Raw genomic sequence first — 57671 nt, forward strand, 5'->3', positions numbered from 1 at the left:
GATATTTATGAATAATTCTTAAGTAATAAAAGACAAATAAGTAATCTAATTGTTGAGTCAAAATTAGGCTGAGAGCATACCGTATTTTTTTTTATTCTCTTAAATGACGTATTCGTAGTCCTAATATTGATTAGATATTTCCGTATTAAGCAATACCTAATTTAGGTAATTTTCTATAAGGCTTTTTTGAAATAAAGAAGTGGTTTTAAATGAAATTTTAATTAATAATGTTAGATAGAATTAGGTTAAATAGGAGTTTCCAAGTGCATACCCTAATCTGGTTATGTTATACAATTTATTATGGGTTATTAATTTTGTACTTTAATAATATTTTATTTACAAGCGATTTTATTATAGGGTTCTTACTTCTTCGAATAGGGGATATATTATTTTTCTATTGTGTTGCCTTATGGGTTTTACCCAAGTTTTTTTCTGTAAAGTATTTATATATATTATTAATTGTAATTTTAGGAGTGGTTGCTTCTTATATTGGCTATCGGTATTTTATAGAAGTTTACGTATTGGTTTACTTAAAAATTCAAAGTACTAAAGATATTAATTTAGGGAAGTTGATTTCATTAGGTGTATTTAATGCAAGTAACTTTTTAATCTTCGCTCTCGGCTATTACTTCGCACAAAGAACAATTCAGCAACAAAAAGATATTGCGGAAAGAGACGTAGAAATCGCCAATCAGAAAACAGACATTGCAAAAAAAGAATTGGAGCTTGCTGAAGAAAGAGAGAAAAATGCTATCTTAGCAAAGGAAAAAGCTCAAGCGGAAATGGCATTTTTGAGGTCGCAGATTAATCCTCACTTTATGTTTAATACCTTAAACATGATTTATAGTAAAGTGAGAGCCGCCTCAAAAGAAGCAGGTGATATTGTAATTGAGTTTGCAGATATGATGCGGTATGCAACAAGTACTAAACTGCAAGAAAATGAGGTTGATTTGAGAGGTGAGTTGGATTTTGTACAGCAATATCTGAGTCTTCATAAACAACGAAACCAACAAAATGCTCATATTGATTATGATGAAGAAGGCTATTTTAGTTCGCATAGAGTAGTACCGATGGTTTTGATTACTTTGGTGGAAAATGGGATTAAACATGGACTCATCGATGATCCCAATTTTCCTTTGAAAATAAGAGCAAGTTTAATTGATGACGTATTTGTTTTTATCGTTCATAATCTTAAAAATGGACATTCTGACCAAATTATGGATAAAGGAAATACGGGTATCGGTATTAAAAATATTATTAAAAGATTAGATGCCGTTTATAAAAGTGATTGTTATTCTCTCGATTCTGAAGACGGAGAGGAAGACTATATAGTAACTTTTACGGTGGATTTTAACCTCATGAAAAAATGATTAATTGCGTTGCAGTAGATGATGAACAGGCTGCTCTGGACATCATGATAGATTATATCAAAGATACCCCATTCTTAAACTTGGTGGCAGCGACTACCAATCCAATGGAAGTGGTGGGTATTTTACAGTCTCAAGAAGTTGATTTGGTATTTGCTGATATTCAAATGCCCCGAATGAATGGCTTAAATTTGGTCAGCCTTTTTGAAGGAAAAGTGAAATTTATTATGACTACGGGTTATCAAGAATATGCTTTACAGAGTTTTGAATTTGGTGTTTTAGATTACTTAGTAAAACCTTTTGGCTATCAGCGTTTCTTGAAAGCTGTTAGTAAAATGCCTTTTGAAATGACTTTAGTTGATTCTCCAGTTGAAGAGCCAGAACCAGAGCCAATGCCTAAAAAGGAAGAATATATTTTTGTAAAGGTTGATGCAAAGGGGAAATTTCACAAAGTATTATATCGAGATGTAATCTTTATGGAGGCACAAAAAACGTATGCTTCGATAACAACTCATGGCGATAGAATTACAACGAATCTAACACTTTCGGATTTAGAGAAACGATTGCCTTCAGACAGATTTATGCGTATTCACCGTTCATTTATTATTTCTAAAGATAGAATTACTGGAATTGAAGGTGATGAGGTTGTTTTAGATAAAGTTTTGAGAATTCCAATTGGAGATACTTATAGAGAAACTTTCGCTAATTATATTGAAGGAAGTGTTTATTTCAAAGAAAAAGATACTGCTGTGGTGTTGGGCAAAAGAATTTCAAGAAGTAAAAGACCAGAGGAATGATAAAAAAGGTTTAGGAAATTCCTAAACCTTTTTCTTTTTATAACGACAAGATGCTTTGTCGGACTTAATAAAATAAGATTTGTAATTTAATGCTTTAGGGTCTGTACATCCTACCAAATTTAATACTTCTATATGCTTAAAATCAATTGGATGACTTTCTGCTTGCATGGCAATATAACCCGATTTTAGAGCTGTTAAGTCTTTATTTTTCCAAAAATCAATAGCCGTATTATCCATTTTAGAAAACTCCCAATCTTCTTGTTTTCCACCAGTGAACCCACCGCCAATTTGTGTTTTATTGTAAGTCAGGACGGTATCACCATTAATTACGTGATGAACTATTGAATCTCCCAAAACGATAGCTTCCGCTTTTACCCATTGGTCGCCATCGTAAGTTTTTGAATCTGAATCAATACAATGGTCGGGGCGAAGTTTCCCTTGCATATATACCTGCGTTCCAGGCGAACATAAATTGCCTGTATGACGTTCTCCTGTGCCTAAACCACCTAATAGTTGCATTTCTAAGGACATCGGGAATGTTTGCTCAAATGTTAAACTTTGGGCAGATTGCGAATGTACCATGATACCGCTATTTCTGTTATTCCAAACTGCCCCTCCTGGCGTTTGTTTCCCCGTGAAGCGATATTCAAATTTTACGATATAATATGAAAAAGGCTTCTGATAATAAATATGACCGTATTTGTCATCAAAATTTTTATATTGGTCATACATTACTCGCATCATTCCATCTTCTACTCTAAATGTATTTTTATAGTTATCATTTAAAGGTTGACCTGCAATTTTAATGTCCCAACCAGATAAATCTTTTCCATTAAAAATAGAAATCCAGTCTTTGGTTTCTGAGTTTTTCTGTGAGAATACGACAGTTGTGTTGGAGAGTAACAACAAACCTAAAAGTGCTTTTTTCATAGTATTGTAAGATTTATTTGAGATAATTTTTTCGGAACTACCTACAATTTGTCGCAGGATAAAATTAGCCCACAGATTGTACTGATTCAACGGATTTACACGGATAAATTTAAAGAAAAATCAGTGTAAATCTGTTTTATCTGTTCTATCCGTGGTCTAATTTTGTCTTGCGACAAATAGTAGATAATTCCGTAATTTTTTAATGAATGTAACCTGAATTTAACCAAAAAGTCACCAAGACTCAAGGTGATATTTTTGTGTCTTGGTGACTAATACTAATTAATACTCACTTACTGTCCGCCTTCTGAATTGCTTTTTGATTTTTTCTCTGTAATCGCAATTGGTTTTAGCCAATAAGTATATTCATAGTTTTTGTAATTCAATCTGTATTTTTCGAGCGGTAAATGCCCCCACGAATCTATACCTGCAACGCCTGTTTGTTGTAAATCAACGTTAAGATATATGTCTTCTCTACTGACTAAATCTCCTGAGTGATATTGAGCTTTATCTTCGGCAGGGTCAAGGTCTTCTTGCGAATGATTAATAGCATTTACGTTCAAGAAGTCCGTATCTTGCAAAATCATTAATCCTCTACCTTTATTATTCGTTAAACTTGCCCATCTTACATCGGCTTTATTTCCTGATTCTTGCGGGCGGATATATGGGTGATATTGATCTTCTACTTTGCCTTCATATTGCCCAACTGTAGCACTGGTTTTTCTGTCCCAATAACTCTCATGAGGTCCACGACCATACCATTTTAGAGTGGTAAATTCTTTGGGAATAACCATCTGATTTCCAAAACGCATCATCATCGGATAGTTCCCTCTTAAGGCATCAAACTTATTTTTTACTTTGATATTCCCATCGCCATCTACATCATAAGTCGTTGTATAAAGGGCATCGCCATTGAGGATTTTTTTGGTGAAAATGATACGAGGATTTCCACTTACGACTGAGACTTTGGCATCAGAAACTGGCTCAATTTTACCAGTTTTCAACCAAATTCTTGACTTCTTTTGTGTACTTGCTCCAAAGTCATTATCATTGGCAGCACGCCAAAAATCAGGCATTGGTCCTTTTTTGATTAGTGCAATTCCTTGTTTAACGAATGAACTTATTGTACCAATTTCCTTATCAAAAACAATGATAAAGTCGCTTCCCACAACGGTGATTTTTGAACCTGCTTCATTGACAGTTGATGTTTTTCCGATGCTTAAATTAGGAGCTTGTCGTTTAATGGTATTCAAAGGAAACTGCTCGTAAGCCATTTCTGAATTAACCGCTAATAAAGGTTCTGGAGACTTTGTTTTTATGGAAACATTTAGGAAATATTCTCTCCCTGCTCTCAAACCTGACTTTGGTGAAATGGTGAAAATTTTCATTTTCCCTGCTCCAATACCAGTAAGATTATCAATTTTTCCCCTATCTATTTCAACGCCTTCTTCCAGAATAGACCAATTCAATGAAAAGTTATCTAAATTTCGAAAAGAAAACGCATTCTTTACCTCAATTTGATTTAGTCCAACATTTTCTAATTTAATATTTTGATAAACTTTTTTTACTTCAAGTGCGTGTGGATGCAATTGGCGTTCGGGGTCAACTAAGCCATTACACAAGAAGTTTTTATCTGAATTTATATCTTTTGCTCCCCAGTCGCCACCGTAGCCGTAAACTTTCTTGCCTGCTTTTTCAATGATAACGCCTTGGTCAACCCAGTCCCAAATAAAACCGCCTTGCAGATTAGGGTATTTCTCAATCATATCCCAATATTCTTTGAAATTTCCAACAGAATTTCCCATTGCATGAGCGTACTCACACATGATGTATGGACGGTCTTTGTAGCGTTGAGCGTATTTTTCCATTGCTTCAATATCTGGATACATCGGACAAACGATGTCGGTATTCCATTCTAATTCTGCCCGTTCATATTGTACTGGTCGAGTGGTGTCGTGTTCTTTGAGCCAAGTGTAGGTATTATAGAAATTCCAACCATTACCTGCTTCATTACCTAAAGACCAAATGATGATTGAAGCATGGTTTTTGTCTCTTTCAAACATTCTTTGGGTACGTCTGATATGCGAATTTAAGAACACTGGATTATTTCCTAAGGTTTGGTTGAGTCCATAGCCCATTTCGTGCGACTCGATGTTGGGTTCATCCACCAAATACATACCGTATTCGTCGCAGAGTTCGTACCAACGTGGATGATTGGGATAGTGAGAGGTTCTAACAGCATTGATATTCAAGGATTTCATTATCTGAATATCCTGAATCATTCTCTCTTCAGATATTACATGAATACTCACAGGGTCGTGTTCATGACGATTGACCCCCTTAATATAAATTGGTTTCCCGTTTACCAATAATTGCCCGTTTTTAATTTCAGAGGTTCTGAAGCCAATTTTACGCTTAATCACTTCCAAAACCTTGCCGTCTTTGTCGGTTAAAGTCAAAACCAAAGCATATAAATTTGGTATTTCTGCCGACCATTGAGCTACATTTGGAATTTCTCCTTTTAATGTAATTCGTTGTTTTTCAGTGCTTTTTACCATTTCTGGTTTAGGGTTTTCTAATTTCAGAACAGAAACGCCATTTGCATCTAATATTTCAGCGGAAACCGTTGCAGGTAAATCGTAATATGAAAAATTTTGAATATCTGCATCAAGCGTAAAAAGTCCATTACGGTAATTATTATCTAAAATAGAAGTAACTCTAAAATCCCGTAAATCTAATTTTGGCGTTGCGTAAAGGTAAACATCACGTTCAATGCCAGAAATACGCCACATATCTTGACATTCGAGATAAGAACCGTCCGACCAACGATAAACTTCCAAAGCAATCACATTTTCACCTGTATGAACGTATTCAGTTATATCAAACTCCGATTCTAATTTTGAGTCTTCTCCATAACCCACTTTTCGTCCATTTACATAAATATAAAAGGCAGATTTTACTGCTCCCAAATTAATGAAAACCTCCTTGCCTGACCAGTCGGTAGGTAGTGTGAATTTTTTACGATAAGAACCAACGGGATTATCTTCTGGAATAGGAGGGGGCGTATTGTTAAGAATTTTGGAGCCGTAAGTTGCTCCCCAATCATCACTTGATTTAAAACGAGTGTCAAATTCGTAAGGAATATTTACGTAAATGGGCGTTCCGTAACCCGCAAATTCCCAATTGGAAGGTACTTTGAAATTATCCCAACGAGTATCGTCATAATTTTCTTCATAAAAATTGGCTGGTTTCAAAGAAGGTTTTGGAACCCATTTGAATTTCCAGTTTCCGTTTAACGAAAAGAAGTTTTTAGAAGAAGATTTATTTCCTGCCATCGCCAATTCACGATTTTCATAAGCAAAAGCACTTGCACGGGCAGGTAAGCGGTTAACTTCTGTAACGTATGGGTCAAGCCATTCGGGTTTTTGAGCAACGTTTTGAGCAAATGAAAGGAAGCTACATAGAATAATAGCTAATGAAAGAAATACTTTAATCATATAGGAGTTCAGTGATGTTAGCTTATAAATATATAAAGGTACATTGTTGTTAATCAAAGATATGCAAGATAAAGATTATTTGTCAAAAATGTATTTTTGATGGTTAGGTTTTGATAATCAATAAAAAAAGCCCTGCAAAATATAAGTTTTGACAGGGCTTCTATATAAAAAAGTTTGCTAATTAGCTTTTCTTAGCTTTCTTTTTGGGAGCTAATGAATTAATCCAAGTGGCAATTTTCATAGCATCATCTTTTGGAACTTTCAATGCCATCATTGGAGGATAACCTGGCCAGTTAGAAGGCTTTGGAGTTGCAATCAACTCAAGAATTCTTTCTGGAGTGTATTTTCTTTTTGCTACTTCTGTATAAGCTGGACCTACTAATTTGGTATCTACTTTATGGCAAGCTGTACAAGTATATTTTGACATTAGAGGTTTGATGTCCTCTGGAAAATCTTGTGCTTGAGCGTTGATTGCAAGTCCTGCAAGCAACAATGTACTGAATAATGCTTTTTTCATGATAAAATTAAAAAAGGGATTTCTGGAATAATTTGGATTTACCTCTCAAAAGACAAAGTAACACACTTAATGGTTAAATTTTATCCTTTCTTGTTATTTTTATGTTTAAACGATAGATAAATCGTCTTGTTACATCAATTTGTGTTAATGTTTTGTTAATGTTTGGCACGGTAAGCATCAACTGATGCTCTTACGCTTCCGTGTACCTGTAATAAGGCTTCCGCTTCTTCTCTTTCTATGCCCAATTCTTTCATAACCATGTTTTCAGCACGCACAACTAATTTGTTGTTGCTCAATTGCATATCTACCATTCTGTTGCCTCGCACACGTCCTAACTGAATCATTACCGAAGTTGAAATCATGTTCAAAATTAATTTTTGAGCAGTTCCTGATTTCATTCGTGTGCTACCTGTTACAAATTCTGGACCTGGAATGGCTTCAATTGGGTACTCGGCAGCTTGAGAAATTTCACTGTCTGAGTTACAAGAAATTGAACCTGTCAATAAACCATTTTCACGTGCTTTGTTCAAACCGCCAATTACGTAAGGCGTTCTTCCTGATGCGGCAATACCCACTAATGTATCTAATTCATTGACATCGTATTCCATAAGGTCTTTCCAAGCTTGTTCGATATCGTCTTCGGCATTTTCAACGGCTTTTCTGATTGCTCCGTCACCACCTGCAATTAAACCCACCACCAAGTCAAACGGAACGCCAAATGTTGGAGGGCATTCAGAAGCATCAACTACGCCCAAACGTCCACTTGTTCCTGCACCGATATAAAATAAACGTCCGCCTTCTTTCATTCTCGGAACTATCTGGCTGACAAGTGCTTCAATTTGTGGAATTGCCTTTTCAACAGCATACGGAACGGTTTTGTCTTCGTTATTAATTCCTTCCAAAATTTCCTTTACTGACATCTTATCCAGATTGTCGTAGTGGGAAGTTTCTTCGGTAGTAAGTTGCTCTAAGTTGATTTCAGCCATGAGGGTAATGAGTGAATTGATTGTATTTTATATCTAATGAGTTGACTACAAAGATAAGGACATTTTGATAATAGGAGTCATAATTAGTTAAAAGCATCTGGCGAATATTAGGATAGAGACGTAGAATGCTATTTTTTAATATCAAAAAGCCAAATAGATTGTTGAGTTCTATTTGGCTTTTTGCGTGAGATTATTTTTCAAATATTCTCCAAGATGGATTTGTGTTTCTCGTCCATATTACATACTATAATATTTGAAAAATAGAGGTATCGTTTCAATTCCTTTATAGAAATTAAATAATCCATAATGCTCATTTGGCGAGTGAATAGCGTCAGAATCAAGCCCGAAACCCATTAAGATTGTTTTCAAACCTAACTCTTTTTCAAATAATGCCACAATCGGAATACTGCCACCGCCACGAGTAGGCACTGGTTTTTTACCGAAGGCTTCTTCCATTGCTTGTTCTGCGGCACGATATTCTTTTGAGTCTGTTGGTGTTACGTAAGGCTCACCTCCGTGATGCGGTTGAACTTTTACGGTTATACCTGCGGGAGCTATTGACTCAAAATGCTTGGTGAACATTGCCGTAATTTTATCCGATTGCTGATTTGGCACTAATCTCATCGAGATTTTGGCTGATGCTTTTGAAGGTAAAACCGTCTTGGCTCCTTCGCCAATATAACCACCCCAAATACCATTGGCATCAAGTGTTGGACGGATAGACGCACGTTCCAAAGTGGTGTAACCGTCTTCTCCTCTTACGTCGGCAATGCCTAAATCCTTTTTGTATTCGTCTAAGTTGAAAGGCGTTTCTGCCATTGCTTCACGTTGAGTAGGTGTTAATTCTACCACATCATCATAAAAATTTGGAATGGTAATATGTCCGTTTTCATCGTGCAATGAAGCAATCATTTTGCTCAAAACATTAATCGGATTGGCAACTGCACCACCGTAAACGCCCGAGTGTAAATCACGATTTGCTCCTGTAACTTCCACTTCCAAATAACTCAAACCACGTAAACCAACATCAATTGAAGGAATGTCGTTGGCAATAATTGCGGTATCGGAAATCAAGATAACATTTGCTGCCAATTTTTCTTTATTGGCTTTTACGAAGATTCCCAAATTGTCAGAACCAACTTCTTCTTCGCCTTCAATCATAAACTTGACATTGCAAGGAAGAGAATTTGTTGCCATCATCGTTTCAAATGCTTTGATGTGCATATAAACTTGCCCTTTGTCGTCGCAAGCTCCACGTGCGTAGATTTTTTCATCTTTCACAACAGGTTCAAAAGGCGGTGAATCCCACAGATTTAATGGGTCAGCAGGTTGAACATCATAATGTCCGTAAACTAAAACAGTTGGTAAAGATGCGTCGATAATCTTTTCGCCATAGACGATTGGATGCCCAGCCGTTTCACAAATTTCTGCAATATCTGCTCCAGCCGCTTGAATTTTCTCACAGATAAATTCTGCCGCCTTGCGAACATCACCTTTATATTTACTATCAGCACTTACTGACGGAATTCTTAGTAAATCAAGCAATTCTGAAAGGAAACGCTCTTTATTTTCTTGAATATATTGTTGCATGGTATTGATTGAAATATAGTTTTTACGTAGCCGTTGATTGAATTTCCACAAAATTAAAAAATGAAGAACTAAAACTTAGAAAATCTAAACTTTAATTCTTCATTTTAATATTTTTTACAAATAAATATACTGTTTAATAAGTTATTTCAACTTCCCGAAAGTTTAAAACTTTCGGGAAGTTTCCCAATCAAAGATTTTAGGATAAAAATTATTCAAAAAACTTATTAAACAGTGTAATAAGTAACCGACAAACTGAAATTATTTTTTGGAATAATGAATTGATAATCAGCTTGTTGCTAAATCCTAATGCCTAAACCCTAACCCCAATTAGCAACTTACGCCTTTTTCGACCGCAACGAAATTTTACTTTCCTGTCCTTTAAATAGTCTGACAATATTTTTGCGGTGGGTTATGACAATCATTCCAAAAAGTAAAAAACCGAATACAATTACTAAGGTATTTTCAGGTCCAAACGCTTTCAATAATAATAAAATTGGGAATGAAAGAGAAGCGATAATTGCTCCTAAAGAAACGTAATTGAATGATATAAAAACCAAGAAGAAAATCACCATACAAACCAACGCTGCTTCTGGATGAACAGACATTACCATGCCCAATAAAGTAGCCACGCCTTTACCGCCTTTGAAGTTTGAAAATACAGGGAAGATATGACCCAAAACTGCCGCAAAACCGAAAAGCAATTTCAAGTTTTGGCATTCCGACCAATCAATGATGTGTCCATAATACATCATCAAAGCGATTGATGTAGCAACCCAACCTTTGATGGCATCAATCAATAACACAATTGTTCCAGCTCTTTTTCCTAAAACTCTGAAAGTATTGGTAGCTCCCGCATTGCCACTTCCGTGCTTACGAACATCAACACCGAAATATGCCTCTCCATACCAAATAGCAGTAGGAATTGAACCAAGTAAGTAAGCCGCAATGGTGCAGGCGATAATTAAAACAATTAATGACATTGATTGGAGATAAATTTTTAGGGCTGTTTAACAGAAAAACAGTAATATTTGATATTCCTTAAAAACAAATATATATCAAACTTTTGCTAAAACAAGAGAGTGCATAAAAGTTCTTTAAATTGTGCAAAAAGGCTCTTTTAAATGTTTTATTTTGCTTTTATTAAATCGACTTTTATCTGAATTACATTATTTTTCTATTGAGTCGAGAATGTAAAACGCTTGCTTAAAGAAGAAAAAAATAGAGGAATAAATATTTTGGCAAGGATTTCGTTATTTAAACTCACAGAGGTGTGTTACACATTCTCTTTAAATTAACAATTAGTCAAATGACTTTTAAAATGAAAATAATCTTAGCTTTTCTTCTGACAATTTCTTTCATGTTTAGTGCCTCTGCTTCATCGCCACTTAATGGTGCATGGCAAAGCAAAGATGCCTCTGGAAATACAATTACCATGATATGTTCAGAAAACTATTTGATGTACGGAGTTTATAATACGGCACAACAGAAATACGTGCGTTCAGGAGGTGGAACTTACCAATTGGAAAATTTAGGAGGTAAAAAAGTGCTTTCATTCAAACGTGATTTTAATACAGATGATTCAACCGTTGTAGGCTTAACGGTTGCCAATCTTTATACGTTGAATAACAATGAATTAGCATTGACAGAAGGTCCATTATCAGGAAATTGGAAAAAAATAGATGATTCAAAAGCATCTAAAACAATGGCGAATGTTTGGCGAATTAGAGCCAGAGAAGGTGCCGATTTTAAAATGCAAACCATTTTGAAAGGCTCAAGAAAAACCTTGAAGATTTTGTCAGGCAATCGTTTTCAATGGGCGGCTTTCAACACTGATACACACCAGTTTTTTGGAACGGGGGGCGGAACTTACACCGTAAAAGATGGAAAATATACGGAAACCATTGAGTTTTTCTCTCGTGATAATAAACGTACAGGTTCTTCTTTAACATTCGACTGTGTTTTGAATGGGAAAGATTGGACGCACGCAGGACAAAGCACAACTGGAACACGTGTACATGAAATTTGGGAGAAACAAGAGTAGTAATGTAACACAGACTTGAGTCTGTAAAACATAAAACACAGACTCAAGTCTGTGTCACAAAAATAAATTCAGTCCAAAAGGCTGAATTTATTTTTTTTGTGCAATATTGTGGAAAACAAATCTTCAAAACAACACTATGAAAAACACGCTAAGTAAGTCGCTGATATTGGCGATTTTGCTGTTTACCACGCTCTCTATTTTCGTCCCAAATTCTTACGGACAAAACAATCAAGATTCTTTTCTTTTTGGCGATGCCCTGCCTGATGCACCAGAGTTAGCCACAAGAGGCGAGCATAAAGTGGGTGTTCGCACGATGGAGGTAATCAATCAAAACCAAATTGATGTATTAAAATCGAAACCCGATGCCGAAGCTACTTATGACCGAAAGCTAAAATTAGAAATTTGGTATCCTGCCGACGTTGCCGAAGGAGTTAAAGAATTAGTTACTTACGACCATGTTTTGGGTACAATCAATGACCCCAAAAGACCAATAACCCCTTTTCAGTTTTCGGGAAGAGCCGTGAGAGATGCCAATCCAAAAACGGCAAATGGAGCATATCCGTTGATTGTGGTTTCGCATGGATATTTGGGTTCAAGATTATTGATGACTTATTTGACAGAAAATTTAGCTTCAAAAGGTTATGTCGTTGTTGCCATCGACCATGCCGAATCAACTTATCAAGATGCCGCAGGTTTTCCGAGTACCTTATTGAATAGAGCCAAAGATATTTTGTTTGTTCTCAATCAAATGGCGGAACTTTCAAAACCGAATAGTAATAGTTTTTTGTCGGGTTTAGCAGATGCTAATAACACGGGATTAATCGGATATTCGATGGGTGGTTACGGCGTTTTGAATGCCGCAGGAGCAGGTTATAGTCCAAAAGCCGTTGCCATGTTTGGTACTTTGACCAAAGGGAATAAATCAATTGAAGTACGAACTGCTAATAATTCTGACTATTTAGCTTCGCAAGATGCTCGTATTAAGGCAGTTGTGGCATTTGCTCCGTGGGGAATGCAACGTGGCGTTTGGGATGCTGAAGGTTTGAAAGGCTTAAAAATACCAACCTTTTTTGTGGCAGGAAGTCAAGATGATATTTCTGGTTATGAAGACGGAATCAAGGCGATTTATAAAGGTGCTGTCAATACCGAACGTTATTTGCTTACCTACATGAACGCACGTCATAACGTTGCCCCCAATCCGCCACCGTTTGAAGCCTACAAAAACCCTAAAAACTACGAACATTTTTCAGAACCCGCTTGGAACGAAAGGCGTATCAATAACATCAATCAGCATTTTGTAACGGCATTTTTGGGAATTCAGTTGAAGCATCAAGATTTTGGTAAATTTTTATCCGTACAACCTAACTCAAATGACAAAAATTGGGTCGGCTTTCCTGCTCGTGCCTCCGTTGGTTTAGAATTATTACACGATGTCCCTACGAAATAAATGTAACCCGATGCTTCGGCATCGGGATTACCTACCGCTTAAAAGAATTACGCCCAAATAGTTGAAAATGCGTTAAAGATTTCTGAACTTTTCAGTTATAATCAACTAACGCTTTCTCGATTTCTGAAATCGAGCTTAACCCGATGAAGTCCACTTCCCGTTTTCCTCAATTTCCCCTTTATTTTCTAAGTTTTATTTTCTTGTTTTTTGTCTCATGTTCAAAATTTGGCGATGTAGCTATCTCTAATATGAATTTTGAAGATGAAGTGCAATTAGCTCAAAATCTGGTGTTTACCTTTGATAAAGACCTTGTGCGTGATGGCGACCTCAATACTTGGGAAGCAGAACCATACATTGAAATTTCTCCGAAAGTGGAAGGCAAATTCAAATGGACGGCTACTAACGAACTCATTTTTTCGCCTGCGGTTGGTTTTGAACCTGCTACTGAATATACGGCTACCATTAGTAAATCAGTTGTGAATAAATCTGAGAAAAAATATGGGGTCAGTTCTGAAAAAATCACGTTTCATACGCCTTATTTGAAATTGGAAAACGTAGAAACTTATTGGACAAAATCTCGTGAAGATGGACAAGGTGCTGCCGTGTTGAAAATGAATTTTAATTATCCTGTGAACCCGCAGGAAGTAGCGAAAGTCTTGAAAGTTACGGATTCAGATGATAAAAAATACGATTTTCAAATGAATCAATCGGGTACGTCTGCGAGTGTGAGCGTGAAGATAAAAGGCTTGTCGGATGGTGAAGGAAAAGCTTTGAAAATCAATTTAGATAAAGGGCTTTCGATGCCAAATTCTAAATTTGAAACGCCCGAAGAATTGACTTTGGAAGCATCATTGCCCGATATTAAAACCTTAGAAATCACCAACGTAGAACACGGTTTTGAAAATAATCAAGGTTTTGTGAAAGTCGTTACCAATCAGACGATTAGCGTTCAAGATTTAGAGAAAATCTATAAAGTTGAAATCAACGGGGCATCTTCGGAAGAAGTCGTTGAAGAACCCATCATAGAATATGATTCTTTGGGGAATCCAATCGAAAAAGCACCCGTTGCTCCAAAAGCCAAACCGCAAATTCCAACGCTTGAAACCAAAGCAGAAATTACCGAAAATGGATTTATCATTAAAGGTGATTTTAACGAATCTGATAACTATATTTTAACGATAAATAAAGAAGCAAAAGGTGTTTTAGGCGCTTCATTGTCAGATGATTATACGAAAGATTTGTATTTCGGACAAATGCCTGCTTCGATTGGATTTGTCAATAAAAAAGCTGTTTATTTATCGTCGAAAGGGAATAAAAACGTTGCCATTAATATTGTCAATACACCCAAAGTAAACGTTAGAATTGCCAAAATTTACGAAAACAACATTTTGCATTTTTTGACGAATGGACGTTATTTGAATTACGATAACGCCAACTACGATGAAGAAGGAAACAGTTCTTCAAACATATACGATTACGACACCGACGAAGCAGGTCAATATTCGGATGTGATTGTTAATAAAACCGTTGAAACAGCCAATCTTGCCAAAACCAAAGGCGTTCGAGCGTTGAATTTGTCCTTGCCCGAACAAAATTCTATCAAAGGAATTTATTTGGTAAGCGTTAATTCTAACGATGAATATTATAACCGAGCAACCAAATTAGTTAGTATTTCGGATATTGGATTGATTATGAAATCGTCTGAAAATGAAGTAGTTGTGTTTGCTAATTCCATCAAAACCGCCGAGCCAATGGGTGGCGTGGAAGTAAGTTTGATTTCGTCGAATAATCAAACGATTCAAACCGTAAAAACCGATGGAAAAGGCATGGCGATTTTCAAGGAATTTAAGGCTTCAAAATTCCGACCCGCCATGATTACGGCTCATACCGATGACGATTTTAATTACCTTTTCTTAGAAGGTTCGCAGGTGGAAACTTCTCGTTTTGATGTAGAAGGAAAACGAGATAATGCGTCTGGTTTTGAGGCGTTTATCTACGGCGACAGAGATATTTATCGTCCTGGAGAAACCTTGCATTTTAATACCATTATTCGTAAAAATAATTGGGAATCGGTGGGTGAAATTCCCGTAAAAATTCGCTTGCTTTTGCCAAATGGCAAGGAGTTTCAAACCTTCAAAAAAACGACCAATGCACAAGGTGCAGTTGAAATGTCCGTTCCGACCGACCGTGCGTCCATCACGGGTGTGTACGTGGTGGAAGTGCTGAATGCGAACGATGTTTTATTGGCTTCTCGCAATATTTCCATCGAAGAATTTATGCCCGATAGAATCAAAGTTGAGGTAAAAGCGGGCAAGGAATTTTATCGAAATGGCGAGACGATTCAGATTAATGCAACGGCTACAAATTTGTTTGGACCTCCTGCCTCCAATCGGAATTATCAGATGGAATTGAATTTGAACCGTAAACTTTTTGAGCCGAAAGAATACAAAGGTTTCATCTTTGATATTCAAGATAATACCAATTTTGAAATGGTTGCTCGTGAGGGCGTAACCAACGAAAATGGTATCGCTTCGGAAGGTTTTCAAATTCCTGCAACTTACGCAAATATGGGTGTTTTGGAAGCAAAAACGTATGTAACAGTTTTTGACGAAACGGGTCGCCCAGTGAATCGTTTGAGTAAATTAGACATTTTTACGCAGTCCGTTTTCTACGGAATTGGAATGCCAGATACGTATATTGGAACGAATGTACCGACTCAAATTCCGTTGGTGGCTCTGAATAAAGACGGAAAACCAGTTTCGGTAAAAGGTCGAGTGGAAATTGTACGCTTTGATTATCAGACCGTTATCGAGAAAAATGCCGATAATACCTTGAAATATTCTTCTAAAAAACAAACCAAAGTTGTCTATTCTCGCACCATGAATTTTGACGGAGGAAAGGCAATGGTTTCTTACGCTCCCCCTGTTTCGGGCGAGTACGAAATTCGGGTTCATAGTGAAGGGGCAAAATCTTGGACGGCTCAAAATTTCTATGCTTACGGCTACGGTTCAACTGAAAATAGTTCGTTTGAAGTAAATAACGAAGGAAAAGTGGAGATGTCGTTTGATAAAGAAAAATACAACGTTGGCGATAATGCAACGGTACTTTTCAAAACGCCATTTCAAGGAAAATTGATTGTAACGATTGAAAGAAATCACGTTTTGGAAAATTTCGTGATTGAAACTGATAAAAAATCGGCGGAATTGAGTTTCAAAATTGGGAAAGAACATTTGCCAAATGTCTATGTTTCGGCTACGTTGATTCGTCCGATGGATGGCTCAAATATGCCTTTGACAGTTGCTCACGGATACGCCCCTATCATGGTGGAAGACCTTGATAATCAATTGCCAATCGAAATTGTGGCGGTTGAAAAATCTCGTTCAAAAACCAAACAACGAGTAACGATTAAAACCAAAGGCAATACAGAATTAACGATTGCGGTGGTTGATGAAGGAATTTTGCAACTCAAAAACTTCAAAACACCCGACCCTTACGCTCATTTTTACCAAAAACAGGCTTTGGAAGTAGATAGCTACGATTTGTATCCGTTTTTATTTCCAGAATTATCAATTTCGGGAAGTTCGTCAGTTGGTGGAGATGGTTACGATATGCAAAAGCGAGTGAACCCCTTGAATAATGGACGGGTAAATTTAGTAGCCATTTGGTCGGGAATTGTGAAAACTGGCGTAGGAGGAGAGGCAACTTTTGAGTTTGATATTCCGCAGTTTTCGGGCGATTTACGCATCATGGCGGTGGCTTACAAAGATGAAGCCTTTGGTTCGGCAACGAAAAATATGAAAGTCGCTGACCCACTCGTGATTTCTACGGCTTTGCCAAGATTTGCTTCGCCAAATGATGAAATTCAAGTGCCTGTTAATATTACTAATACCACCAAGCAAAACGCCAATGTTACGGCAACGGTTTCATTATCAGGCGGTTTGTCGGTGGTTGGTAACAAAACGCAGACCTTAGTAATTCCTGCCGAAAAAGAAGGAAGAGCTTATTTTGCGGTGAAAGCTGCTCCAAGTATTGGCAATGCAACGGTAAATGTGGTGGTAAATGGATTGAAAGAGAAATTTACCGAAAAGATAGAATTAACGATTCGTCCAACGACTTCTTTACTGAAAACTTCGGTGGCTGGCGTGGTCAATGGTGGTTCGATTGGTAATGTAAATTTAATAAATGACTACATTCCGAGTTCGTTGAAAACCGAAATGACGGTGAGTAAATCGCCAATGGTGCAGTTTATGGACAAGTTCCAAAACCTCTTGAATTATCCTTATGGTTGCGTAGAACAAACGACTTCAACGGCTTTTCCACAATTGTATTTTTCTGAGTTTGTTAAACAAATTCAGTCGGGTAAAAAACCGTACATGAAAGCGGGAGAAAGTCAATTAAATCCTCGGACAAATGTAGAAGCGGCCATTCATAAACTTGAATCAATGCAATTGCCAAGCGGCGGTTTATCATATTGGCAAGGCGGCGACCGTGAATCTTGGTGGGGTTCTGCTTATGCTACGCATTTCTTATTAGAATCACAAAAGAATGATTTTCAGGTAAATAGCTCAACTTTGGGCAAATTAATCGAATATCTAACGGTGGCTTCCAATTCTAAAATGACTGATAAAGAATATTACTTTTTAGAAACAGGAACTTACGAAACCAAAGTGATTGCGGCACGTGAAACTATTTATAGTTTGTACGTTTTGGCGATGGCAGGAAAGCCGAACCGTTCGGTAATGAATTATTACAAATCTAATATGGACTTACTCACCACCGATTCAAAATATCTTTTGGCAGCAGCATATAGTCTGATTGGCGAAGTAAAAAGTTACAACGCCATTTTACCGAAAAATTACGGTTCAGAAATTACCGAAAAGCAAACGGGCGGAAGTTTCAGTTCACCGATTAGAAATCAAGCTTTGGTGTTAAATACCTTGATTGATACCGACCCAAATAATTTACAAATTCCGACTTTGGCGAGACAATTATCCCAAAATTTGAAAGCCGAACCGTATCTAACCACGCAAGAACAAGCCTTTGCATTTTTGGCGTTGGGTAAATTAGTGAAGAAAGCCAATGCAAGCACCGTAACGGCTTCAATTTCAAGTAATAATAAAGTGGTGGGTAATTTTACGGCAAATGATTTATTGATTAAAAATATCGGAAATCAGTCGGTTATCCGCACGCAAGGAAAGGGAAGTCTTTACTATTTTGCTCAAGCTGAAGGTTTAAGTGCTACGGGCAAATACGAGCAAATTGATAATGTATTGAAGGTGAGAAAGCAATTTTATACTCGTTCGGGACAACCTTTGGGTGGAGCAAAATTCAAGCAAAATCAGTTGATTGTCATAAAAATTACGCTCCAAAGTACCAACGGATTGGCAGTTGATAACGTGGTAGTTACGGATATGTTACCCGCAGGCGTAGAAATCGAAAACCCAAGACTAACCGCAGACCGTGATTTAGTATGGGTAAAAGACCAAACCACACCCGAACATTTCGATATCCGAGACGACCGAATTAACTTCTTTACCAACATTTCCAACAAGCCACAAACGTTCTATTACTTAGTAAGAGCTGTTTCAAAAGGCAAATTCCAAATGGGACCCGTATCTGCGGATGCGATGTATCGTGGGGAGTATAGAAGTTATAGTGGGGGTGGGGTTGCGGTGGTGGAGTAGAGAGAATAAGTTAAAAAATAAAAAGCCATTAGTCTTCTGATAATGAGAAGGTTAATGGCTTTTTACGCTAATTGCAAGAATAAATGTTTGAGAGTCAAATTTTTAGGATTTACTTGATTTTCAGAAATATAAAATTCATCATACACTGGTTTTATAGGCTTTGCAATGATTCCATAATCTGTAAAATCTGTTGAAATTCTGTTATTCAAATTAGAGAGAATTGCGTTTTTATCTCCGTTTAAAACATAAGCTATCATTACGCAATTGCTTGGGTAATGCCCTGTTAATAAATGACTTATGCCTGTTTCGATGTATCTTTTGTAGTAATATGAAGCATTTACGGGTTTACCATTTTTCTTTATCCATGAATTTTCTGATACATTTTTCGCTTCTGCATAGTAATTAAATTCTTCTTTTTGAAACCATTTAAGAAACATAAAATCTATTCTTGGAGCTGTTTCAACTTCATCTTCTTCAAAAGCGTGTTCATCTGAATAGATGATAAATTGTGGTATGATTGAAATTTGATGCTCTTTCCTAAGATTCAATGGCTGCATACAAGCGATGTAATGAACCGTTAATTTATCTTCTTTCCAATCTACGTCATATTTCTTTGCCCTGAGCATAGCTTCATAACCTTGATGTAGCAATTCAAGGCAAAATCCTTCCATAGCTAACTGGAAAGACTCATAAATGTCGGTGTTGAATGGTGTCATTAACTCTTCTTACTTAGTATTTCAGCAATGATTTCGTCTGCTTCATTCAGAGCTAATGAACGTGACCAAAAACGCTTTTCGTTAGGTTTAATAATATAGATAGTATCTCCAGAATAATATTTCACAAACTTGCGATAATAGATGCTTTCCGTGTATTCTTGATAGGTAAATTCATTTATTTCTTTGAGAATTTTGGCAATATTTGTGTTGCCATTTTCTTCAATATAGCCAGCCTCTTGGTCTTGATTAAAATGTAAGGCTACAATATTCAACGGAATTTTAGGAGCTACTGGAAAAACCGTTACCCATGCAGTTAGCGAACTACCAAATTTCAAAAAACTATTAATGTTATTAGCCAAATATTGGCTATACGTCTTTATTTCAATGTTTTGGCAAGGACGAAATGCTATACTTTCTTTTTTATTCTGAAAACCATCTAAGGTTAGATTTATTAAATCTTCAATTAAAACAATTTCATTTGAAGTTAAATTAAGAGCTTCATAAAATAAATTATCAATCTTTTTTTCGATTTCTTCAATACTATAAATAGCTAAATTTTGCTTTTTAATCGCAATGATTTCATCCATACACACTACGATTGCTTCTTTTTTGTCTTCGGGTAGGGAGAAGCATAGATCTGGTAAATCGAATATTTCATTAGGCTTCACTTCTTCTCTCTCTATACCCCAACTTGCCGCTGTCAAAAACATTATATAAGAAGCCAATCCAGAATTTAAGAAAACAGACAATAGTTTTAATTCCTTTTCACCTTTTTCTATGTGAATACCATAAATCGTACTCTGAAAAGAACAATCAAAATCTAAATATGAAGAACAGAATTTTTTATTTTCTTGACCTGTTTTGATTAAAACATGAGGTTTTTTATATGCCTCTTCATTTCCAAATCTGCGAAATATTGTACGGTTAATTGATCGAGTTTTTTCAATATCAGTATAATAGCGATTTATTTTACCAGCGTCTATATGTGGAATTAGGTTGATAGTAAAATTAGGCTTATCCGCATCAGAAGTTTGAAATCCAACACCTGACTTATCTTTCCATTTTTTTTCTTTAAAAATATTTAAAAGACTATTTACTGATTTAAATTGCTCAATTAATGCAAAATCCTTCTCCGTTCCCCACATAGCCGATTTTAAAATCTTCGTATCTGGCTTTTTAACCTGTTCCCTTGGCAAATACTTAACATCTGTTGCATCAATAGCAATACCATTCATAAACCGATTTTTTAGAACGGTTTTAGGGGCAACGTAAAGTAAACGATTTGAAGGATTTTCTGGGAAAGTATTGCTATAAAACAAAATACCTGCTGGTCCACTTGCTGCACCAAATAAACTTCCTCCTTCATCTTTTGAGGCATTTCTTAGAATAGAGAAATTGTAAATTTCTTCTACGTAAGTTTTCTCAAATAGAAAATCTCTGAATTTTTGATATGGTTTTCCAGTATTAAAAAGAATTTTGATACCTGTAACTAAGGCTATCTTTCCTTTTGGGCAAAGTGTGGTGGCTTTGTGTAAAAATGCAATAACTGCTTCTTGTGCAAATTTATGTTTTGTAAGATATTGGCTTACATCTTCGTCTAATCCTCCTTTCTTGAAAGGGGGATTTCCGACAATTAAATCATACTCTATTTCCTCAAAAGGTCCCGAAGAAATGGTGCTCATTCTGAATAAATTATTCCCCTGTGTATTGGGATTAGGGTTTTCAGGTTCGTAAATGAGGTAAGGGAATTTACCAGTTTGCCAAAGATTTTTTGGGTCAAGTCTGTTGAGCATGGCAAGGTATAAACTAAATGCAGCTACCTTGATGGCTTCTTTTTCTTGTTCTACTCCAAATATATTGTCTTTAACAATTTTACATATTGTATCGAAATTAAGGTTTTTGTCAGGATTAGCCATTTCCCAACGATCTAACAAACGGTTGAGGCTTTCTACCAAAAAAATGCCAGAACCACACGTTGGATCCAAAATCTTGATATTATGATTCGTGTCCTCAGTGGTAGGATATGGAAGGACTTTATTTAAAATGAATTCCGCTAATGGACGAGGTGTGTAGAAAGCACCCGTTTTAGACTGTTTTTCTTCACCACCTTCGTTAGAAAGAAAATCCTCATAAATCCCACTAATTAATTCAATAGGAATAATACGGAAGTCAAAAATACGCCAATCAAACAAATTGAGTTGGTTTTTATTATCTTTTATTTTTGACCAAAAACATTCTTTAACAATTTGTAAATGCTCTATTGTAACATCTTTTTCTTTGTCTGTAATGGGGCATAAGTTTCCATTAAAAGAAACTTCTAATTTTTTGAAGATACCATAAGTGGCTTCTCTATCTCCTAAAATATGAAAAAATGAACTTGCGTCTCGTTTATAATTTTGGTAAAAGCTTGGGTCTGTTGCTCCTCTGTCTTCTAAATAAAGCGTAAAAAGTACCCGTAAAAGAATATCGTGAATGACATGAATATCTAAGCCTTTTGATTTTAAATGAGTCCGAGTATCTCGTAGGTTTTTAATAAGGGCTTGCTCAATTTTTACCTTAGATTTAATCTTATTAGCGTAATCTTCTTTGCTCCAAAAATCACCCGAATCAATTGAGACTACTCCAAAAACGTCTTTCAACTCATTTAAGGCTGTTTCATCGCCTTTCTTTGCTTTAAATATTTCAAGACTCTCTACATTTTGGCTATCGTCATTAGGATTTATAGGTTTATCAAATCCATTATATACTCGGATTTCGGTAGGACTTTCTACATACAAAAACGGTGCTTTGCCTTGATTCCAGATACTTTTTTGAACCTTAGCGAGGTCTTCTAATACTTCTTCCTTGAAATTGGGTACAGATTTAAAATAAATAGCGGGTTGTTCTCCTAAAAAATAAACTTTATCTATGCCGTACAATAGATTATTCGCCTGTTCAACGTAATGACGCTTGACAGGGGGTAATGTATTGGTATCAGAATTAACGTCTATTATACCTTTACCAAACTCTAAATAATCAATTACTGAAAAATCCATTTTTATTGCTAACTACTTTTTATTTTCAATGACTCGATTGATGCTTTGTTCAATAGTATTCATTTTAAGCATCAATAAATCTGTATTATCTTGTACTATGTCTCCGTAACCAATAAAAGCAACCATTTCCCAAATTTCCAGTATGTCTTTAAAATGTATTGAAAACGGCTGGAAATTAGGATTATCTGACAATAAAATAATACTATGCTTTGAGTTTTTTTCTATGATAGCTCTTTTAAATAGAAGCCCTTCTTCTCTTAATAGAATGATATAGCGTTTATTATTTAGTATTTGTTCCGCTTTTTCTATATATCGACCAACAATTACATCTCCTTCTTTAATTGGTAACATTGAGGTACCTTGTATTTCAAAAGCCCTGTATGTTCCTTCTTTCAATTTAGGAAATGTAAAACGAGATAATTCGCCTATAAAATTTGTATTTTCAAAATTTTGAGCATACCCAGCTACCGCTTTGATAGGAATAAATTCTATATTTTCCTTTTGATTTTCATTAACTGTTATTGCTAAAACACGAAGTTGATTAGTAGTATCAGTGGTTATAATTTCATTTATTTCACTCTTTTCAATATCATCAAAAATAAGTTTATCAATACTTACACCAAAATTCGTACTAACTTTTTGTAAAAAGGATGAAGGAGGGTCATGTTTCCCATTTTCATAGTTTGCATAAGTGGCTCTCAAAATACCTAATATTTTCGCCATTTCTTGTTGAGCTAATGAACGACTTTTTCTTAGATATTTTAAATTTCGAGACAGCAATTGATAAAATTTTGTACAAATGTATGAAATTCTATCAATTTTGGCTTTTAAAGTTACAATAAATATATAGTTTGGCTATTGTAATCACATTACAAATTTTAAATAATTAAATATTTCAGTCAGTTTGGGTTCATAAATGGGATAAATATAATCATAAAAGTCCCATCAATAATTTCCATTTTTCTAAATGATTTTGAAATGATGTTCCTGTTCTATACAAATTATGGGAATGGTTTCGCTTGATGGGGTTATGTAATAATTCGTGAATTGATTCACTAAATATTATAATAATTTGGGATTCAATTCGCTAAAATAACAAATAAGTGTATTTCATCAAGCCTTTCCAACCTCCACCAAATTCCCATCAATCATCTCCACTTGTTTCCCCATTTTTTTCTGAATGATTTTGAAGTGATGTTCGTCTTCTGGGCAAATTAGGGAAATGGCTTCGCCTGATGAGGTTGCTCTACCTGTGCGTCCGATGCGGTGAACGTAGTCTTTGGGCGAGCGGGGTAATTCGTAGTTAATTACGAAGGGTAAAAATTGAATGTCTATTCCTCGTGAAGCTAAGTCGGTAGCAACTAAAACGGGTGCTTTGCCCGTCTTGAAACCACGTAGAGCTTCAGTTCTTGCTCCTTGCGTTTTTTTGCTGTGAATGGCTATGGCGTTGATGCCGTTTTTCTTCAATTTCTCCACCAAATTATCGGCAGTTCTCACCGATGACACAAAAACCAAAACCTGCGTCATGGCTTGCGACTTAATTAAATACCGTAAAAGTGGTCCTTTTCGTTCGGGACTTACGGTGTAGGCGGTTTGTTTTATCAAATCTAAATTCTCAACTTCTGGCTCAATTTCTATTTTTACGGGTTCACAAAGAAGGTTTTCTTTGATGACTTCCAATTTGGTATCGAGCGTGGCGGAGAATAATATATTTTGACGTTTTTTGGGTAGAAGTTGGAAAACGTAAGACATTTCTTCTTGAAAACCCAAGTCTAACATTTTGTCTGCTTCGTCCAAAACGAGCATTTCTATTTTGGTCAAATTGAGCGATTGCGTCGAAATCAAATCTAACAAACGCCCCGGAGTAGCCACCAAAATTTCGGTATCTCTCAATTTTGTCATTTGTTGATTGAGCGGAACACCCCCAAAAACGGCAAGATTTTTCACTTTTATGGGTAAATTTTCGGAAAAACTGCTGATAACTTCACTGATTTGAAGAGCTAATTCACGAGTAGGTACGAGAATCAAAACCTTTAAATGCAGACTTCTTACGGCTTTTTTACGTTGGAAAAACTCTAAAATAGGCAATACAAAACTGGCGGTTTTTCCAGAACCCGTTTGTGCAATTCCTTGAATGTCTTTTCCCGATAAAATAGCAGGAATTGCCTGTTCTTGGATAGGAAATGGATTGGGATATTGTTGTTTGGCAATGGCTTTCAAGAGCGATTCCGATAAACCAAGAGATTCAAATGACATATTTATGTTGTTAAATTTATACAAAGGTAATCATGTACCACGGGAATCCTTCCCGTGTACGTAGAGTTCAACACGGGAAGGATTCCCGTGGTACTTATAGTTGCAATACACGGGAAGGATTCCCGTGGTACTTATAGTTGCATACACGGGAAAGATTCCCGTGGTACTTATAGTTGCATACACGGGAAAGATTCCCGTGATACTATTATATTACAGGTAAGTACAGGTGTATCATATCCCAATTATTGTTTAGGTTTGTGGAAAATGATATTTTGTTATACTTTTTCCTAATTTAACCATATTTAAGAATCAACATGGGAGCAATTTTTGGCGTTATTTTTCACTTTATTGGTGGTTTTGCATCGGGTAGTTTTTATATTCCTTATAAAAAAGTAAAAGGTTGGTCTTGGGAAAGTTACTGGATTACTGGCGGTATTTTTTCGTGGTTAATTGTTCCTCCGATTGCGGCATATTTGACTATTCCAGACTTTGCTTCTATCATTTCAAGTACAGAAGGTTCAGTTTTATTTTGGACATATTTGATGGGTTTATTGTGGGGAATTGGTGGTTTAACTTACGGTTTGGGTGTTCGATATTTGGGTGTTTCGTTGGGTAGTTCTATTATTTTGGGACTTTGCTCGGTTTTTGGTTCAATCATTCCTTCGATTTACTATAATTTTAATCCGACTGCGGGTAAAGATACTATCCACGATTTAATGACGACTTCATGGGGACAAATGGTTTTATTAGGTTTGGCAATTTGTGTGTTGGGTATTGTTATCTGCGGAAAAGCAGGTGGTATGAAAGACAAAGACCTTAATGGGGAGACTGCTGACAATGCAGAATTTGACATTTCAAAAGGATTGACATTTTCAATTATTTCGGGTGTTTTGAGTGCTTGTTTTAGCTTTGGAATTGAGGCAGGTTCATCAATGGCACAGGTAGCAAATGAGCAATGGGTGGCTTTAAATGCTGGTCAGGGAGAGTTTTTGTATAGAAATAATGTGGTTTACATCGTTATCCTTTGGGGTGGCTTGACTACCAATTTGATTTGGTGTATGTATCTAAATTTCAAGAATAAATCGTTTGGTGATTATTCAAATTCAGAGACACCATTGTTGAAAAACTATATTTTCTCAGCTATTGCAGGTACAACATGGTTTCTACAATTCTTCTTCTACGGAATGGGTGAAAGTCGCTTAGGTAATGGTCCAAGTTCATGGATTTTACACATGGCATTTATCATCTTAGTTGCCAATTCGTGGGGCTTGGTTTTGAAGGAATGGAAAGGCGTTTCAAAGAAAACTTTAACAACTATTATTGTCGGAATTTTGACAATTGTATTGTCTGTTTTAGTCGTTGGATATGGTAACTCGTTGAAATAGTAGATATTATAGAACATGGATTAAACAAATTAGACACGGATATATAAATTTTATCCGTGTCTAATTCGTTTAATCCGTGTTCTATTTTTTAAGAAAGAATACTTGAATATTTTTCTTTCACTAAATACATAGCCAAAGCATTCACAATTACCAAAACAACGCCAATACCAGGAGCTTTTGCAATGTGTAGTTCAAATATAAGAATATTCACTACGATTGGAGCTACTAAAATTAAACCCAAAGCACGTGTTTTGGGAATTAAAACTAAGATTCCGAAAAGCAATTCACATATTTTAATAACCGTCATATAGCCTGTACTTCCGAATAACTTCATAAAAGTTTCAGCATCGCCAGTCATGGGTTGTTCTGGAGCAAACTTAAATAAATAAGCAGCACCACCGAAGATAAATAATGCACCTAAAAGAAAAGCTGGAATTTGTTTTACAATGTTCATAATTTTTGTGATTAAGGGGATAAATTAGTTTAAGAATGAAGATACAATTTTTTACATATTTAATTCAAATATTACTCAAAAAATTGGATTAAAATGCTATTCGACTATAAACCTATTTGAATTTATTGCTGCCAAAACCAATTAACCAGTTGCTAATCACCAATAAACTACATTCCATCTTTAAACCAAATCGTCAGAGCAATTCTAATCACGGAATAATCATGTTTAGAATCCATTGCTTCGTAAAGAGCTTTTACACTTTCTCCTTTTTTAACGCCCATTGCTTTAGCTGCCCTCACAATTTCGTCGTATTGTTGTTTGTTAATAAACGGACTAAAATCAATGTCCTTTCCTTCTTCGTATAATTTGCTCAAATGTGAAAAAATCGTTACAGGACTTTGTCCTCTTATTTTCGCAATTTCTTCCACTGTATTGCCCTCTTGGTATAATTGATAGGTATATTGAACGGTGTTAATACCCAATGATGCACTATTTGTTCCAGGAATTGTTGAGAGAAATTCCCTGATTTCTCGAATAAAAATCTCACCATATTGCTGATATTTTTGTTGTCCAACTCCCGAAACATTCAGCATTTCAGCTTGAGAAATTGGCTTTTGTTGCGACATATCCGAAAGCGTTGCATCTGAGAATATTACAAATGGAGGAATGTTTTTATCATCCGCCAAACGTTTCCGTAACTCACGCAGACGCTCAAATAAAGCATCTTTGATGATTTCTTTCTTCGTTTTCTCTTTCGGAACAATTGTTTCACGTTCCGCCTGACGTTCATCAAATGGTTTATATCGTACCAATTGCACTTTCCGACCTTCCTTCAAAACCGCCCAAGAAGCATTATTGAGTCGATAAGCGTGACCTTCATCATAAGCAATATCCATCACGCCCGAATTGAGCATTTGTTGTAAATAATCCGCCCATTCGTCGGCTTTTAAATCTTTTCCAGCTCCAAAAGTTTTAATTTCGTGGTAACGGTGGTCGATAATTTTTTTATTATTAGAACCTCTCAAAATGTCAATCAACATACTCATTGCCACTTTTTCGTTGGTACGAGCAACGGCAGAAAGGGCTTTTTGAGCGTATAAAGTGGCATCAAAACGCATGGGAGGGTTTTTACAAACGTCACAATTGCCACAATCTTTGGTAACTTCTTCGTTGAAATAACTCAACAAAATGCGTCGTCGGCAAATCTCAGCTTCTGCATATTGCTTCATTCGGTCGAGTTTTGCGTTTTGCACTTCCTTCATTTCTTCGGGCAATTCCGACGTAGCAATCATGTCTTTTCGTACCATCACATCTTGATAGGTGTAAAAAAGCAAAGTGTCTGATTTTACGCCATCACGTCCTGCACGACCAATTTCTTGGTAAAAACTTTCCACATTTGAAGGCATCGAATAATGAATTACCCAACGAACATTAGACTTATCAATGCCCATTCCGAAGGCAATCGTTGCCACAATCACTTGCACATCATCCCGAATAAACGCATCTTGAACCTTCGCACGGTCGGCAGAAGGCATTCCAGCGTGATAATACTTGGCTTTGATGCCCGCTTTTTGCAAAGCCTCGGCAACGGTTTCGGTATTTTTACGACTTAAGCAATAAATAATTCCTGATTGTCGAGGTCGTTCAGCCACAAAATTTTGAATAATTTTTGTGCGATTTCTTCCTGGTAAAACCGATAACGAAAGATTGGGTCTATCAAAAGAAGAAATGAAAGTTCGGGCTTCTGGAATGCCCAACTGTGAGAGAATATCCTTGCGAGTAACACGGTCGGCGGTTGCGGTTAAAGCAATCATCGGCACGTTTGGAAAGGCTTCTTTTAAGACGTGTAACTTGGTATATTCAGGTCTAAAATCATGTCCCCAAGTAGATACACAGTGCGATTCGTCAATAGCGAAAAGGCTGATGTTTAAGGTCTTAATCCAATCTAAATAACCTTGTGTAAATAATTTTTCGGGAGAAATGTAGAGCAGCTTCAACTCACCCGCTCGCACTTGTCGCTCAATTGCTGATTGTTGTTGTCCATCCAAAGAAGAATTCAAATATGCCGAAGGAATCCCATTGGCTTTGAGAGCCTGCACTTGGTCGTGCATGAGGGCAATCAAGGGCGAAATAACCAAAGTCAGCCCTTGCATCATCAGAGCAGGAATTTGGAAACACACCGATTTACCACCACCTGTTGGCATCAAAACCATCGCATCTTGTCCATACAAAACCCAATCAACAATATCGGCTTGGAGAGGTCTAAATTTATCGTATCCGTAATATTGTTTAAGGACTTGTTCTTTGGTGAGGGGCATGGTATAATGGAAAGTTTATAGCGATTAGTTAACAGTTAAGGGTCTGTTAATTAATGATTTACCGCTAAAAAAATATTGGAAATTTAAAATGGGTATAATGAATAGAAGGTCAATTTACAGATAAAAGCTACTTTCCTAATTGGCAGAGGACTTGATTCTTTGAATAATTTCTTCTACTTTTTGAAGCGGTAATTTAAAAGCATCAGCGATAAACTCAGCTTGAAGACCTTTTTCAAAGAGACCTTTCACATAATTTAAAGTTAAGTTTTCTCTTTCTTCAATTTTTATTTCTTCGGCGATAGTCATAGCAATGTTATTTACTGTTGTTGAAACTTTGGTAAAGATAATAATTAAGTCACTCCTTGTCAAGTTGATGCCATTGTCAATGTATTTGAAAATAGAGCTTATAAATCCTACTTCGTGGGCTTCGTCTAAGGCTTTTAGTTTTTCAACCCAAAATGATTCTAACTTCAAAAATGCTTCTTTTTCATCTCGTGAATGTTTCAAAAGCATAGCCGTTGTGCTAAGAAAAATGTTTTTAAAATTAGCAATTTGATAATCTTCCCAAGTATTGAGTGAAAAAAGCAAATAGTCAAATTCGGGTAAAAAACTGACCAAAGATGAATGGATATTGCCAAAATAGCTTTTCATTGGTTTTTTCTTCCAATTGATTTTACCATGATGAATGATAATAGGAATAACGACAGAAGGCTGTTTTTCTTGTTTTTGTTCTTCTACCCAAATATTGGTCATGTATCTTAGCAATTGCCAATGAGGAAAACTTTCGGTATAAGATTTATGCTCAAAAAGTAAGGTAACTAAAACCTCTTGTGAAGCAAATTGCGTTTGATATACCAAATCGGCTAAATGTTCAGAAAGGTCAGCATCAATAAATGATGCATTCGTGAGTTGTAGCGTTTCAAGGTTGATTTTTTCACTGAATTCTTTTGGGAAAACCTCTTCAATAAAACTTTTCACAACTTCCAGTCGAGAGAAAGATTCTTTAAAGAATTTATCGTGCGGATTGTTAATATTTGTCATTGGCGTAGTGGTGTTTTATGATTTTGTAGTTTACAAAGTTACATTTTTCAAATCATTTCTACTCAATCAAGGGAAATCTATTACTTTTGAAAAATGTAACCCGATTCTCCAGAATCGAAAACCATTGAACAAATAGAAATTAAAACCAATGCAAGAAACCATATCCACCACACCGCCAGTTCGTAAGTTTTTGGGCGAAGAATTTGACTTGACAACTTGGGAAAGTGTAAAGCCTTTTTACGAAAATTTGGTAAAACGTACCATTGAAAATGCTGAAGATTTACGTAAGTTTTTTGCCGACCGTTCTGAATTGGAAAGTTACCTTTCTGAAAACTTCGCTTGGCGTTATATCAAAATGACTTGTGATACGGGCGATAAAGAAATTAAAGCTCATTTCGACCAATTCGTGGGTGAAATTCAACCGCAGTTGGCTGAATACGACGATATTCTGAATAAAAAAACGCTCGAAAATCCATTTTTGAGTGAATTAACAGATGCTGGTTTTGAAATTACAATTAGAGGAATGAAGAAATCAACGGAGATTTTTAGAAATGAAAATATTCCTTTGTTTACCGAAATTCAAAACCTTTCGAGTGAATATCAGGCAACCGTTGGAGCCATGACTGTAGAGATTGACGGGCAAGTGAAAACGCTTCAACAAGCGGGAGTTTTCTTGGAAAATACTGACCGTACTTTGCGTGAATCGGTTTTTTTTAAACTCCAAGAACGTCGTTATGCCGACCATGAAAAAATGGACGAGATTTTCAATAAACTGAAATCTATTCGTCATCAAGTGGCTATAAATGCAGGTTTTGAAAATTTCAGAGATTATACTTTTGCCGCTCTAAAACGCTTTGATTATACAGCCAAAGATTGTTTCGTATTCCATGAAGCGGTAGCAGAAACCGTTGTTCCAATTCTGAATGAACTGAGCCAAGAACGTAAAAATGTGATGCAATTAGACGCTCTTCGTCCGTGGGATAAAGGCGTTGATACAGAAGGTCGTCCAGCTTTGCATCCGTTCAATGGTGGCGAAGACTTATTGAATAAAACTATTGAATGTTTTACCAATCTTGACCCATTTTTGGGTGAATGTCTCCAAATTATGAAAGGAATGGGACGTTTAGATTTAGAATCAAGAGTTGGGAAAGCTCCAGGTGGATACAATTATCCTTTGGAAGAAACTGGTTTTCCATTCATTTTTATGAATGCCTCTTCGTTGATGCGTGACGTAATTACGATGCTTCACGAAGGTGGTCATGCGGTGCATTCAATCGTTACGAAAGATTTGGCTTTGAATACATTTCGTAATTTTCCGTCGGAAGTAGCCGAGTTAGCATCAATGTCGATGGAACTGATTTCGATGGATAATTGGGATGTATATTTTGACAATGAAGAAGAATTGAAACGTGCTAAAATTCAGCATTTGGAAGACATCATTAGTACGCTTCCGTGGGTGGCAACGGTTGATAAATTCCAACATTGGATTTACGAAAACCCAACGCATACTACCGAAGAACGTACCGAAGCGTGGGTACGCATATACGAGCAATTTACGGATAGCGTAACTGATTGGTCAGGTTTAGAAAAATACAAGGCTACGATGTGGCACAAGCAGTTACATATTTTTGAATTGCCATTTTACTATATCGAATACGGAATTGCTCAATTAGGAGCGATTGGCGTTTGGAAAAATTACAAAGAAAACCCACAAAAAGGCTTAGAAGGCTATTTGAACGCACTGAAATTGGGTTACACCAAACCAATGGGTGAAATTTACGCTGCCGCCAATATTCCTTTCGATTTCTCAAAAGCACACATTGCATCATTGATGGATTTTGTAAGAGCGGAGTTGACGATTTTGAAAGGGTAGGACAGGTTTTTAACCTGTCCTTTATACAAATGACATACTAAACTTTCAATATAAATACGGAGGAAGAAAAAGAATTATTACGATTGCCAACTTTCTAAAAGTTGGCAATCGTTGTTTTTGCCCTACTTCAAAGGAATCCCTCTCTGCGTTAAAAACACCGTTGCATTTTGGTCGCCTTTAGCCACAGCTTTTTGCATGGCTTTTATGCCGTTTGGAAAATCTCCGTGTTGCCCATATTCTAAACCGATGTTGTAGTCAAAACTTCCATCTTTTGGGTCGGCTTTGATACCATTTTCCCATGCTTTGATGGCATTTTTCCAATCGCCCATTGATTTGTAGGCAACCCCTAAATTTTTGAATGCTACCGTTGCTTTCGGGTCAATTTTGATAGCTTTTTCTAACTCCGCAATTTCGCCTTGATGGTCGCCTTTGTGGTTCAAAATGGTACTGATATTAATGTGTGGGTCAGCAAATTTAGCGTCTAATTTCATAGCCGTTTCGTAGCGTTTTATGGCTTCTATTTCTTTGCCTTGTTTTGCCAAGCATAAACCCATGATGTTCTGAGCAAACTGGTTTTTATTGTCCGATTTATCCAAAGCAAGTTGTGATTCGTCAATGGCAATATTGTATTTCCCTGTGTAATAATACGCTGCACCAAGCATCCAGTGAAGGTTTTGCATTTCTTTCGGCTTGATTTTTAGAGCTGCTTCAAAATTATCAACCGTCAAATCATATTTCTTTTCGTCGAAATAAATTTGCCCCAAAGCTGTATGAACATCCGCTGTTTTGAAAGATGTTTTATGCGTTTCTTCAAAGTAAAATTTAGCCTTTTCATTATCTTTCATGCCAAACCAATACCAACCCATGTTACTCGTTACCATTGGGTCGCTGGGATGTTTTTCATAAATGGGCGTAAACAATGTTAGCGTATCTTTCCAATGTGTTGATTGGTTAAATGAAAGAAATGTTAAACCTAATAAAAGTATCATTCCGACCGCTGGCATGAGTTTATTGGTTGTAGCTTTTTGGTATAAGCGATTGGCAAAAACGGCTAAAATTACCAAAGGACCAATCGAAGAAACATAAAAATAACGGTCAGCCATCAACGCACTACCAACAGGCAACACTTGCGAAACAGGGAAAATTACAATCAAAAAATACAAACCTCCCCACCAAACTAATTTATTCTTGCGACCCAACCAAAATAACGCAATCGCCAATGCTAACACGCCCGCAAAAGCAGAATAATAAATCGAAGGGATTGTACCTGTTGGCTTTTGTGGATAAGGATAAAAAGCAATCAAATTAGTCGGCAAAACCATTTTTATCCAATAATAAAGTACGCCATAATTTATCATAAAAAAACGTTCTGAGAGAGAATAAGCGTCGCTGATAACTTTGGTTGCATTCGCTCCTGCATCACTTTGAGCTTTGATAGAAATAATACCCGTAATTAATGAGATAATAAAAAATGGAGCTTTTTCAATGCCAATTTTGATAATTTGCTTACGGTTCAACAAGAAATAATCGGTAATCAAGAATACAACGGGTAAAATCACCGCCATACCTTTTGACAAGCACGAAAGAATAAATAAACCTAAAGCGTACCAGAAATTTTTGCTTTTCCAGTTGGTAGCCCCGCCGTTGTCTGTGTCCTCACAGACAACAGAAGTGTATTTCAAATATTGCCAAAAAGACAAAAGCAAGAATAACGTATAAAGTACATCTTTTCGTTCAGCCGCCCATACTACCGACTCCACGTGTAACGGGTGAATAGCAAAAAGTACCGCAGTTACCGCTCCAATCAAGAAGTTTTTACTCAGTTTTTCGACTACTTTAAACACCAAAATACTATTAATGATATGGATAATCGTATTATCGAAATGGTAAACCCATGCGGTATCTTTTACCAAAGAATATTCGATGTAATAGGTCACCATGGTGAGTGGGTGCCAGTTTCCAAGATAAAAATCAGAAATTAAAGTCTTGAAATTTTGGAAGGAAACAACTCGTAAATCTTCGTTATTGACGATATAAAACATATCATCCCAAACGTAACCATTCTGAAAACCTGGGAGATAAGCAACCAAAGCACAAACTGTGATGATGCCCGATAAAATCCAAAAATTACGTTCTGTATAGGGAATTGGTTCTACCAAAACTTCAGGTTCACTAACGCTTTTTGTCGTCTGATTGACCGTTTGTGGCTTTTGATGAGTATTTTTAGGATTCTGAGAAACTTTATTCTTTGCCATATTATGAGTAAGGGAATTGACTTTTAGAGATTTCTACGCAAAATCTATGCAAAACTAAAAACATCTAACAAAAAACTATCTTTTGTTAATTATGTTTCGATTAAAGGTCTAAAATAAAAGAATTTAGTTCCGCTTTCAATAAATTCTCCTTGATTCTCATTAATTTTGTACTTTTACAAGAAATATACATTTTACTATGTATAATTTTAGGTAACTTTATGTAGCCTAAAGATTTAGACACAGATAACAAAGAACTAATCATAAAAAATGGGATTATTTAGCTTCCTAACTTCAGACATTGCAATTGACCTTGGTACTGCCAATACGTTAATTATTCACAAAGATAGAATCGTGGTGGACGAGCCATCAATTATTGCACTTGATAAAGCTACAAACAAAGTTTTGGCAATCGGAAACAAGGCAATGCAGATGCACGAAAAAACCAATGAAAATATCAAAACAATTCGTCCTTTAAAAGATGGAGTGATTGCTGACTTTACCGCTGCCGAATTGATGATTCGTGGCATGATTAAAATGATTGATACAGGAAGCCGTTTCTTTACGCCTTCTCATCGTATGGTTATTTGTATTCCTTCTGGTATTACAGAGGTTGAAAAACGTGCCGTAAAAGACTCTGCCGAACACGCAGGTGCTAAGGAAGTTTATATGGTTCATGAGCCTATCGCTGCGGCAATTGGTATCGGAATTGATATTGAACAACCAAATGGTTCAATGATTGTGGACATCGGAGGAGGTACTACTGAAATTGCGGTTATTGCCCTTTCTGGTATCGTTTGTGAGGCTTCTGTACGTATTGCAGGAGACGTTTTTACTCGTGATATTGTTGATTATATGCGTCGTGAACACAACCTTTTGATTGGTGAGCGTTCAGCAGAATTAATCAAAATTGAAGTAGGTTCGGCATTACCAGAATTAGAAAATCCACCAGCAGATTATGAAATTCGTGGTCGTGATTTAATGACAGGTATTCCAAAAGAAATTAAAGTAACTTATTCAGAAATTGCTTACGCTTTAGATAAATCAATTTCTAAAATTGAAGAAGCCGTAATGAAAGCTTTGGAGGTTTCACCACCAGAACTTTCAGCTGATATTTACCACAATGGTATCCACTTAACGGGTGGTGGTGCATTGCTTCATGGTTTAGATAAACGTTTGGCTAACAAAACAAAATTGCCAATCCACATTGCTGATGACCCTTTAAGAGCGGTTGTTCGTGGAACAGGTGAGGTCTTGAAACACTTAGACCACTTCAAGCCAATTCTTATTTCGTAGTTAAAAAGAGCATAGATGATAGCGTAAGAGTATAGAGAAATTTGAAGAGATTTAGCCTCATTTGAGGAATCACTCTTGGATTTTCTTTATACTCTTTTCTCTTAACTCTCTCATCTGTTCTCTAATCTCTAAAAAAATGTACCAACTTATTCAGTTTATATCCAGACAACGGGCCTTCATTTTGTTCGCAATTTTGGAGGTGCTGAGTCTTTGGTTTTTTTATTCCTATAATAATTATCCAAACGCCATTTTTTTCAATACGACTAACTATTACGCAGCCAAAGCTTTAGAAACCTCAAATTCAATAACAGAATATTCAAATTTGAGAGATGTAAATAAAGATTTAGCTACCGAAAATAGCCGTTTGAATCAATTGGTTTCAAAACTACAAGCACAACAACTTGATAAGTCTATTATAAACTACAAGGCGGATTCTGCCGTTGCGAGTCGCTTCAAATTTGTTGTTGCCAAAGTCCAAAACCTCACAACTACCCAATTTAATAATTATATAACGATTGATAAAGGTTCTGCCGATGGACTTGCTCCTGGAATGGGCGTAATCTCGTCAACGGGCGTTGTTGGAAAAATTAAATCTTGTTCAGAGCATATTTCAATCGTGATTTCAATTTTACACTCGGAGTATTCCGTTTCAGCAAAATTGAAGAGAAATAATGAAATTGGTTCTGTAAAGTGGGACGGTGTCAATCCAGATATTGTTGAAATGACCGAAGTGTCAAGGTATAAAGCCGTTAAGATTAAAGATACAGTCGTTACTTCCGATTTTAACTACGTTTTTCCTCCCAATATTACCATCGGTTATGTTAAAAAAGTGGGCGTAAAAGCTGACCAGACTTTTCATGATATTGAGGTTCAATTAGCCACCAACTTTCACACACTTGCTTATGTATATGTGATAAATAATAAGTTGATGAACGAACAGAAAACATTGGAAGAGAAAACAAACGACGTAAAAGTGAAGTAAATCTACGTAATGCTAAAAATATTTAGGGTGGTTTGCCACTGTGATTACGAAAAAACATGAATGCAATTCACTGTATTTAAGTATTCGCTTTTCGCAAATCGCTTTTCGCTTACTATAAATAATAAATGACTCAGAAAAATATATTATCACAAGGGCTGGTCTTTGGTTTTTACCTTTTATTACAAATATTTTTTGTAAGACAATTGGTACTTTTCGACTATGCGTTTTGTTTTGCCTATATAGCGAGTGTGACGCTTTTGCCTTTTGAAACGAACCGTATAACCTTGATTTTACTTGGTTTTTTTGCGGGAATGGCAGTAGATGTTTTTTATAATACTATTGGAGCAAATGCTGCTGCAATGACTTTAATAGCATTTTTAAGACCCTCAATTATCTCATTGTTGACCCCTCAGCGTGGATATGACGAACGCCAAACACTTAGTCTTAGTTCAATGGGTTTGACATGGTTTATAACTTATACGGTTGTGTTAACGGTGATTCACCATTTTGTACTTTTTTTATTAGAAGCTTCTGATTGGGGATTATTTTTCCCTGTGTTATTGAAGGTGATTTGTAGCACTATTTTCACGACGGTAGTTATCGTAATTATTCAGTTTTTTAGAAGAGATTAGTTTGGATGTTTGTTATTCGATGTTTGGTAATAATTGAGTACCAAACATCGAAAAATAACTTAAAATCCTTTCACTAAGGCAATACATTTTTTTACAATCTCAGTTGTTTCTTCAAAATTTCCAGATTCTAAAACTGCTTTTGGAAATAATTGAGAACCCATTCCAACAGCAGTAACTCCTGCTGAAAACCAACCTTTTAAGTTTTCTTCGTTAGGCTCAACACCACCCGTTACCATTACTTTTGCTTTTGGCATTGGTCCTTTAATAGCCTTGATAAATGCCGTTCCGAGTACATTGGCAGGGAAAATCTTTACAATATCAGAACCAGCTTGTTGTGCTTGGAAAATCTCAGAAACGGTCATTACGCCTGGGAACCATGCCATTTCGTATTTCTTACAAACTGCTCCAACTTCTGGATTAAGACATGGTTGTACGATAAAATCAGTATCTAAACTAACAAAATATTCAGCTTCTTCAGCAGTGAAAACCGTACCAATTCCGATGGCCATATCGGGTAATTCTTGGCGAATATATTTTACTAATTCTGCAAAAATTTGAGCAGCACCTTCTCCACGATTGGTGTATTCAAAAACTTTGATTCCTCCGTCATAGCAAGCTTTTACCACTGCTTTGCTCACCTCAATATCTGGGTGATTGAACAAAGGCATAATTGGCACTTCGCTAAGTTTTGCGTATAATTCTTCTTTTGTAAATTTCATTTTGTTTGTAACCACATAGAAGGTATAAGAAACATTAGGTTTCTCCACTTCTGAGTGTTATTTTAAATATATTAAACTTCTGTTTTAATTTTCATAAATAATTGAAGGGAAATGGTGAAAAATAATATACCATATTTGACTTGGAATAACTTCCCGAAAGTTTTTAACTTTCGGGAAGTTCAACGGAAGATGCTTGGTACTTTAAATTTATACTTTTCCTAAAGTAAAGTGCTAAACTTAACTAACTCATTCCTCCATCTACTGCATTCCTCCCGTCCCCTCAAACTATCTTTTTAATCGTCCACTTACATCACCTGCCATGACTGCTTCAACTTCCTGTACGCTTACAAGGTTGAAATCACCTTCTACGGTGTGTTTCAAAGCTGAGGCTGCTACGGCAAATTCAAGAGCTTTTTGAGTGTCTTGGTAGGTTAATTCTCCATAAATATATCCGCCCATGAAGGCATCGCCACCACCAATTCTATCTACAATGTCTGGAATGTCAATGGCTTCTGTTTCAATCATTTGCGTGCCATCCCAAGCTCTTCCAGAAAGGGTATTGTGTGAAGCCGAAATTTGTCCACGTTTGGTCGTAAGAATTTTCTTTACTTTCGGAAAACGCTCCATAATTTGCTTGCAAACTGATTTGAAACTGCCTTTTTCGTCATTAGGCTTAATTTCAAACATATCAGCGGCATCGCCTTTACTACAAACAATTACGTCGCAATATTTGATTAATTGAGGCATCACTTCGTTTGGTCTTTTTCCCCATTTCCAAAGATTTGAACGATAACCAACATCGGCAGAAACTTTTATTCCTAAACGTGATGCCGTTTGTACAGCTTCTAAACAAGCCTGTGCCGCACCTTCAGAAATAGCAGGCGAAATACCTGTAAAGTGAAACCAAGTAGCTCCTTTTAAGATTTCTTCCCAATTAAAATCAGAAGGTTGTAGCGTTGCAAATGATGAATTGGCACGGTCGTAAACAACTTTACTCGGACGCATGGCTGATCCTTTTTCAACAAAGTATATGCCCAGACGGTCACCACCATAAGCAATGGCTTCTGTGCCAACGCCATATTTTTTGTAAACAGCCGTTGCTGCTTGTCCTAAATCATTATTTGGAAAACGAGTTGCATGACTTGCAGGAATGCCAAAAATGGCTAATGAAGAGGCAACGTTTGCTTCGCCACCGCCAAAATTTATATCAAATTGAGTTGCCTGAGAAAATCTTGAAAAATTAGGCGTACTGAGCCTCATCATGACTTCTCCAAAGGTAATAACTTTCATAATTTATGATAATTTTCAATGTAAAGTAACACAGACTTCAGTCTGTAATGTAAATACTGTGAAATAGACTTTAGTCCGTATTTCACTTACAGGCTAAAGTTTGTGTTACAAATTCTTCCTACAAATATTTTCTAACGGCATCCGTAAAGCCATCCAATTTGGTTAAATCTTCTCCCCAAAGGCTAACGTTTGCTAATACTTTTTCTAAATCAAAACCTGCCTGCCAAGCTTCGTAAAAGTAAGGGGCAAAGTTACAATTGATTGGATAAAACTCTCCGTTTGATTCGCCGTAATATGTGCCATTTACTTCTTTTACACCGTGCATAAATTGTAAATAGGCTGCAAATCCCATCGCAAAAAGTTCAGGAGCTTTTCCAAATTCTTTATAGTATTGTAAAAGAATTGGGATATTACGCATCTTCATTTTTGCCGTGTATTGAACCGTAATATCTAATAATTTATGGTTCAAGAATGGATTACGGAAACGGTCAAGAACCATTCTACCGAAACGGTCACGAGTTTTAGCATCAATTTTATATGGAATCGCTAAAGACATTTCACCCAACATCAAATTGGTAATTATTCTGCTCAAATAACCATTTGACATGACATCTTTAACCGTTCTGAAACCTAATAAATACGCCATTCCACACTGTAACGAGTGCGTTCCGTTGAGCATACGAAGTTTTAATTCACGGTAAATTTCAATATCATTTTCAATAACAACTCCAGAATCTGCTTGAGCAAATGATAATACTTTACGTACTTTCTCTCCTCCTTGAATTGCCCATAAACGGTAGGCTTCAGAAAGAACCATGATGTTATCTTCGTAGCCTAATTTTTTCTGCAATTCTTCGATAGCTTCTTTTTCTGGTTTTCCCGGTACAATTCTGTCAACCAATGAGTTACAAAAATGATTGCTATTGTTTAACCATTCAATAAATGCTGGTTCAAGAGCATTCGCTTGAGCTTGTTTCAGCACAATATCTTTCAAAATATCACCATTGCCAACGATTAATTCTGTTGGTACAATCACCATTCCACTTTCTGCTGAGCCATTAAATACAGTCCAACGTTCATAAAGAAATGCTAATAATTTTACAGGATATGAAGCAGGAGGATTGTTTGTAATTTTATCACCTTCTAATAATGAGATACCTACTTCCGTGGTGTTTGAAAGGATAATCTGCATTTCTGGATTTTTGGCACAATGTAAAATTTCTTGCCATTGCGAGCGTGCAGATAAAGTACGAGATATGGAAGCATTAAGAATGTATTCCTCAATTGCTTCACCATTTTCGATTCCTTTAACAGAGTGGGTATAAAGTCCATCTTGTTCGTTAAAATCATCGGCACCACCTTTGTCCGTAGATTTAACAACGACAACTCTACCATTGAAAATACCTTGTTTGTTGGCTTTGTCGATAAAATAATCGCAAAGTCCACGAAGTAGAACTCCTGTGCCAAATTGTAAAACTTTTTCGGGTAAGTCAAAAACTTTAGGGTCAGGTAAATTAAGATGTTTACTCAGATGAGTCGAGTTAGAAGCTATATGAGATTTGTTAAGTTTAACATTCATTGTACGTTATTTATTTTAGTTATAGTTTTGAAAGAATAATTTGCCTACGGATTACTCGATTTTGAGAAATAATTTGGTGATTTTATCTAAAATTACTCGTTTTTTTATAAACAAAAAAAGCGTAAACGTTTTCAGAGAAAACTCTGATGCGTTTTACGCTTTTGAAGTGTTTTTAAATAGACGTTCTGTATTTACATTTAGAATTATGCTTCACCGATTGGTCCACGATAATTCATTGGAAATTGAAATCCGATTTGACTTTGGTCTTCCGAAATTGCTCCGTAAGCCTCTTCGTATTTTTGAATATTTTCCTTCAACGCATTTAGCAATCTATATACATGGTCAGGCGTAAGAATTACTCTTGACTTTACTTTTGCCTTCGGAATCCCGGGCATCATTTTGATAAAATCTATTACAAACTCACTTTGCGAGTGAGCAATCATTGCTAAGTTTACGTATTCACCCTCAGCCATTTCTTCAGTTAATTCTACATTAAGCTGATTTTCGTCTTGTTGTTGCTGTTTTGCCATTTTAAATTCGATGTTTGTTTTCGATATTCGTCTTCCGATGTTCGATGTTTGGGTTTTCTTACAAATATCGAACATTGAAATTCAAACACCGAAAAACAATTGTTTTTACAAATGTATAAATTATTGATAGCTTAACAAAAATCAGTCCTAAATTGCGTAAAAATCAACGTTTTAATGAGATATAAACACATTTTCTTTGACCTCGACCATACACTTTGGGACCATAATACTAACTCAAGAATTGCTTTAGAAGAAGTTTATCATGATTTCGATTTGCAGACTTTGGGTGTTCCTTCATCGTCGCAATTTTATTTGAAATTCAACGAAATTAATCATCAACTTTGGGATAAATATGAGGCTGGACGAATTTCCCAACCCGAATTACGTCATTCACGTTTTCGCTTGATTTTTAGTAGCTTAGGCGTTGATAGTCATGAAGTATGTGATTCTTTGTCAGATACTTATATCAAGATTTCTTCAAAAAAGCATAATCTTTTACCTAATGCAAAAGAGACGTTGGAATATCTTTTTCCAAAATATCCTTTGCATATCATCACTAACGGTTTTGATGAAATTCAGTCGGTAAAAATGAATGCAGGACAGATTACGCATTATTTTAAAGAAGTAGTTACGTCTCAAAATTCAGGATATAAAAAACCCGATTCTCGAATTTTTGAATATGCCCTAAAAAAAGTGGGAGCAGTGCCTCAAGAATGTTTGATGATTGGCGATAGTTTTCAGTCGGATATTGTGGGGGCAACCCGTGCGGGAATTGATGCCGTTTTCTTCAATCCAGACCAACGTCCACAAGAGGTTTCGATAAAACCGAAGTATGAAATAAGGGATTTGGGAGAGTTGAAAGGGATATTGTAGTAGTGGTCTGACTATCGTCTGACTGAATTTACATACTCGGTCAGACGATAGTCAGACCGCTATTTACACCATTTTTAAATTAATATTATGAAGGGTTGGATGTTTTATGGAATGTAAATGGTGGTTAGCGGTCTGACTATCGTCTGACTGAATTTACATACTCGGTCAGACGATAGTCAGACCGCTATTTACGTTACTTTTCAAATTACGAGTGCAACGAAGCAATCTGCCGATAGAAGAGAAATAGTTTGAAAACCTCTGCTCGTAAGCAAACAGATTGATTTAACAAAACTCCGATTCACTACACTCGCAATGACATAGCGTTCTAAAACATCGATAATTGATTATTGTCAGTTTTATTATCAAAAATCTTTTTGTCTTTAATGAGTTTTTTATGTTGTTCTATGAAATCCACAAAATTGTCGATTTGCTGATAAAGCGGTTTGAAATCGTAATCATCGAAAGTGTAGGTTTCTTGATAAACTTCCTCAAAATCGGTAATTACGTAGTCTAAAGTTTTTATTCCGTACTTTTTCAAACCCAATAAATACAAATTTTGATGATTGTGTTCAAAGCGATTAGGTTCATATTTTCGAGTGGATTTTAAGTCAACGGCACGGTCGCTACCAACCAAATCCACGAAGCCGTAAATCAAGCAGTTTTTATATTTCGCTTCTGAGTAAAATTGCGTTTTGTATTTTGAAGGTAATAAGGCTCGTGCTTTTTCAATGATTCCTTCTTTGAAATCATCTTCATTTTCACCCGTTACGACGGCTTTTTCAAAATCTATTCCTTTTTGTTGAGCTTCAGTAGTAGGTTTCTTTACACGGTTGATACGGTCAATCATGTTCCACATATCCACAATGATTTCCCCCTGTGAATCAGTGGTTTTTTCTTCAAATAAAGCGAACGAATTTAATAATGTGGGATATATGCGATACATGATGGAATGGGCTGTACGACAGGAATCCTTCCTGTCATATAATTGGAATTATAAAATAGTAGAGACGTTGCCTGCAACGTCTTTCCACAAAATTTCATTGACATTTAAACGTTATGAAAACGCTGCAGGTAATATGCAAAGACGTTGCAGGCAACGTCTCTACCTAAGAAAATTACGCAATAACCAAACGTTCAACGGGTTGGTCGTTGATTAAATGGCTTTCAATGATTTCCTCAACGTCAGATAATTGAACATTGCCGTACATAATTCCTTCTGGATAAACCATCACTGCTGGGCCAAAAGCACAGATGTCTAAGCAACCTGTTTTTTGAGCTCTCATTTGTGGCAATAAACCTTTTTCTTTCATCGAATTTTTGAACGCATCTACTAAGGCTGCTCCTCTTTCGTCACCGCAACATTTCTTGGGTGCATCTTTCTGATTTGTACAGATAAAAACGTGTTTTTTGTATTTCATTATTTGTAAATATAATTGTGGGGATGAATTCTAATGCTAAAAAATCAAAGCTATCATGCAATTTAACAGTTTTCTCTTAAATTTGGCTTACAACTTACAGACTTAGGACTTACGACTCCCTTAAAATATGACTTTTCAGACACAAGAGCAGTATCAATTTATCGAAAGTATTCTTTTTGAAAATTTAGGACACCAACCCAAAGTGCTTGATTTTCAGTTTTTTTACGGTGGAAATTTTAACCTTGCCGTAAAAGTAAAAGTGGCAGAAGGTGATTATTTTATCAAATGGAATCAGGGCGACCACGAAGGAATGTTTGCATCAGAGTCTCGTAGTTTGCAGGTTTTGCGAGATACAGGCGTGATGTCGATTCCGCAAGTTATCAATCACGGAAAAATTGTTGATAAAGAATATTTAATGATGGAGTTCCTGACAGCCAGTTATAAACAACCTAATTATTGGCAAGATTTTGGGCAAAAATTGGCTCATCTTCACTCGCACACAAACCCAAAATTTGGTTTAGATTTCAATAATTTTATCGGAGCATTGCGTCAGTCGAATGAATGGATGACGGATGGCGTAGAATTTTTTATCGAAAAACGCTTAAAAGTTCAGGCAGGATTGGCACTTTACGACCGTAAAATTTCGGAAGAATTACACGCAAAATTCAATCAATTGTATGAAAAATTACCGTCATTAATTCCGAACGAAAAACCTGCTTTACTGCATGGAGATTTATGGTCGGGCAATGTGATGACGGATAGTCAGGGTTTTGTGGGCTTAGTTGACCCAGCCTGTTATTACGGTTTGCGTGAAGCAGAATTGGCTTTTACGACTATGTTTGGTGGTTTTGAAACCAGTTTTTACGAAGCCTATCACGAAGTAAATGCTATTGAAAATGGTTTTGGCGACCGTATTCCTTTGTATAATTTATATCCCTTAATGGTTCATGTGAATTTGTTTGGAGGCGGATATTTAGATGCCGTTGAGAAGATTTTGAAGAAATTTTTGTAAACTGATGTTTCCACATCGGCAATTTTTATTCATATTATTTTCGATGCGGAAGTATCGAGTTACATACAAATGAATTTATCAACCGAAACTTGGATTTATATTGGCATTGGCTACGTAGTCTTGTGCATTATTGCCTATTTTATCCAAGAACGGTTTATTTTCAAACCAGAAAAATTGCACGCTGATTTTGAGTATAAATATGATGACCCTTTTGAGGAACTTCATTTTGAACCCGAAGAAGGCGTAAAAATCAACGGATTGCGATTTTATCATGAAAAACCTGTTGGTTTGGTGATGTACTTTCACGGTAATACTCGCAGTATAAAAGGCTGGTCGAAATACGCAGTAGATTTTACTCGGCACGGTTATGATGTCGTGATGATTGATTATCGTGGTTTTGGCAAATCCATTGGCAAACGCACGGAGGCAAATCTCAATAAAGATTCTCAGTACGTTTACAATCGAATGCGGGCAAAATATGGCTACAAAGAAGAAGATATTGTCGTTTATGGGCGGTCGTTAGGTAGTGGATTTGCCTGTAAATTAGCATCTAATAATCGCCCGAAAATGTTGATTTTAGATGCTCCCTATTATTCATTTTCACATTTAACAAATCGCTTTTTACCCTTCATGCCCGTTGCGATGATATTACGATTTAGTATCAGAACCGACATTTGGATTCGCTACGTTCGTTGCCCGATTTACATAATTCATGGGACGAAAGACTGGCTAATACCATATTCTTCATCGGTAAGGTTACAAAGTCTTGTTCCATTAACTGCCAGATTAACACCTATTTACGGTGGAGGACATAATAATTTGCCATCATTTCCAGAATATCATCATAAATTAGAGGAAATCCTAAAAGGACATTTCGACTTACTTTTTGATAAATATGAGAAGGGAGATTTTAGGGAATAAGATTTCAGTTATCAAACAATTAACAGTTATCAGTAAACAATTAACAGTTATCAGTAAACAATTAACAGTTATCAGTAAACAAATATAAAGTATCAAAAGAAGCCAGTTTGGGAACTAACAATTCCCAAACTGGCTTCTTTACTGTTTACTGTTTACTGTTTACTGTTTACTGTTTACTGTTTACTGTTTACTGCTTACAACTCCACTACAATTGCCTCCCTAACAGGACGATACGCCAAATCAACCATCGACGCATTTACGTATAAAGTTTCTCCAATTTGTTGCTGACCGTAAGCCTCGTGTATATGCCCAAATACGTGCAAACTTGGTTTTACCCGATTTTGAACAATATCTGTCAAATCTTCACAACCTACTTTTTCACCCCTGATGGTTTGGTCTAAAATGCCAAAAGGAGGTCCATGCGTTATCAGAATATCCGTTTCCGTTGGAATTAAATCCCAGTGTTTACGAATATCCTGTCCCCGTTTCCTATTAAAAGCCCAATCATAAAACCAAGGTTGTACAGGCGAACCCCAAATTTTGAAGCCTTCAATCGTCGTTCCGCTATCGTTTAAATATTCAATATTGGTAATTATTTTATGAACTTCTTTAGGATATTTCTCAAAGAAAAAATCATGATTTCCCGCAATCATAACCTTATGACGATGTGGTAATGAACCCATCCATTCATTAAACATTTCTATTTCTTCAATTTTCCCTCTTGACGAAATATCTCCTGCATGAATCAGCAAATCTCCATCGGGAATCGTCATTTTGTGTTGTAAACTATGGGTATCTGAAATACAAACTATTTTCATTTTTTGTCGATTATTTTTGCCACGAAGACACCAAGTCACTAAGTTTTCATTATTCTAACTTTATAAAAACTTAGTGACTTGGTGTCTTCGTGGCAAATCAATACTTGTAAATTTCCTATAATAACGATAAATTTAAGCAAACAAACCTAAAATCAATGCAACGTAGAACATTCATCAAACAAACAAGTATTTTAACTGCTTTGGCATCAACCCAAACGCTTGCCTCTAACAAACCAACAGCCAAATTCCCATTTGTTATTTCAACTTGGAAAAACGAAAAAGCCAACGAAGCCGCTTGGGCATCGCTCCAAAAAACAGGAAGAGCCTTAGATGCCGTAGAAGCAGGGGCAAGAATTCCCGAAGCTGACCCAAATGACACATCAGTAGGTTACGGTGGTTTTCCCGACCGTGACGGCAATGTAACCCTCGACGCTTGTATCATGGACGAAAAAGGAAATGCGGGTTCAGTAACTTTTCTTCAAAATATTATGCACCCGATTTCAGTAGCAAGAGCAGTAATGGAAAAAACGCCTCATGTGATGCTTTCGGGCGAGGGTGCTTTACAATTTGCTCTTTCTCAGGGATTTAAAAAAGAAAATTTATTGACAGATGTTGCCAAAAAAGCATGGGAAGAGTGGAAGAAAACATCAAAATACGAACCTAAAATCAACATCGAACGCCACGATACCATCGGTTTATTGGCATTAGGAACAAAAGGGGAAATATCAGGAGCGTGTACCACCAGTGGATTAGCTTTCAAAATGCACGGTAGAGTAGGGGATTCGCCCGTAATTGGTGCGGCAGTATTCTGTGATGATGAGGTTGGTGGAGCTTGTGCCACAGGCTTAGGAGAATTTGTCTTAAAAACACTCGGTTCATTCTTAATCGTAGAATTAATGCGTAATGGCAAAACGCCGCAACAAGCCTGCGAAGAAGCCATCATGCGTATTGTGAAGAGATATAACTACAAAGAATTTCAAATCGGATACTTAGCTTTAAACAAAAACGGCGAATATGGAGCGTATGCCATTCAATCAGGTTTTAATTATACCATTACCGAAAATGGCGTAACAAAAGTTATTGAGTCGAAATATTATATGAAGTAGGACAGGTTTCTAACCTGTCTTCTATGGTTGAATTGTAGGACAGGTTTCTAACCTGTCCTTTACTAAATTTTTAGACAGGTTGGAAACTTATCCTACTTAAAACAATGCCGTTTTGTCAGGAAAATGACCAAAAAAATGCTTGGCAAGTTGTTTGTTTGTAATAAAGTTCAAACATGATAAATGTCATAAGGAATGATTTTTTTGTAAATCAATTATCATGTTTTATTTTTACTGACGATACTCAGCAACAAAATGGACGAACAAGAAGAAATCCAAACAACTCAAACCTATTCCGACCTCGAAAAACACCGTGTTTTCGAGAAAGAATTTATGCCTCATATTGACTCTATGTACAATTTTGCCTTCCGTTTAACCAACGATGAAGACGATGCAAATGACCTTGTACAAGACACATATCTCAAAGCATTCAGATTTATCAACTCATTTTCAGAAGGAACTAATGCTAAAGCATGGTTGTTTCGTATCTTGAAAAACAGCTTTATTAATGATTTTAGAAAGAAATCTAAAGAGCCTTCAAAAGTTGATTATCAGGATGTTGAAACAACTTATAATTCGGAAGAAGACGCAGAGACAAACCAAACCGTTGATTTAAGAGCTGAAACAGTTCAAGACTTAATCGGGGATGAAATTGCCAATGCCTTAAACGCTTTACCCGTAGATTTCAGAACAGTCATTATTCTTTGTGATGTAGAAGGTTTTACCTACGAAGAAATGGCAAAAATTCTGGATATTCCCATCGGGACAGTCCGTTCAAGACTTCACCGTGCAAGAATGTTGTTGAAAGAAAAATTAAAATCGTATGCCAAATCGTTAGGCTATGATGTAAATGCTGACAGTATGGCAGATTAGGGATTGCTGAAATAGCAGATAGTGAAAATAATCAACGTTTAATTGCTAAATCATTAATCTTGTTGAACTTTAGTACATATATCAAGTACAATAAATTAAACAAATGACTTTTTTTTCAACTAAGTGGAATTATTTTAAAACACACCCTGTTTACTAACTACTTGATTGATAAATAGTAATCCCATAATTGACCGAACGTTAAAATTGCTTAATAATTAAAAAAATGGTTTCCGAGGCTGAGAAGATTCAAAAAAAGACATCGTGCGAGCATCAAGCTGAGTGCATGAAAATGGTGCAACTGATTGTGGATGGTCAGGCAACAGATGAGCAAATGGTTCAATTCAAGCAGAATATGGACAAATGCTTACCTTGTGAAAAAGGCTATGAATTAGAAAAATGTATTAAGGAAACAATGCAATTGAGATTGGAAAAAAAGTGCATTCCTTCAAATTTAATTGACTGTATTAAACAGAAAATCAAAGGATTATAAACAGGTATTAGGATTTAGGTGTTAGGCATTGGTGAAATAATCAGTTGATTACTTTATTTTTAATAATATATTCAAGTTATTAAGTTGGTCATTTCAAATGATTTCACTTAATAACTTTTTATTTTTGTAGAAGTTAAGGATTTGCGGTGTTTTATCACTCAATCACACATTCTCTCACTCAATCATTCATTCATTGGAAAACGGTAAACTCATCATCTTTTCAGCCCCGTCTGGCTCGGGCAAAACAACTATTGTTAAGCACCTATTGGCAAATAATGACAATTTAGGCTTTTCTATTTCGGCTTGTACCCGTGACAAACGTGGTCGCAATGAAGAAAATGGTAAAGATTATCACTTCATGACTCCCGACGAATTCAAGCAAAGAATTGTGCATAATGAATTTGTGGAATGGGAAGAAGTTTATCCAGGGGCATATTACGGAACATTAAAGTCTGAAATTGAAAGACTTTGGGCATCAGGAAAACACGTGATTTTTGACGTAGATGTACGTGGAGGTGTTAAGTTGAAGGAATATTACAAAGAAAGAGCTTTGTCTATTTTTGTAAAAGTACCAAGTGTAGAAGAATTAGAAAAAAGACTTCGTGAGCGTGGTACGGATTCGGAAGACTCAATTTCGAAAAGAGTTTTTAAAATGAATTTTGAAATGTCCTTTCAAGACCAATTTGATATTGTTCTTTTAAACGACGACCTCGATACTGCTTTTGCAAAAGCACAAAAATTATTTGATGATTTTACGAGTCAGTAAACAGTAAACAGTTATCAGTAACCAGAAAAGCTGTACTGATAACTGTTTACTGATAACTGCTAACTGATGATGAAAATTGGTTTATTTTTTGGGTCATTCAACCCTATTCATATTGGTCATTTGATTGTGGCAAATGTCATGGCTACCACTACCGACTTAGAACAAGTTTGGTTTGTAGTGTCACCGCAAAATCCTTTCAAGAAAAATAGCTCACTTCTGCACGAGTTTGACCGCTTGACGATGGTAGAAAAAGCCATCGCCGATAATGCTCAATTTAAGGTAACAGACATTGAATTTTCAATGCCAAAACCTTCATTTACGATTGATACGCTTATCCGTTTGCAAGAAAAAAATCCGCAACACGAGTTTAGGTTGATAATTGGAGGTGATAATTTAGCTCAATTTCCGAATTGGAAAAATCACGATAAAATTTTAGAATATTTTGGATTGTATGTTTATCCAAGACCAAATTCGGTAAAAAGTGATTTAGAAAATCATCCAAATGTGAAATTAATAAATGCTCCTTCTCTGGATATTTCGGCAACATTTATTCGTGAATGTTTGAAAAATGGAAAGTCAATTCATTATATGGTTCCTGAAAATGTGGAGGAGTATATTCATTGGAAAAAGTTTTACTTAATGTAGCTCAGAATGCTATTTTGAGAAGGTTTTACGCTTCTCAGGATAGAATCCTGAGCTACTCTTTATTATGAAAATCAGTATTTTAGGTTGTGGTTGGTTAGGTTTTCCATTGGGTGAAACTTTAGTTAAAAATGGTCATACTGTAAAAGGTTCAACGACTTCAGAAAGTAAAATTGCCTTACTTTCAGCGGTAAATATTGAGCCTTTTTTATTACAATTCACGCCTAAAATTGAAAGTGAAAATATCACTCAATTCCTTGATTCAGAAATACTTATTATTTGCATCCCACCACGAGCAGGGAAATTAGGGGAAGATTATCACGTTCAACAAATAGAATCTCTCCTTGAATATTTGCCATCATCTTCCATCAAATCCATTATTTATACTTCTTCGACTTCTGTCTATCCTGACTTAAATCGAGAAATTTCAGAAGAAGACTCTGTCATTGATAATCACGCATTAATTAAAGTTGAGAATTTATTGAAAACCCTTCCACAAAATGTTACGATTTTACGTTGCGGCGGATTAATGGGCGGAGAAAGAATTCCTGCTAAATATTTTCAAGGGAAAACGATTAATACAGGAAAAATACCCGTGAATTATGTCCATCAAGACGATGTAATTCAAATTATTTCGATGATTTTAGAAAAAGGTTTTTGGGACGAAACTTTCAATGTCGTTTCACCAGAACATCCGATTCGAGAAGAAATTTACCTTAAAAATTGCGAAGATTTAGGTTTTACAAAACCAATTTTTGAAGAAGCCGTAGAGCCGATTCCTTTTAAAATAATCAGTCCGCAAAAATTAATTTCACGGACTGGTTATGTTTTTAAATATGCTAACCCTTTGGATTTTAGGTATTTGTGAGATTATCCCTTCACTAATTCAAAAACCGTAATCTCTGGAGGCATTCCTACTCTTCCTGGGTAGCCAATATAGCCATAGCCACGATTGATGTATAGTTTTTGGTTGCCTTCTTCATACATTCCTGCCCATTGTTTATAAGCATATTGTGCAGGCGACCACGTATAATCACCAATATTTATTCCAAATTGCGTTCCGTGCGTATGTCCAGAGAACATCACGTCAATGTCTTTAAACTTGGTGTTTACTTCTTTGTCCCAATGCGTTGGGTCGTGTGAGAGTAACAATTTTACGGGAGCTTCTTCTGTTCCCTGATGTGCTTTTGCCAAGTTTCCGTAAGTATGAAAACGATTTTGCCCGCTGATATTTTGTACGCCAATAATCGCCAATTTTTCACCACCTTGTTCGATGAAGCGGTGTTCGTCCATCAATAAATCATAGCCCATTACTTTATGAGCGTGCATTAAGTCATTGAGGTTCTGTTGCTTAGCTCTTGCGTCGCCTTGCCAATTTACGTAGTCTGCATAATCATGATTTCCAAGTGTACTAAAAACACCCAACGGAGCTTTTACCTTATTGAAAATGTCAATATATTCTTGAACCTCCGTAGCCAAATTATTTACCAAATCTCCCGTAAAAAACACCATGTCAGGTTTTTCTTTCATCAACATTTCAACACCACCTTTTACAGCCACACGATTGAAAAATGAGCCTGAGTGAATGTCAGAAATTTGAGCGATAGTCATGCCTTCAAACTGTTTAGGAAGGTTTTTTAAAGCTAATTTTACCCGACGTATTCTGTAATCATGAGCTCCTGAGATAATTCCCCAAGTAAGAGCAACCGCTGGAATTGCTCCTGCAACTACGGCAGTTTTCATTAAAAATTCAGAGCGAGTGATATTTCCTGTTCCTCCAATGGGTGCATCAGCGGTGACGGTATGACCTGTAAATTTTCCTGTAATCCAACGTATTAATCGACCCAAATCATCAATAAGAAGAAATAATACGACAAATATTTTGGAAACATAGTTAATGAAAACACCAACCATAATGATTGTACGTAGGTTTTTTCCTAATAAATCAGGATTTACAAAGTTATAAACCCACATTCCTGCAAGTGTAAACGCTGTAACACCCCAGAAGATATATTTGACGATATTTTGGGTATTTTGAGCAAGGTTTTGTGTTGAAACTTTTACTGCTTGCCAAACGTACCAGTCTATCAATAAAAAGACTAAAGTAATGACTGGAATAATTATTAATTTGTTCATCTAAGAATTGAGTATTGGTTATTCTATCAAAACTCAAATACAAGATTGTAGGTTCAGGAATGGACTTATTTTGTGATGAACGGATGATTTGGGAGCATATCAAGGCTAATAATTTAAGTCCAAACGGAAAATCTAAGGATTCAGGTATGAATTGGCGGTTGTTAAGCAAATGACTAAAGTACAATTCTGTATATTCTGCTGATAAAATCCATGACTTTTGTTAGAGATAACCTCACTGTCTCTCAAAACGTTAGCATGGCTATTAAGCAAAAATAATACAACACTCTTTTTTTACGCTTATAAGGAAAATTGTAATGTTCGTGAAATAAGTATTAAAATTAGAATATTCACTTTTGGTAATTCGTGTAGGTACACATACCTTTGGAATAATAAATAGCTAATCACAATTTGAAAGTCTGATTTTTCGTGGCGGCTTAAAATCAGACTATTTTTCAAGTTGCAAGAATTTTATAAATCCCTAACACATTTAATCGTTTGAAAATCATTTATCATCGTGGCGGCTTTGATAATTAGAAGTAGATTTGTGTGATAGGGATTTTTCTTATTCCTTCGTTCCTAACAAATCTTGCCCTTGTACAGATACTTTTATTCCTGAAACTATTCCGTTGACACGAGTGAAAGTTATTACTGCTCCGAAGTTAGTTTCTTCAAATTCATCCTCCTTTTTACGAGTCAATTTTGTTGCTGGATAACCTACTGCTTGTCCGTATAAATTATCATCTTTAAAAAAGATTTTCATTTTTTCTGCAATCGGATTCTCGTCCATTTTATAACTTCCTAAGTAGTCTCTAAACTCTGTTGAATCAGCCGTAATTGTATTGATATTCATGTGGTTTTTGGAAGACTTTGCAAATGTAGAAAATGCAAAGAATGACACAATTGTGCTAAATATGATTTTTTTCATTATTGTAAATACAAAATGTTTTGGAGAATGAATATTTATTGTAAATTGGATTGATATTTCATAACTGTTTGAATGTTAATGGGTTATGTTATTGTTGTTGAGACAAACAACAATAACACAACCCATTAACATTTCTAAATATTCTTATTGAAAAACTCGAACATAATCTACCACTAAATGCTGTGGAAAAATGGTTGAGGCATTGGGGCTTCCAGGCCAATTTCCGCCAACTGCTAAGTTGATAAGGAGAAAATATTCTTCTTGAAATTCACTCAGACCCGCAGGTGTTGTATCAATGACATGAAATTGTTTATCATCTAAATACCAAACGATTTTTCGGGCATCCCATACAATTGAGAACACATGAAATTCGTCATTAAAAACACCTGATGATAATTGTGTACTACCGCCATATTGAGCGTGGCTATTGTTATTATCCCAGTGAACAGTTCCGTGTACAGTATTATCTTTACCAGGTCCTCCAACCATTTCCATAATATCAATCTCCCCACATTTTGGCCAATTGACAGAAGTAATATTTTTTCCCAACATCCATAAAGCAGGCCAAATTCCTTGTCCTTTTGGTAATGCTGCTCTAATATCAATTCGACCATATTTGAGATTAAATTTATTTTGGGTAGTTAATCTCGACGAAGTATAATTTTGACCGCTGATATTTTCAGTCTTCGCTTCAATAATCAAATAGCCATCTTTTACCGTTGTATTTTCTTTTTTGTAATACTGTAATTCGTTGTTTCCCCAACCGTTATTATTTCCAATTTCATAATTCCAGTAGGTTTCATTTAGGCTTGTACCATCAAATTCATCTGCCCAAACCGCTTTTAAATTTGTATAAGTCGTTGGAGTTGTGTAACCTTTTGTAGGAATAATAGAAACGGGTGTTTTTATTGGATTGTCATTGTCATCATTAGCATTTGAAACGTATCCAGTAGGCTGGTCGCAAGCTTCAGTAGCGACCACTTTGTTACCCAATCCATCGCTATCGGCATCTTGATACCATGTAGTTTTTACACAAGGTTCATCGCCTTTGCTACACGAAATATTTAAGGCAATAAATAAGAAAATAGAAAAATTAAGACAGACCTTTTTCATGTTGTTTTTGGTTGATTTTGTTTATAAGTATTTATTGAACTAAATTGTTTAAAATCAGATAGTTATTTTAAAGCTTTATCCAATGCCGTAGTAATTCTTTCGCTTTCGCTTGGTCTTGGTGCGTCTTCGTCAATTACCTTTCCATTTTCATCAATCAAAATATAGCGTGGAATAGAGCTTATATTGAAGGTGGCTGGAATGGCAGATTCGGAAGGATTGGCAAGTAAAAAGCTATGACCGTCAGGTAGTGCAAATGATTTATTCGCTTCAGCCCAAGCGGCAGATTCTTCGTCTAATGAGACATACAAAAAGTTGACATCTTTATCCTTATACACTTCACGGAGTGCTTGAGATGCTGGCATTTCTCCCCGACAAGGGCCACACCAGCTTGCCCAAAAATCCACATAAGTTACTTTGTGTTTAGTAGTAATGTCTTTAAAATCAACGACTTTGTTGTTTGGGTCAAATAAAGAAGTTGGTGTTGTTTGAGCTGTGGCAGTTGTTGTCTGACTGTCTGTTGAATTAGTTGTGTCTTGCTTTTTTGAAGTACATTTTGAAAAAAGTAACGCAGAGGCTACTGTCAGCATAATGAAGTGTTTTTTCATGATTTGGTTTATAAAGATTGGATTTTATTGAGTATTTGTACTAAAATTACTTATAAAGGCTTCAACTCACAATAAATCAAAAAAATATCTAAATATTTATACAAAATAGTATGCTTGCATAACAAATGTTGTAAATTCGTGCCATATTTGAAATATTTTCTAAGCATAACTATTCAAAAACGTCGGGCGGGAAACTCGACCAACCAAGCATGAATCAAGCATATATTTATGACGCTGTCCGAACGCCACGTGGTCGTGGGAAATCTGACGGTTCTTTGCACGCTACTCAGCCAATTACGTTGGCACAACAGGTTTTGGAACAACTCCGTGACCGCAATAATTTAGATACCAGTCTGATAGATGACGTTATCATGGGTTGCGTAACGCCCATTGGCGAACAAGGGGCAGATATTGCCCGAACTGCCGTCATTGCGGCTGGTTATGACCAACGAGTAGCGGGTGTGCAAATTAACCGTTTTTGTTCATCAGGTTTAGAAGCAGTAAATATGGCGGCTGCATACATTATGTCAGGTCAGCAAGAATTGATGATTGCGGGTGGTATTGAGTCTATGTCACGAGTAGCGATGGGTTCAGATGGCGGAGCAATGATGATGAATCCGCAATTGATTGCCGAACATAAATTTGTACCACAAGGAATTTCTGCCGATTTAATTGCCACAAAATACGGCTACACTCGTGAGGCTGCCGATGCCTTTGCCGTAGAGTCGCAGAGAAGAGCAGCCGAGGCACATAAAGCCAATCGTTTTGCCAAATCAATGTTTACCGTAAAAGATGAAATTGGGCTTGATGTTTTGAGTTACGACGAAGGAATGAGACCCGAAACAACGGTAGAATCGTTGGCTAAATTGAAACCATCTTTTGAAATGATGGGGCAGATGGGTTTGGATAATTTGGCATTGATGAAATATCCAGAATTTAACGAAATAAACCATATCCATCACGCAGGAAACTCTTCACAAATTGTAGATGGTTCAGCAGGAATTTTGATTGGTAGCAAAGCAATGGGTGAAAAATTAGGTTTGAAACCACGAGCAAAAATCACGGCTTTTGGCGTTTGTGGTTCTGAACCAACCATTATGCTCACGGGCCCAGTTCCTGCCACACAAAAGGTTTTGAAACGTAATGGTATGAATATCAACGATATAGATTTGTTTGAAATCAACGAAGCCTTTGCCGTAGTTCCAATGATGTTTATGGATGTTTTGGGCGTTGACCCTGCTAAAGTAAACGTAAACGGTGGAGCAATTGCTTTGGGACATCCACTCGGAGCAACGGGAGCAATTATCTTAATGACGCTTTTGGACGAATTGGAAAGAACAGGAAAAGGTACAGGTTTAGCCAGTTTGTGTATCGGTGGCGGAATGGGAATTGCTACGGTGATTGAGAGAGTATAAATCAGTGTACAGTTATCAATTAATAGTTAACAGTTCAAAGATTACAACGAATGAGCATCTAATAATTTTAGATTTGGAATACCTTGAAAGTCGGAAGTATTGTGAGTAATCAATGTTAAATCATATTCCAAAGCTGTTGCTGCAATGATGGCATCAGGGATTTTGATACGTCGGGAACGGCGTAAAGCAATAGTTCTCAGAATGATGTCTTCGGTTAAATCGAATACGGTAGAGTAATTGACGAATGAACGAAAAATCTCAATTTTAGGCGTGAGGTAGCTTAATGATTCGATACGAGTCATTACTGAAATTTGAGGATTATCATTCACGAGTGTATCAATAAAATCAAGACTATTGAGAGGTAGTTTCTCTCCAAAATAATCTGATAAAGTATTGGTATCTATTAAATATCTCGTTCCCATTCGTCTCTGCTTTTTTTAGCGTATTCATTAAATCTATCCGCTTCTTCGGCAGAAATGCTACCTCTGAACATATCAGAAAGTTTTCCTGGAGGTTTAGGTGGTGTTTTTTTTCGAATAATTTTGATAATATTCAAGGCTTCAAGGTCTTCCAAAAGAGCCATACTTTTAGCCTGCTTCAGTTCAATTGTTAATGTTTCCATATTAGAAGCGTTTTTTCTCAAAAATACTAAAATAAAACAATGATTTCATACAATATAAAAAATAACGTAGCTATTCTCAGTATCAATGTGGCGAATCAGCCGATGAATGTGTTGAATAGTGAATCAATGCCAGCCCTTGCGGAGGCTTTGGAAAAAGCATATTCTGATACGGAAGTAAAAGGAATTGTCATCACTTCTGAACGTCCTGAGTTTATTGCAGGGGCAGATTTGAAGATGATTTTGGAAAATAACGGAAAAGCTCCCGATGAATTATTAAAACTTTCGTTAGGTCTAAATCATATTTTCCGTAAAATGGAAACCAACGGAAAACCTGTCGTTGCCGCCATGAACGGAACGGCTTTGGGCGGAGGTTACGAGGTCTGTTTGGCGTGTCATCATCGAGTGGCGTTGAACAATCCCAAAGCGGTAATTGGCTTGCCCGAAGTAACGGTCGGTTTATTACCTGGTGGCGGAGGAACGCAACGTTTGCCACGCATGATAGGCATGGAAATGGCGGCTCCGTTACTATTAGAAGGCAAAAAAGTTGCTCCGAAAGAAGCACTTTCATTGGGCTTAGTCAATGAATTAGCAGAAACTTTCGAGGAGATGATGGACAAAGCATTTGCGTTCATCAATGCCAATCCAAACGCTATTCAGCCTTGGGACGAAGTCAATAGAAAAACGGGAAAAATTCAGGCTCGTGAAAATTATAAAGTTCCCAATGGAAA

Annotated in this window: 48 protein-coding genes (1 of these 48 running past the window's edge); 21 read left to right on the forward strand and 27 right to left on the reverse strand. The window is 36.2% G+C overall.

The window, feature by feature from the left end:
• Positions 1–521 precede the first annotated feature (521 nt).
• Together VB796_RS03005 and VB796_RS03010 are read left to right on the forward strand one after the other, a co-directional pair.
• Positions 522–1370, forward strand: a complete 849-nt coding sequence (locus VB796_RS03005; RefSeq protein ID WP_323345027.1) for a sensor histidine kinase — start codon at positions 522–524, stop codon at positions 1368–1370.
• Positions 1367–2164 (forward strand): LytTR family DNA-binding domain-containing protein, encoded by a 798-nt coding sequence (locus VB796_RS03010; protein WP_323345028.1) that lies wholly within the window; start codon positions 1367–1369, stop codon positions 2162–2164. Before VB796_RS03005 ends, VB796_RS03010 begins: the two co-directional genes overlap by 4 nt.
• 21 nt (positions 2165–2185) lie before the next feature.
• Here the strand turns inward: VB796_RS03010 and VB796_RS03015 are convergent, their stop codons facing one another.
• The 6 genes from VB796_RS03015 to plsY form a co-directional block, all read right to left on the reverse strand.
• Complete coding sequence (locus tag VB796_RS03015) at positions 2186–3094, reverse strand: DUF1080 domain-containing protein (RefSeq protein WP_323345029.1); 909 nt, start codon at positions 3092–3094, stop codon at positions 2186–2188.
• A gap of 290 nt (positions 3095–3384) precedes the next feature.
• Positions 3385–6588 (reverse strand): glycoside hydrolase family 2 TIM barrel-domain containing protein, encoded by a 3204-nt coding sequence (locus tag VB796_RS03020; protein ID WP_323345030.1) that lies wholly within the window; start codon positions 6586–6588, stop codon positions 3385–3387.
• 181 nt (positions 6589–6769) lie between these two features.
• Positions 6770–7105 (reverse strand): c-type cytochrome, encoded by a 336-nt coding sequence (locus tag VB796_RS03025; protein ID WP_323345031.1) that lies wholly within the window; start codon positions 7103–7105, stop codon positions 6770–6772.
• Between the two features lie 155 nt (positions 7106–7260).
• Positions 7261–8091, reverse strand: a complete 831-nt coding sequence (gene murQ / locus VB796_RS03030; protein ID WP_323345032.1) for an N-acetylmuramic acid 6-phosphate etherase — start codon at positions 8089–8091, stop codon at positions 7261–7263.
• Positions 8092–8328: 237 nt separating this feature from the next.
• Positions 8329–9681 carry a dipeptidase gene (locus tag VB796_RS03035; RefSeq protein ID WP_323345033.1) on the reverse strand — a complete coding sequence of 451 codons (1353 nt, stop codon included), beginning with the start codon at positions 9679–9681 and terminating at the stop codon, positions 8329–8331.
• A gap of 335 nt (positions 9682–10016) precedes the next feature.
• Complete coding sequence (plsY, locus tag VB796_RS03040; RefSeq protein ID WP_323345034.1) at positions 10017–10661, reverse strand: glycerol-3-phosphate 1-O-acyltransferase PlsY; 645 nt, start codon at positions 10659–10661, stop codon at positions 10017–10019.
• Positions 10662–10999: 338 nt separating this feature from the next.
• On the opposite strand from plsY, the gene VB796_RS03045 reads away from it, so the two are divergent.
• From VB796_RS03045 to VB796_RS03055, 3 genes are all read left to right on the forward strand, one after another.
• Positions 11000–11722, forward strand: a complete 723-nt coding sequence (locus VB796_RS03045) for a membrane or secreted protein (protein WP_323345035.1) — start codon at positions 11000–11002, stop codon at positions 11720–11722.
• A gap of 136 nt (positions 11723–11858) precedes the next feature.
• A complete protein-coding gene (locus VB796_RS03050; protein ID WP_323345036.1) occupies positions 11859–13169 on the forward strand; it encodes a dienelactone hydrolase in 1311 nt (436 codons plus the stop codon).
• Positions 13170–13312: 143 nt separating this feature from the next.
• Entirely contained in the window at positions 13313–18853 is a 5541-nt protein-coding gene (locus VB796_RS03055) for an alpha-2-macroglobulin (protein ID WP_323345037.1), read from the forward strand.
• A gap of 62 nt (positions 18854–18915) precedes the next feature.
• On the opposite strand, the gene VB796_RS03060 is transcribed toward VB796_RS03055, so the two are convergent.
• The 4 genes from VB796_RS03060 to VB796_RS03075 all read right to left on the reverse strand — a co-directional run bounded on the left by VB796_RS03060 (position 18916) and on the right by VB796_RS03075 (position 24860).
• Positions 18916–19569, reverse strand: coding sequence for a hypothetical protein (locus VB796_RS03060; RefSeq protein WP_323345038.1), 654 nt, complete (start codon positions 19567–19569; stop codon positions 18916–18918).
• Entirely contained in the window at positions 19569–22604 is a 3036-nt protein-coding gene (locus VB796_RS03065) for an HsdM family class I SAM-dependent methyltransferase (RefSeq protein WP_323345039.1), read from the reverse strand. The genes VB796_RS03060 and VB796_RS03065 overlap by 1 nt, the downstream gene beginning before the upstream one ends.
• Before the next feature lie 12 nt (positions 22605–22616).
• Positions 22617–23384, reverse strand: a complete 768-nt coding sequence (locus tag VB796_RS03070) for a LexA family transcriptional regulator (protein WP_323345040.1) — start codon at positions 23382–23384, stop codon at positions 22617–22619.
• Positions 23385–23717: 333 nt separating this feature from the next.
• Positions 23718–24860, reverse strand: coding sequence for a DEAD/DEAH box helicase (locus VB796_RS03075; RefSeq protein ID WP_323345041.1), 1143 nt, complete (start codon positions 24858–24860; stop codon positions 23718–23720).
• 314 nt (positions 24861–25174) lie between these two features.
• Here VB796_RS03075 and rhaT point away from each other — a divergent pair, with 314 nt between their 5' ends.
• Positions 25175–26245: an L-rhamnose/proton symporter RhaT gene (gene rhaT, locus VB796_RS03080; protein WP_323345042.1), complete on the forward strand. Its 1071-nt coding sequence runs from the start codon at positions 25175–25177 to the stop codon at positions 26243–26245.
• A gap of 88 nt (positions 26246–26333) precedes the next feature.
• Here the strand turns inward: rhaT and VB796_RS03085 are convergent, their stop codons facing one another.
• The 3 genes from VB796_RS03085 to VB796_RS03095 form a co-directional block, all read right to left on the reverse strand.
• Positions 26334–26699: a hypothetical protein gene (locus tag VB796_RS03085; protein WP_109744763.1), complete on the reverse strand. Its 366-nt coding sequence runs from the start codon at positions 26697–26699 to the stop codon at positions 26334–26336.
• Positions 26700–26866: 167 nt separating this feature from the next.
• The gene (recQ, locus tag VB796_RS03090) at positions 26867–29017 is read right to left on the reverse strand and encodes a DNA helicase RecQ (RefSeq protein WP_323345043.1); all 2151 of its coding nucleotides are present in this window, start codon (positions 29015–29017) and stop codon (positions 26867–26869) included.
• A 135-nt stretch (positions 29018–29152) separates the two neighbouring features.
• Positions 29153–30058, reverse strand: a complete 906-nt coding sequence (locus VB796_RS03095) for an Rpn family recombination-promoting nuclease/putative transposase (RefSeq protein WP_323345044.1) — start codon at positions 30056–30058, stop codon at positions 29153–29155.
• A 148-nt stretch (positions 30059–30206) separates the two neighbouring features.
• Here VB796_RS03095 and VB796_RS03100 point away from each other — a divergent pair, with 148 nt between their 5' ends.
• Positions 30207–31931: a M3 family oligoendopeptidase gene (locus tag VB796_RS03100; RefSeq protein ID WP_323345045.1), complete on the forward strand. Its 1725-nt coding sequence runs from the start codon at positions 30207–30209 to the stop codon at positions 31929–31931.
• Between the two features lie 122 nt (positions 31932–32053).
• Here the strand turns inward: VB796_RS03100 and VB796_RS03105 are convergent, their stop codons facing one another.
• The gene (locus tag VB796_RS03105; RefSeq protein WP_323345046.1) at positions 32054–34186 is read right to left on the reverse strand and encodes a tetratricopeptide repeat protein; all 2133 of its coding nucleotides are present in this window, start codon (positions 34184–34186) and stop codon (positions 32054–32056) included.
• A 267-nt stretch (positions 34187–34453) separates the two neighbouring features.
• Here VB796_RS03105 and VB796_RS03110 point away from each other — a divergent pair, with 267 nt between their 5' ends.
• The 3 genes from VB796_RS03110 (at position 34454) to VB796_RS03120 (ending at position 37093) form a co-directional block, all read left to right on the forward strand.
• Complete coding sequence (locus tag VB796_RS03110; protein WP_323345047.1) at positions 34454–35479, forward strand: rod shape-determining protein; 1026 nt, start codon at positions 34454–34456, stop codon at positions 35477–35479.
• Positions 35480–35615: 136 nt separating this feature from the next.
• The gene (mreC, locus tag VB796_RS03115) at positions 35616–36461 is read left to right on the forward strand and encodes a rod shape-determining protein MreC (protein ID WP_323345048.1); all 846 of its coding nucleotides are present in this window, start codon (positions 35616–35618) and stop codon (positions 36459–36461) included.
• Between the two features lie 125 nt (positions 36462–36586).
• Positions 36587–37093, forward strand: a complete 507-nt coding sequence (locus tag VB796_RS03120; protein WP_323345049.1) for a hypothetical protein — start codon at positions 36587–36589, stop codon at positions 37091–37093.
• A 59-nt stretch (positions 37094–37152) separates the two neighbouring features.
• On the opposite strand, the gene VB796_RS03125 is transcribed toward VB796_RS03120, so the two are convergent.
• The 4 genes from VB796_RS03125 to VB796_RS03140 all read right to left on the reverse strand — a co-directional run bounded on the left by VB796_RS03125 (position 37153) and on the right by VB796_RS03140 (position 41211).
• Positions 37153–37812, reverse strand: coding sequence for a bifunctional 4-hydroxy-2-oxoglutarate aldolase/2-dehydro-3-deoxy-phosphogluconate aldolase (locus tag VB796_RS03125; RefSeq protein WP_323345050.1), 660 nt, complete (start codon positions 37810–37812; stop codon positions 37153–37155).
• A gap of 285 nt (positions 37813–38097) precedes the next feature.
• Complete coding sequence (locus VB796_RS03130) at positions 38098–39102, reverse strand: sugar kinase (protein ID WP_323345051.1); 1005 nt, start codon at positions 39100–39102, stop codon at positions 38098–38100.
• 118 nt (positions 39103–39220) lie between these two features.
• On the reverse strand, positions 39221–40681 hold the full coding sequence (locus VB796_RS03135; RefSeq protein ID WP_323345052.1) for a tagaturonate reductase: 1461 nt from the start codon (positions 40679–40681) through the stop codon (positions 39221–39223).
• A 203-nt stretch (positions 40682–40884) separates the two neighbouring features.
• Positions 40885–41211, reverse strand: a complete 327-nt coding sequence (locus VB796_RS03140; protein WP_323345053.1) for a DUF3467 domain-containing protein — start codon at positions 41209–41211, stop codon at positions 40885–40887.
• 174 nt (positions 41212–41385) lie between these two features.
• On the opposite strand from VB796_RS03140, the gene VB796_RS03145 reads away from it, so the two are divergent.
• Entirely contained in the window at positions 41386–42084 is a 699-nt protein-coding gene (locus tag VB796_RS03145; RefSeq protein ID WP_323345054.1) for a YjjG family noncanonical pyrimidine nucleotidase, read from the forward strand.
• A 325-nt stretch (positions 42085–42409) separates the two neighbouring features.
• Here VB796_RS03145 and VB796_RS03150 read toward each other — a convergent pair whose 3' ends face one another.
• Complete coding sequence (locus VB796_RS03150; RefSeq protein ID WP_323345055.1) at positions 42410–43027, reverse strand: hypothetical protein; 618 nt, start codon at positions 43025–43027, stop codon at positions 42410–42412.
• 172 nt (positions 43028–43199) lie between these two features.
• Complete coding sequence (locus tag VB796_RS03155; protein WP_323345056.1) at positions 43200–43502, reverse strand: (2Fe-2S) ferredoxin domain-containing protein; 303 nt, start codon at positions 43500–43502, stop codon at positions 43200–43202.
• 127 nt (positions 43503–43629) lie between these two features.
• Between VB796_RS03155 and VB796_RS03160 the strand changes: the two genes are divergently transcribed.
• Complete coding sequence (locus VB796_RS03160) at positions 43630–44514, forward strand: fructosamine kinase family protein (protein ID WP_323345057.1); 885 nt, start codon at positions 43630–43632, stop codon at positions 44512–44514.
• A 69-nt stretch (positions 44515–44583) separates the two neighbouring features.
• The gene (locus tag VB796_RS03165) at positions 44584–45435 is read left to right on the forward strand and encodes an alpha/beta hydrolase (RefSeq protein WP_323345058.1); all 852 of its coding nucleotides are present in this window, start codon (positions 44584–44586) and stop codon (positions 45433–45435) included.
• Positions 45436–45629: 194 nt separating this feature from the next.
• Here VB796_RS03165 and VB796_RS03170 read toward each other — a convergent pair whose 3' ends face one another.
• Positions 45630–46253: a metallophosphatase domain-containing protein gene (locus VB796_RS03170; protein WP_323345059.1), complete on the reverse strand. Its 624-nt coding sequence runs from the start codon at positions 46251–46253 to the stop codon at positions 45630–45632.
• Between the two features lie 155 nt (positions 46254–46408).
• Here VB796_RS03170 and VB796_RS03175 point away from each other — a divergent pair, with 155 nt between their 5' ends.
• The 6 genes from VB796_RS03175 to VB796_RS03200 all read left to right on the forward strand — a co-directional run bounded on the left by VB796_RS03175 (position 46409) and on the right by VB796_RS03200 (position 50995).
• Positions 46409–47359, forward strand: coding sequence for a N(4)-(beta-N-acetylglucosaminyl)-L-asparaginase (locus tag VB796_RS03175; protein ID WP_323345060.1), 951 nt, complete (start codon positions 46409–46411; stop codon positions 47357–47359).
• 252 nt (positions 47360–47611) lie between these two features.
• Positions 47612–48229, forward strand: coding sequence for a sigma-70 family RNA polymerase sigma factor (locus VB796_RS03180; protein ID WP_323345061.1), 618 nt, complete (start codon positions 47612–47614; stop codon positions 48227–48229).
• A gap of 223 nt (positions 48230–48452) precedes the next feature.
• Positions 48453–48719, forward strand: a complete 267-nt coding sequence (locus tag VB796_RS03185; protein ID WP_323345062.1) for a hypothetical protein — start codon at positions 48453–48455, stop codon at positions 48717–48719.
• Positions 48720–48912: 193 nt separating this feature from the next.
• Complete coding sequence (gene gmk, locus VB796_RS03190) at positions 48913–49485, forward strand: guanylate kinase (RefSeq protein ID WP_323345063.1); 573 nt, start codon at positions 48913–48915, stop codon at positions 49483–49485.
• Between the two features lie 69 nt (positions 49486–49554).
• Positions 49555–50130 carry a nicotinate (nicotinamide) nucleotide adenylyltransferase gene (gene nadD, locus VB796_RS03195; RefSeq protein WP_323345125.1) on the forward strand — a complete coding sequence of 192 codons (576 nt, stop codon included), beginning with the start codon at positions 49555–49557 and terminating at the stop codon, positions 50128–50130.
• A gap of 64 nt (positions 50131–50194) precedes the next feature.
• Entirely contained in the window at positions 50195–50995 is an 801-nt protein-coding gene (locus VB796_RS03200; RefSeq protein WP_323345064.1) for an SDR family NAD(P)-dependent oxidoreductase, read from the forward strand.
• Between the two features lie 2 nt (positions 50996–50997).
• Here VB796_RS03200 and VB796_RS03205 read toward each other — a convergent pair whose 3' ends face one another.
• From VB796_RS03205 to VB796_RS03220, 4 genes are all read right to left on the reverse strand, one after another.
• Positions 50998–52263: a metallophosphoesterase gene (locus tag VB796_RS03205; RefSeq protein ID WP_323345065.1), complete on the reverse strand. Its 1266-nt coding sequence runs from the start codon at positions 52261–52263 to the stop codon at positions 50998–51000.
• Between the two features lie 562 nt (positions 52264–52825).
• Positions 52826–53188: a hypothetical protein gene (locus VB796_RS03210; protein WP_323345066.1), complete on the reverse strand. Its 363-nt coding sequence runs from the start codon at positions 53186–53188 to the stop codon at positions 52826–52828.
• A 144-nt stretch (positions 53189–53332) separates the two neighbouring features.
• On the reverse strand, positions 53333–54301 hold the full coding sequence (locus VB796_RS03215; RefSeq protein WP_323345067.1) for a glycoside hydrolase family 16 protein: 969 nt from the start codon (positions 54299–54301) through the stop codon (positions 53333–53335).
• Positions 54302–54363: 62 nt separating this feature from the next.
• Entirely contained in the window at positions 54364–54906 is a 543-nt protein-coding gene (locus VB796_RS03220; RefSeq protein WP_323345068.1) for a TlpA disulfide reductase family protein, read from the reverse strand.
• 209 nt (positions 54907–55115) lie between these two features.
• Here VB796_RS03220 and VB796_RS03225 point away from each other — a divergent pair, with 209 nt between their 5' ends.
• Complete coding sequence (locus VB796_RS03225) at positions 55116–56321, forward strand: acetyl-CoA C-acetyltransferase (RefSeq protein WP_323345069.1); 1206 nt, start codon at positions 55116–55118, stop codon at positions 56319–56321.
• 41 nt (positions 56322–56362) lie between these two features.
• Here the strand turns inward: VB796_RS03225 and VB796_RS03230 are convergent, their stop codons facing one another.
• Positions 56363–56743: a type II toxin-antitoxin system VapC family toxin gene (locus tag VB796_RS03230; RefSeq protein ID WP_323345070.1), complete on the reverse strand. Its 381-nt coding sequence runs from the start codon at positions 56741–56743 to the stop codon at positions 56363–56365.
• Positions 56725–56943: a hypothetical protein gene (locus tag VB796_RS03235; RefSeq protein ID WP_323345071.1), complete on the reverse strand. Its 219-nt coding sequence runs from the start codon at positions 56941–56943 to the stop codon at positions 56725–56727. The genes VB796_RS03230 and VB796_RS03235 overlap by 19 nt, the downstream gene beginning before the upstream one ends.
• A gap of 39 nt (positions 56944–56982) precedes the next feature.
• Here VB796_RS03235 and VB796_RS03240 point away from each other — a divergent pair, with 39 nt between their 5' ends.
• Positions 56983–57671 carry the beginning of a 3-hydroxyacyl-CoA dehydrogenase NAD-binding domain-containing protein gene (locus tag VB796_RS03240; protein WP_323345072.1) on the forward strand. It continues 1465 nt past the right edge of the window, so 689 of the gene's 2154 nt are visible here — the first part of the coding sequence; the start codon lies at positions 56983–56985; the stop codon falls past the right edge of the window.

This window comes from Arcicella sp. LKC2W (assembly GCF_034931005.1).
Classification (GTDB): Bacteria; Bacteroidota; Bacteroidia; order Cytophagales; family Spirosomataceae; genus Arcicella.

Bases quoted from the DNA above. Each gene is read 5' to 3' on its own strand.
- VB796_RS03010 (WP_323345028.1), top strand. From the start codon at position 1,367: ATGATTAATTGCGTTGCAGTAGATGATGAACAGGCTGCTCTGGACATC.
- VB796_RS03015 (WP_323345029.1), bottom strand. From the start codon at position 3,094: ATGAAAAAAGCACTTTTAGGTTTGTTGTTACTCTCCAACACAACTGTC.
- VB796_RS03020 (WP_323345030.1), bottom strand. From the start codon at position 6,588: ATGATTAAAGTATTTCTTTCATTAGCTATTATTCTATGTAGCTTCCTT.
- VB796_RS03025 (WP_323345031.1), bottom strand. From the start codon at position 7,105: ATGAAAAAAGCATTATTCAGTACATTGTTGCTTGCAGGACTTGCAATC.
- murQ (WP_323345032.1), bottom strand. From the start codon at position 8,091: ATGGCTGAAATCAACTTAGAGCAACTTACTACCGAAGAAACTTCCCAC.
- VB796_RS03035 (WP_323345033.1), bottom strand. From the start codon at position 9,681: ATGCAACAATATATTCAAGAAAATAAAGAGCGTTTCCTTTCAGAATTG.
- plsY (WP_323345034.1), bottom strand. From the start codon at position 10,661: ATGTCATTAATTGTTTTAATTATCGCCTGCACCATTGCGGCTTACTTA.
- VB796_RS03045 (WP_323345035.1), top strand. From the start codon at position 11,000: ATGAAAATAATCTTAGCTTTTCTTCTGACAATTTCTTTCATGTTTAGT.
- VB796_RS03050 (WP_323345036.1), top strand. From the start codon at position 11,859: ATGAAAAACACGCTAAGTAAGTCGCTGATATTGGCGATTTTGCTGTTT.
- VB796_RS03055 (WP_323345037.1), top strand. From the start codon at position 13,313: ATGAAGTCCACTTCCCGTTTTCCTCAATTTCCCCTTTATTTTCTAAGT.
- VB796_RS03060 (WP_323345038.1), bottom strand. From the start codon at position 19,569: ATGACACCATTCAACACCGACATTTATGAGTCTTTCCAGTTAGCTATG.
- VB796_RS03065 (WP_323345039.1), bottom strand. From the start codon at position 22,604: ATGGATTTTTCAGTAATTGATTATTTAGAGTTTGGTAAAGGTATAATA.
- VB796_RS03075 (WP_323345041.1), bottom strand. From the start codon at position 24,860: ATGTCATTTGAATCTCTTGGTTTATCGGAATCGCTCTTGAAAGCCATT.
- rhaT (WP_323345042.1), top strand. From the start codon at position 25,175: ATGGGAGCAATTTTTGGCGTTATTTTTCACTTTATTGGTGGTTTTGCA.
- VB796_RS03085 (WP_109744763.1), bottom strand. From the start codon at position 26,699: ATGAACATTGTAAAACAAATTCCAGCTTTTCTTTTAGGTGCATTATTT.
- recQ (WP_323345043.1), bottom strand. From the start codon at position 29,017: ATGCCCCTCACCAAAGAACAAGTCCTTAAACAATATTACGGATACGAT.
- VB796_RS03095 (WP_323345044.1), bottom strand. From the start codon at position 30,058: ATGACAAATATTAACAATCCGCACGATAAATTCTTTAAAGAATCTTTC.
- VB796_RS03100 (WP_323345045.1), top strand. From the start codon at position 30,207: ATGCAAGAAACCATATCCACCACACCGCCAGTTCGTAAGTTTTTGGGC.
- VB796_RS03105 (WP_323345046.1), bottom strand. From the start codon at position 34,186: ATGGCAAAGAATAAAGTTTCTCAGAATCCTAAAAATACTCATCAAAAG.
- VB796_RS03110 (WP_323345047.1), top strand. From the start codon at position 34,454: ATGGGATTATTTAGCTTCCTAACTTCAGACATTGCAATTGACCTTGGT.
- mreC (WP_323345048.1), top strand. From the start codon at position 35,616: ATGTACCAACTTATTCAGTTTATATCCAGACAACGGGCCTTCATTTTG.
- VB796_RS03120 (WP_323345049.1), top strand. From the start codon at position 36,587: ATGACTCAGAAAAATATATTATCACAAGGGCTGGTCTTTGGTTTTTAC.
- VB796_RS03125 (WP_323345050.1), bottom strand. From the start codon at position 37,812: ATGAAATTTACAAAAGAAGAATTATACGCAAAACTTAGCGAAGTGCCA.
- VB796_RS03130 (WP_323345051.1), bottom strand. From the start codon at position 39,102: ATGAAAGTTATTACCTTTGGAGAAGTCATGATGAGGCTCAGTACGCCT.
- VB796_RS03135 (WP_323345052.1), bottom strand. From the start codon at position 40,681: ATGAATGTTAAACTTAACAAATCTCATATAGCTTCTAACTCGACTCAT.
- VB796_RS03140 (WP_323345053.1), bottom strand. From the start codon at position 41,211: ATGGCAAAACAGCAACAACAAGACGAAAATCAGCTTAATGTAGAATTA.
- VB796_RS03145 (WP_323345054.1), top strand. From the start codon at position 41,386: ATGAGATATAAACACATTTTCTTTGACCTCGACCATACACTTTGGGAC.
- VB796_RS03150 (WP_323345055.1), bottom strand. From the start codon at position 43,027: ATGTATCGCATATATCCCACATTATTAAATTCGTTCGCTTTATTTGAA.
- VB796_RS03155 (WP_323345056.1), bottom strand. From the start codon at position 43,502: ATGAAATACAAAAAACACGTTTTTATCTGTACAAATCAGAAAGATGCA.
- VB796_RS03160 (WP_323345057.1), top strand. From the start codon at position 43,630: ATGACTTTTCAGACACAAGAGCAGTATCAATTTATCGAAAGTATTCTT.
- VB796_RS03165 (WP_323345058.1), top strand. From the start codon at position 44,584: ATGAATTTATCAACCGAAACTTGGATTTATATTGGCATTGGCTACGTA.
- VB796_RS03170 (WP_323345059.1), bottom strand. From the start codon at position 46,253: ATGAAAATAGTTTGTATTTCAGATACCCATAGTTTACAACACAAAATG.
- VB796_RS03175 (WP_323345060.1), top strand. From the start codon at position 46,409: ATGCAACGTAGAACATTCATCAAACAAACAAGTATTTTAACTGCTTTG.
- VB796_RS03180 (WP_323345061.1), top strand. From the start codon at position 47,612: ATGGACGAACAAGAAGAAATCCAAACAACTCAAACCTATTCCGACCTC.
- VB796_RS03185 (WP_323345062.1), top strand. From the start codon at position 48,453: ATGGTTTCCGAGGCTGAGAAGATTCAAAAAAAGACATCGTGCGAGCAT.
- nadD (WP_323345125.1), top strand. From the start codon at position 49,555: ATGAAAATTGGTTTATTTTTTGGGTCATTCAACCCTATTCATATTGGT.
- VB796_RS03200 (WP_323345064.1), top strand. From the start codon at position 50,195: ATGAAAATCAGTATTTTAGGTTGTGGTTGGTTAGGTTTTCCATTGGGT.
- VB796_RS03205 (WP_323345065.1), bottom strand. From the start codon at position 52,263: ATGAACAAATTAATAATTATTCCAGTCATTACTTTAGTCTTTTTATTG.
- VB796_RS03210 (WP_323345066.1), bottom strand. From the start codon at position 53,188: ATGAAAAAAATCATATTTAGCACAATTGTGTCATTCTTTGCATTTTCT.
- VB796_RS03215 (WP_323345067.1), bottom strand. From the start codon at position 54,301: ATGAAAAAGGTCTGTCTTAATTTTTCTATTTTCTTATTTATTGCCTTA.
- VB796_RS03220 (WP_323345068.1), bottom strand. From the start codon at position 54,906: ATGAAAAAACACTTCATTATGCTGACAGTAGCCTCTGCGTTACTTTTT.
- VB796_RS03225 (WP_323345069.1), top strand. From the start codon at position 55,116: ATGAATCAAGCATATATTTATGACGCTGTCCGAACGCCACGTGGTCGT.
- VB796_RS03230 (WP_323345070.1), bottom strand. From the start codon at position 56,743: ATGGGAACGAGATATTTAATAGATACCAATACTTTATCAGATTATTTT.
- VB796_RS03235 (WP_323345071.1), bottom strand. From the start codon at position 56,943: ATGGAAACATTAACAATTGAACTGAAGCAGGCTAAAAGTATGGCTCTT.